55 protein-coding genes (2 of these 55 cut by a window edge) are annotated in these 57,671 nt (G+C 45.5%); 25 read left to right on the plus strand and 30 right to left on the minus strand.

Translation table 11 applies throughout. The features are described 5' to 3' along the window. From proB to pgpA, 10 genes are all read left to right on the plus strand, one after another. Positions 1-889, plus strand: the 3' portion of a protein-coding gene (gene proB, locus R7Z47_RS15635) for a glutamate 5-kinase (protein WP_005383771.1). The gene continues 251 nt to the left of window position 1, outside the view; 889 of the gene's 1,140 nt are visible here — the last part of the coding sequence; its start codon lies beyond the left edge, outside the window; the stop codon is at positions 887-889. 17 nt (positions 890-906) lie between these two features. Continuing rightward, a complete protein-coding gene (locus R7Z47_RS15640; protein WP_213962967.1) occupies positions 907-2,157 on the plus strand; it encodes a glutamate-5-semialdehyde dehydrogenase in 1,251 nt (416 codons plus the stop codon). Between the two features lie 206 nt (positions 2,158-2,363). Next, positions 2,364-2,813: a transcriptional regulator NrdR gene (gene nrdR, locus R7Z47_RS15645; RefSeq protein ID WP_005381578.1), complete on the plus strand. Its 450-nt coding sequence runs from the start codon at positions 2,364-2,366 to the stop codon at positions 2,811-2,813. A gap of 7 nt (positions 2,814-2,820) precedes the next feature. Further along, positions 2,821-3,948, plus strand: a complete 1,128-nt coding sequence (gene ribD / locus R7Z47_RS15650; protein WP_213962966.1) for a bifunctional diaminohydroxyphosphoribosylaminopyrimidine deaminase/5-amino-6-(5-phosphoribosylamino)uracil reductase RibD — start codon at positions 2,821-2,823, stop codon at positions 3,946-3,948. A gap of 8 nt (positions 3,949-3,956) precedes the next feature. After that, positions 3,957-4,610, plus strand: a complete 654-nt coding sequence (locus R7Z47_RS15655; RefSeq protein ID WP_262606889.1) for a riboflavin synthase — start codon at positions 3,957-3,959, stop codon at positions 4,608-4,610. A gap of 173 nt (positions 4,611-4,783) precedes the next feature. Beyond that, positions 4,784-5,893 (plus strand): bifunctional 3,4-dihydroxy-2-butanone-4-phosphate synthase/GTP cyclohydrolase II, encoded by a 1,110-nt coding sequence (ribBA, locus tag R7Z47_RS15660; RefSeq protein ID WP_005381573.1) that lies wholly within the window; start codon positions 4,784-4,786, stop codon positions 5,891-5,893. A gap of 169 nt (positions 5,894-6,062) precedes the next feature. Beyond that, complete coding sequence (gene ribE / locus R7Z47_RS15665; protein WP_005381572.1) at positions 6,063-6,533, plus strand: 6,7-dimethyl-8-ribityllumazine synthase; 471 nt, start codon at positions 6,063-6,065, stop codon at positions 6,531-6,533. Beyond that, on the plus strand, positions 6,533-7,000 hold the full coding sequence (gene nusB, locus R7Z47_RS15670) for a transcription antitermination factor NusB (RefSeq protein ID WP_005381571.1): 468 nt from the start codon (positions 6,533-6,535) through the stop codon (positions 6,998-7,000). Before ribE ends, nusB begins: the two co-directional genes overlap by 1 nt. A 78-nt stretch (positions 7,001-7,078) precedes the next feature. Next, complete coding sequence (gene thiL, locus R7Z47_RS15675) at positions 7,079-8,044, plus strand: thiamine-phosphate kinase (RefSeq protein WP_167415050.1); 966 nt, start codon at positions 7,079-7,081, stop codon at positions 8,042-8,044. A 91-nt stretch (positions 8,045-8,135) separates the two neighbouring features. Next, on the plus strand, positions 8,136-8,642 hold the full coding sequence (pgpA, locus tag R7Z47_RS15680; RefSeq protein ID WP_005381569.1) for a phosphatidylglycerophosphatase A: 507 nt from the start codon (positions 8,136-8,138) through the stop codon (positions 8,640-8,642). Positions 8,643-8,700: 58 nt separating this feature from the next. On the opposite strand, the gene dxs is transcribed toward pgpA, so the two are convergent. Genes dxs through xseB form a run of 3 tightly spaced genes read right to left on the minus strand, consistent with a single transcriptional unit; the run spans position 8,701 to position 11,735 of the window. Next, positions 8,701-10,566, minus strand: coding sequence for a 1-deoxy-D-xylulose-5-phosphate synthase (gene dxs, locus R7Z47_RS15685; RefSeq protein WP_167415051.1), 1,866 nt, complete (start codon positions 10,564-10,566; stop codon positions 8,701-8,703). A gap of 20 nt (positions 10,567-10,586) precedes the next feature. Continuing rightward, complete coding sequence (ispA, locus tag R7Z47_RS15690; protein ID WP_005383621.1) at positions 10,587-11,471, minus strand: (2E,6E)-farnesyl diphosphate synthase; 885 nt, start codon at positions 11,469-11,471, stop codon at positions 10,587-10,589. A 21-nt stretch (positions 11,472-11,492) separates the two neighbouring features. Beyond that, positions 11,493-11,735: an exodeoxyribonuclease VII small subunit gene (gene xseB / locus R7Z47_RS15695; RefSeq protein WP_005381566.1), complete on the minus strand. Its 243-nt coding sequence runs from the start codon at positions 11,733-11,735 to the stop codon at positions 11,493-11,495. A gap of 263 nt (positions 11,736-11,998) precedes the next feature. On the opposite strand from xseB, the gene pomA reads away from it, so the two are divergent. From pomA to rlmM, 7 genes are all read left to right on the plus strand, one after another. Then, a complete protein-coding gene (gene pomA, locus R7Z47_RS15700) occupies positions 11,999-12,760 on the plus strand; it encodes a flagellar motor protein PomA (protein ID WP_005381564.1) in 762 nt (253 codons plus the stop codon). Positions 12,761-12,774: 14 nt separating this feature from the next. Beyond that, positions 12,775-13,722 carry a flagellar motor protein MotB gene (locus R7Z47_RS15705; protein WP_042521210.1) on the plus strand — a complete coding sequence of 316 codons (948 nt, stop codon included), beginning with the start codon at positions 12,775-12,777 and terminating at the stop codon, positions 13,720-13,722. Positions 13,723-13,933: 211 nt separating this feature from the next. Further along, the gene (gene thiI / locus R7Z47_RS15710) at positions 13,934-15,382 is read left to right on the plus strand and encodes a tRNA uracil 4-sulfurtransferase ThiI (protein WP_005383617.1); all 1,449 of its coding nucleotides are present in this window, start codon (positions 13,934-13,936) and stop codon (positions 15,380-15,382) included. A 510-nt stretch (positions 15,383-15,892) separates the two neighbouring features. Then, the gene (locus tag R7Z47_RS15715) at positions 15,893-16,813 is read left to right on the plus strand and encodes a transcriptional regulator GcvA (protein WP_005383616.1); all 921 of its coding nucleotides are present in this window, start codon (positions 15,893-15,895) and stop codon (positions 16,811-16,813) included. Beyond that, complete coding sequence (locus tag R7Z47_RS15720; RefSeq protein ID WP_213866982.1) at positions 16,794-17,417, plus strand: alpha/beta fold hydrolase; 624 nt, start codon at positions 16,794-16,796, stop codon at positions 17,415-17,417. Before R7Z47_RS15715 ends, R7Z47_RS15720 begins: the two co-directional genes overlap by 20 nt. Further along, positions 17,407-17,805 carry a DUF423 domain-containing protein gene (locus R7Z47_RS15725; RefSeq protein ID WP_042521214.1) on the plus strand — a complete coding sequence of 133 codons (399 nt, stop codon included), beginning with the start codon at positions 17,407-17,409 and terminating at the stop codon, positions 17,803-17,805. Before R7Z47_RS15720 ends, R7Z47_RS15725 begins: the two co-directional genes overlap by 11 nt. After that, complete coding sequence (rlmM, locus tag R7Z47_RS15730; protein WP_213866981.1) at positions 17,802-18,893, plus strand: 23S rRNA (cytidine(2498)-2'-O)-methyltransferase RlmM; 1,092 nt, start codon at positions 17,802-17,804, stop codon at positions 18,891-18,893. Before R7Z47_RS15725 ends, rlmM begins: the two co-directional genes overlap by 4 nt. 108 nt (positions 18,894-19,001) lie before the next feature. On the opposite strand, the gene xni is transcribed toward rlmM, so the two are convergent. The 5 genes from xni to queF all read right to left on the minus strand — a co-directional run bounded on the left by xni (position 19,002) and on the right by queF (position 26,467). Continuing rightward, complete coding sequence (gene xni, locus R7Z47_RS15735; RefSeq protein WP_005381982.1) at positions 19,002-19,784, minus strand: flap endonuclease Xni; 783 nt, start codon at positions 19,782-19,784, stop codon at positions 19,002-19,004. Positions 19,785-19,842: 58 nt separating this feature from the next. After that, entirely contained in the window at positions 19,843-21,219 is a 1,377-nt protein-coding gene (gene ppnN, locus R7Z47_RS15740) for a nucleotide 5'-monophosphate nucleosidase PpnN (RefSeq protein ID WP_005383611.1), read from the minus strand. A gap of 291 nt (positions 21,220-21,510) precedes the next feature. Beyond that, a complete protein-coding gene (locus R7Z47_RS15745; RefSeq protein WP_213866979.1) occupies positions 21,511-23,076 on the minus strand; it encodes a sensor domain-containing diguanylate cyclase in 1,566 nt (521 codons plus the stop codon). 98 nt (positions 23,077-23,174) lie between these two features. Further along, a complete protein-coding gene (locus R7Z47_RS15750) occupies positions 23,175-25,457 on the minus strand; it encodes a tetratricopeptide repeat protein (protein ID WP_017635678.1) in 2,283 nt (760 codons plus the stop codon). A 164-nt stretch (positions 25,458-25,621) separates the two neighbouring features. Continuing rightward, positions 25,622-26,467: an NADPH-dependent 7-cyano-7-deazaguanine reductase QueF gene (queF, locus tag R7Z47_RS15755; protein ID WP_213866978.1), complete on the minus strand. Its 846-nt coding sequence runs from the start codon at positions 26,465-26,467 to the stop codon at positions 25,622-25,624. A 108-nt stretch (positions 26,468-26,575) separates the two neighbouring features. On the opposite strand from queF, the gene syd reads away from it, so the two are divergent. Both syd and R7Z47_RS15765 read left to right on the plus strand, forming a co-directional pair. After that, a complete protein-coding gene (gene syd, locus R7Z47_RS15760) occupies positions 26,576-27,121 on the plus strand; it encodes a SecY-interacting protein (RefSeq protein WP_025768899.1) in 546 nt (181 codons plus the stop codon). A 2-nt stretch (positions 27,122-27,123) separates the two neighbouring features. Beyond that, positions 27,124-27,900, plus strand: coding sequence for a Zn-ribbon-containing protein (locus tag R7Z47_RS15765; protein ID WP_005383605.1), 777 nt, complete (start codon positions 27,124-27,126; stop codon positions 27,898-27,900). A gap of 111 nt (positions 27,901-28,011) precedes the next feature. Here R7Z47_RS15765 and R7Z47_RS15770 read toward each other — a convergent pair whose 3' ends face one another. The 3 genes from R7Z47_RS15770 to metN are packed head-to-tail and all read right to left on the minus strand — an operon-like array spanning position 28,012 to position 30,555. Beyond that, on the minus strand, positions 28,012-28,821 hold the full coding sequence (locus tag R7Z47_RS15770) for a MetQ/NlpA family lipoprotein (protein WP_005381966.1): 810 nt from the start codon (positions 28,819-28,821) through the stop codon (positions 28,012-28,014). A gap of 32 nt (positions 28,822-28,853) precedes the next feature. Next, complete coding sequence (locus R7Z47_RS15775; protein ID WP_213866977.1) at positions 28,854-29,531, minus strand: methionine ABC transporter permease; 678 nt, start codon at positions 29,529-29,531, stop codon at positions 28,854-28,856. After that, positions 29,521-30,555 (minus strand): methionine ABC transporter ATP-binding protein MetN, encoded by a 1,035-nt coding sequence (gene metN / locus R7Z47_RS15780; RefSeq protein ID WP_005381962.1) that lies wholly within the window; start codon positions 30,553-30,555, stop codon positions 29,521-29,523. The genes R7Z47_RS15775 and metN overlap by 11 nt, the downstream gene beginning before the upstream one ends. 341 nt (positions 30,556-30,896) lie before the next feature. Here metN and gmhB point away from each other — a divergent pair, with 341 nt between their 5' ends. The 4 genes from gmhB (at position 30,897) to treC (ending at position 35,844) form a co-directional block, all read left to right on the plus strand. After that, positions 30,897-31,448, plus strand: coding sequence for a D-glycero-beta-D-manno-heptose 1,7-bisphosphate 7-phosphatase (gene gmhB, locus R7Z47_RS15785; protein WP_005383603.1), 552 nt, complete (start codon positions 30,897-30,899; stop codon positions 31,446-31,448). Positions 31,449-31,522: 74 nt separating this feature from the next. Then, on the plus strand, positions 31,523-32,470 hold the full coding sequence (treR, locus tag R7Z47_RS15790) for a trehalose operon repressor TreR (RefSeq protein WP_213866976.1): 948 nt from the start codon (positions 31,523-31,525) through the stop codon (positions 32,468-32,470). Between the two features lie 176 nt (positions 32,471-32,646). Continuing rightward, positions 32,647-34,071 carry a PTS trehalose transporter subunit IIBC gene (gene treB / locus R7Z47_RS15795; protein WP_005383602.1) on the plus strand — a complete coding sequence of 475 codons (1,425 nt, stop codon included), beginning with the start codon at positions 32,647-32,649 and terminating at the stop codon, positions 34,069-34,071. 87 nt (positions 34,072-34,158) lie between these two features. Then, positions 34,159-35,844: an alpha,alpha-phosphotrehalase gene (gene treC, locus R7Z47_RS15800; RefSeq protein WP_086046562.1), complete on the plus strand. Its 1,686-nt coding sequence runs from the start codon at positions 34,159-34,161 to the stop codon at positions 35,842-35,844. A 99-nt stretch (positions 35,845-35,943) separates the two neighbouring features. Here the strand turns inward: treC and R7Z47_RS15805 are convergent, their stop codons facing one another. The 3 genes from R7Z47_RS15805 to R7Z47_RS15815 all read right to left on the minus strand — a co-directional run bounded on the left by R7Z47_RS15805 (position 35,944) and on the right by R7Z47_RS15815 (position 39,188). After that, positions 35,944-36,843, minus strand: a complete 900-nt coding sequence (locus R7Z47_RS15805; RefSeq protein ID WP_017635673.1) for a hypothetical protein — start codon at positions 36,841-36,843, stop codon at positions 35,944-35,946. Positions 36,844-36,974: 131 nt separating this feature from the next. Further along, positions 36,975-38,495, minus strand: coding sequence for a transcriptional regulator (locus R7Z47_RS15810; protein ID WP_017635672.1), 1,521 nt, complete (start codon positions 38,493-38,495; stop codon positions 36,975-36,977). A gap of 90 nt (positions 38,496-38,585) precedes the next feature. Then, positions 38,586-39,188, minus strand: a complete 603-nt coding sequence (locus tag R7Z47_RS15815; RefSeq protein ID WP_017635671.1) for a YitT family protein — start codon at positions 39,186-39,188, stop codon at positions 38,586-38,588. A gap of 347 nt (positions 39,189-39,535) precedes the next feature. Here R7Z47_RS15815 and glyA point away from each other — a divergent pair, with 347 nt between their 5' ends. Beyond that, positions 39,536-40,786, plus strand: coding sequence for a serine hydroxymethyltransferase (glyA, locus tag R7Z47_RS15820; RefSeq protein ID WP_005381985.1), 1,251 nt, complete (start codon positions 39,536-39,538; stop codon positions 40,784-40,786). 446 nt (positions 40,787-41,232) lie between these two features. On the opposite strand, the gene lipA is transcribed toward glyA, so the two are convergent. From lipA to leuS, 12 genes are all read right to left on the minus strand, one after another. Beyond that, positions 41,233-42,198 carry a lipoyl synthase gene (gene lipA, locus R7Z47_RS15825; RefSeq protein ID WP_005391329.1) on the minus strand — a complete coding sequence of 322 codons (966 nt, stop codon included), beginning with the start codon at positions 42,196-42,198 and terminating at the stop codon, positions 41,233-41,235. Next, positions 42,195-42,857, minus strand: a complete 663-nt coding sequence (gene lipB / locus R7Z47_RS15830) for a lipoyl(octanoyl) transferase LipB (RefSeq protein WP_005384137.1) — start codon at positions 42,855-42,857, stop codon at positions 42,195-42,197. Before lipB ends, lipA begins: the two co-directional genes overlap by 4 nt. Positions 42,858-43,033: 176 nt before the next feature. Continuing rightward, positions 43,034-43,312, minus strand: coding sequence for a DUF493 family protein YbeD (gene ybeD, locus R7Z47_RS15835; RefSeq protein WP_005384135.1), 279 nt, complete (start codon positions 43,310-43,312; stop codon positions 43,034-43,036). A 139-nt stretch (positions 43,313-43,451) separates the two neighbouring features. Further along, positions 43,452-44,630: a serine hydrolase gene (locus R7Z47_RS15840; RefSeq protein ID WP_005384132.1), complete on the minus strand. Its 1,179-nt coding sequence runs from the start codon at positions 44,628-44,630 to the stop codon at positions 43,452-43,454. Positions 44,631-44,721: 91 nt separating this feature from the next. Continuing rightward, the gene (locus R7Z47_RS15845; RefSeq protein WP_017635670.1) at positions 44,722-45,525 is read right to left on the minus strand and encodes a septal ring lytic transglycosylase RlpA family protein; all 804 of its coding nucleotides are present in this window, start codon (positions 45,523-45,525) and stop codon (positions 44,722-44,724) included. Positions 45,526-45,527: 2 nt separating this feature from the next. Beyond that, a complete protein-coding gene (gene rodA / locus R7Z47_RS15850) occupies positions 45,528-46,649 on the minus strand; it encodes a rod shape-determining protein RodA (RefSeq protein ID WP_005373004.1) in 1,122 nt (373 codons plus the stop codon). Continuing rightward, entirely contained in the window at positions 46,649-48,565 is a 1,917-nt protein-coding gene (gene mrdA / locus R7Z47_RS15855) for a penicillin-binding protein 2 (protein WP_005384126.1), read from the minus strand. The genes rodA and mrdA overlap by 1 nt, the downstream gene beginning before the upstream one ends. 29 nt (positions 48,566-48,594) lie before the next feature. Next, a complete protein-coding gene (rlmH, locus tag R7Z47_RS15860; RefSeq protein WP_017821762.1) occupies positions 48,595-49,065 on the minus strand; it encodes a 23S rRNA (pseudouridine(1915)-N(3))-methyltransferase RlmH in 471 nt (156 codons plus the stop codon). A gap of 4 nt (positions 49,066-49,069) precedes the next feature. Continuing rightward, a complete protein-coding gene (gene rsfS, locus R7Z47_RS15865) occupies positions 49,070-49,387 on the minus strand; it encodes a ribosome silencing factor (RefSeq protein ID WP_005373015.1) in 318 nt (105 codons plus the stop codon). A gap of 88 nt (positions 49,388-49,475) precedes the next feature. Beyond that, entirely contained in the window at positions 49,476-50,495 is a 1,020-nt protein-coding gene (gene holA / locus R7Z47_RS15870; protein WP_206949551.1) for a DNA polymerase III subunit delta, read from the minus strand. Between the two features lie 5 nt (positions 50,496-50,500). After that, positions 50,501-51,040 carry an LPS assembly lipoprotein LptE gene (gene lptE, locus R7Z47_RS15875; RefSeq protein ID WP_005384122.1) on the minus strand — a complete coding sequence of 180 codons (540 nt, stop codon included), beginning with the start codon at positions 51,038-51,040 and terminating at the stop codon, positions 50,501-50,503. Between the two features lie 152 nt (positions 51,041-51,192). After that, positions 51,193-53,766: a leucine--tRNA ligase gene (gene leuS / locus R7Z47_RS15880; RefSeq protein ID WP_005384121.1), complete on the minus strand. Its 2,574-nt coding sequence runs from the start codon at positions 53,764-53,766 to the stop codon at positions 51,193-51,195. Between the two features lie 153 nt (positions 53,767-53,919). On the opposite strand from leuS, the gene R7Z47_RS15885 reads away from it, so the two are divergent. Then, positions 53,920-54,390, plus strand: a complete 471-nt coding sequence (locus R7Z47_RS15885) for a zinc ribbon-containing protein (RefSeq protein WP_005373024.1) — start codon at positions 53,920-53,922, stop codon at positions 54,388-54,390. A gap of 84 nt (positions 54,391-54,474) precedes the next feature. Here the strand turns inward: R7Z47_RS15885 and lnt are convergent, their stop codons facing one another. From lnt to R7Z47_RS15905, 4 genes are all read right to left on the minus strand, one after another. Beyond that, positions 54,475-55,992, minus strand: coding sequence for an apolipoprotein N-acyltransferase (lnt, locus tag R7Z47_RS15890; protein WP_213866974.1), 1,518 nt, complete (start codon positions 55,990-55,992; stop codon positions 54,475-54,477). A 32-nt stretch (positions 55,993-56,024) separates the two neighbouring features. Next, positions 56,025-56,924, minus strand: a complete 900-nt coding sequence (corC, locus tag R7Z47_RS15895) for a CNNM family magnesium/cobalt transport protein CorC (protein ID WP_005384118.1) — start codon at positions 56,922-56,924, stop codon at positions 56,025-56,027. A 105-nt stretch (positions 56,925-57,029) separates the two neighbouring features. Continuing rightward, positions 57,030-57,494: an rRNA maturation RNase YbeY gene (ybeY, locus tag R7Z47_RS15900; RefSeq protein WP_005373030.1), complete on the minus strand. Its 465-nt coding sequence runs from the start codon at positions 57,492-57,494 to the stop codon at positions 57,030-57,032. A 2-nt stretch (positions 57,495-57,496) separates the two neighbouring features. Continuing rightward, positions 57,497-57,671, minus strand: partial view of a PhoH family protein gene (locus R7Z47_RS15905; protein ID WP_005373033.1) — the final stretch only. Its footprint extends 923 nt past the window's final position; the window shows 175 of its 1,098 coding nt (coding positions 924-1,098); the start codon falls outside the window, past its right edge — the gene reads right to left on this strand; the stop codon is at positions 57,497-57,499.

Raw genomic sequence — 57,671 nt, forward strand, 5'->3', positions numbered from 1 at the left:
TGCCGCGGTGGGGCAGAGTCGCTTGATTCAAACATGGGAGTCTTTGTTTGGTATTTATGGTATCAAGATCGGCCAAATGCTACTAACCCGTGCCGATTTAGAAGATCGTGAGCGATTCCTTAACGCGCGTGACACTATTAATGCGCTCGTTGCGAACGATATTGTTCCTATCGTAAACGAAAATGATGCCGTTGCGACTAGCGAGATTAAAGTTGGCGATAACGACAACCTTTCCGCTTTGGTAGGCATTTTATGTGGTGCAGATAAGCTCTTGCTTTTAACGGACCAAAAAGGTCTGTTTACTGCTGACCCTCGTAAAGATCCGAACGCAGAGCTTATCAAGGAAGTAAAAACCATCGACGATACGCTGCGTAAAATCGCAGGTGGAAGCGGTACAACATTGGGTACTGGTGGTATGGCAACGAAGCTGCAAGCCGCAGACATCGCTCGCCGCGCAGGTATCGAGGTTATTATTGCTGCTGGTAGTGCGCCGAATGTTATCTTTGACTCTTTAAGTGCTGAACCTCAGGGCACGCGCTTCCTACCTTGCGCTGAAGCCTTAGAGAACCGTAAACGCTGGATTCTAGCGGGACCTGCGGCATCGGGCGACATCGTTATTGATGATGGTGCAGTCAATGCTGTGGTCGGCAAGGGCAGTAGCCTACTTGCTAAAGGGGTCATCAAAGTTAGTGGTGACTTCGCACGAGGCGAAGTGGCGCGTGTAACAAACGCTCACGGTAAGTTGGTGGCTCGTGGCATCAGCGCCTACTCAAGTGATGACCTAACTAAAATTACGGGCAAACACAGTAAAGATATCATCTCTATTTTGGGGCATGATTATGGCTCTGAGGTGATTCACCGCGATGATCTGGTCGTCATTCAGGAATAGAATTAGAGGGAAGCAAAGTGGATTTAACGAATATGGGTAAAGCTGCTAAAGATGCAGCTTTCGAATTAGCGACAGCGTCAACTACGCAAAAGAACCAAGCATTAGCCATCATCGCTGATGAGCTAGAAGCAAACTCTGCTGCTATTTTGGCGGCAAACGCTAAAGACATCGAACTTGGCCGTGAAGCGGGTTTAACCGATGCGCTGCTCGATCGCCTTTTGCTTAATGAAGAACGATTGACTGCAATTGCGAATGATGTTCGCAACGTCATTAGCTTGAACGATCCTGTAGGCAGCGAAATAGACAGTAAGGTACTGGAAAATGGGATGTCACTGTCTCGTCGTCGCGTGCCGCTTGGTGTCGTGGGCGTAATTTATGAAGCGCGCCCAAACGTCACCATTGATATCGCAGCGTTGTGCTTGAAAACCGGCAACGCAAGCATTTTACGTGGTGGCAAAGAGACCTTTTTCTCGAATATGGAATTAGTGAAGGTTATTCAGTCTGCGCTCGCAAAGGCGAACCTTCCAGCCGCTTCTGTGCAGTACATTGAAAAACCAGATCGTGAGCTTGTTTCTCAATTGCTTAAGTTGGACGATTACGTCGACATGATCATTCCACGCGGTGGTGCTGGCCTACACAAAATGTGTAAAGAAAACAGCACGATTCCGGTGATTATTGGTGGCTTTGGTATCAGCCATATCTTTGTCGACGAATCCGCTGATCTAGAGAAATCCCTGAATGTGGTTGAGAACTCTAAAGTTCAACGTCCATCTGCGTGTAACTCATTAGATACGCTGCTCGTGCATGAAAAAATTGCAGCGCAATTCCTACCAATGATCGTAGAGCGCATGAACGATAAAGTGACCTTCGTGACAGAGCCTAAGGCAAAAGCACTGATGGCTCAAGCAACACAAATTCGCGATGCTGTTGAAGGTGACTTTGATACGGAATGGTTGAGCTACACTCTTGGTGTAAAAGTTGTGTCTGATGTGAAAGATGCCATTGATCATATGCGTGTCCATAACGCGAGCCACTCAGATGCGATCATGACCAATAGTTTGGAAAACTCAGAACTGTTCATCAATTCTGTCGGTTCGGCGGCGGTTTATGTGAATGCTTCAACGCGCTTTACAGACGGTGCGCAATTTGGCCTTGGCGCAGAAGTCGCAGTATCTACGCAAAAGCTACATGCACGCGGTCCGATGGGCTTAGAAGAGCTAACTAGCTACAAGTGGGTTGGTAAAGCGAACTACTTAGCACGCAGTTAACACATTCGACGAGATCTTGAGTGAAAAAGGGGCCTTTGCGCCCCTTTTTGTTTTGTCTAACATACCAATTCCGCTACACTACATGAGCTTTTATTTCGGTTTGAAAGCGTTATACCCAAATAGCTTTAATAGAGTCCGTATAACCATGAACGCGTGGTTATCCGTGATTGCTCATGAGGTTATTTTGGTATAGATATGGAGGTGATATGCATTGTCCTTTTTGTTCCGAGAACGATACCAAAGTTATTGATTCCCGTTTAGTGGCTGATGGCCATCAAGTTCGACGTCGCCGTCAGTGCTTGGCGTGTAGCGAGCGTTTCACTACGTTTGAAAGCGCAGAGTTAGTGATGCCTAAAGTGATCAAATCGAATGGCAACCGTGAACCATTTGACGAAGATAAAATGGTTGGCGGTATTCAACGCGCTTTAGAGAAACGCCCAGTGAGTGCCGATTCTATAGAGTTAGCGATCAGTATGATCAAATCACAGCTGCGTGCGACGGGTGAGCGAGAGGTTCCGAGTGAAATGATTGGTAATTTAGTCATGGACCAGCTCAAAGAGCTCGATAAGGTGGCTTACATTCGTTTCGCTTCCGTTTACCGCAGCTTTGAAGATATTCGCGAGTTTGGCGAAGAGATTGCCCGCCTAGAAGACTGAGTAGCTCATGACTCAACACATTCCTGAAAGAGCGTTTTCTGATTTAGATTTCGCCATGATGTCACGAGCTATTAAGTTAGCGAAACGTGGCATTTTTACCACCGCCCCTAATCCAAATGTAGGGTGTGTCATCGTTCGTGATGAAGAAATTGTCGGTGAAGGCTATCACCATCGTGCTGGTGAGCCGCATGCCGAAGTGCACGCGATGCGCATGGCGGGTGAAAAAGCAGTTGGTGCAACCGCTTATGTGACGCTAGAACCTTGCTCTCATTACGGCCGTACACCGCCATGTGCCGAAGGGCTGATTAAAGCCAAAGTGGCACGTGTGGTTTGCGCCATGGTAGACCCAAACCCGAAAGTTGCAGGTCGCGGCATCCAGATGTTACGTGATGCCGGAATTGAAGTACAAATCGGCTTGTTAGAGCAAGATGCCCTTGCCCTTAACCCTGGTTTTATAAAGTACATGCGTACAGGCATGCCGTTTGTTCAATTAAAAATGGCAGCCAGTTTGGATGGGCAAAGCGCACTCAATAATGGTCAGAGCCAATGGATCACCTCCCCAGCGGCCCGCCAAGATGTGCAGCGTTATCGAGCAATGAGTGGTGGCATTCTTTCTACTAGCAAAACGGTGATTGATGATAATGCATCACTCAACGTGCGCTGGGATGACTTACCTGATAGTGTTCAAGCGCAGTATTTACAAGAAGAGCTTCGTCAACCAGTACGTGTAATCTTAGATCGTCAGAACCATTTAACTGATGCGCTCAAGCTGTTCCATACCGATGGAGAGCGAGTTATTGTTCGCTCTGATGGAGACTGTATCCCTCTATTGGACAGCGCTGACCAAATTGACTTATCAACGACATTAAAACGTATCTCGGATGAGCACCACATCAATCACTTATGGGTTGAAGCTGGAGCTACGCTAGCGAGTGCGATGATAAAGGCTAATCTTGTAGATGAGCTCATTGTTTACCTTGCGCCAAAACTCATGGGCAGCGATGGTCGGGGGCTTATCGGTGCTTTAGGGTTAAGCGCTATGGCTGACGTCATAGATTTAAACATTACAGACGTTCGTATGGTTGGGGTAGACATTCGCATCACCGCCACCATAAAACGTAATGAAATTAGATAAGAAATAGTATGTTTACAGGAATAGTAGAAGCAGTTGGCAAGTTAGCTGCGATTACGCCGAAGGGCGAAGACATCACCGTCACGGTTGAAACGGGTACGCTTGATATGTCAGACGTTAAGTTAGGCGATAGCATTGCGACCAATGGTGTTTGCTTAACGGTAGTTGACTTCGGAAGCCACTATTACAGTGCTGATCTGTCATTAGAAACCTTGAAGAAAACTGGGTTTGCTGAATACCAAGTAGGCGATAAGGTGAATCTAGAAAAAGCCATGTTGCCAACAACGCGATTGGGTGGACATATCGTTTCTGGCCATGTCGATGGGGTTGGTGAAATTGTCGAACGCAATTCAGTTGGCCGTGCGATAGAGTTTTGGGTTGCAATGCCTGCGGAAATTAGCAAGTACGTTGCAGAGAAAGGCTCGATTACTGTTGATGGTATTAGCCTAACCGTCAACGACTTACGTAAAAATGCTTTTAAGCTGATGATCGTTCCTCATACGAGTGAAGAAACTACGATTGACCAGTTTCAAGTGGGGCGCAAAGTCAACTTAGAAGTTGATGTACTTGCGCGTTATATGGAGCGTTTACTGCAAGGACAACAAGAAGATAAGGCCGAGTCTCGTATCACGATGGACTTTTTACAGCAAAACGGTTTTGCATAAGTCTTGGGAGTGGCTGCGTGAGGCATGCGATAAAGAGCAGACTCACAGAACACCGCGAGATTCATTGACTTGCTTAATGCAAAGCTCAAACTATTGACCTAACTAGCATTCACTGCAACGTAATTTTTCATTGCTGTCGCAATAACAAATTTAGAATAACGGGATAACAGACTATGCCAATCAGTACGCCACAAGAAATTATTGATGATATTCGCGCAGGCAAAATGGTCATCCTAATGGATGATGAAGACCGCGAGAATGAAGGTGACTTGATCATGGCTGCCGAGCATATTACGCCGGAAGCCATCAACTTTATGGCAACCTATGGCCGTGGCCTGATTTGTTTAACCATGACCAAAGATCGTTGCGAAAGTCTAGGTCTGCCACCAATGGTGCAAGACAATAATGCGCAATACACCACCAACTTTACTGTTTCGATTGAGGCAGCAGAAGGGGTAACGACTGGTATTTCAGCCGCAGATCGCGCACGTACCGTTCAAGCAGCAGTCGCGCCAAACGCTAAAGCTGCGGATTTGGTGCAGCCTGGTCACATCTTCCCTCTCGCAGCTCAAGACGGCGGTGTACTGACTCGCGCAGGTCACACTGAAGCTGGCTGTGATTTGGCTCGTCTTGCTGGTTTAGAGCCAGCATCGGTGATTGTTGAGATCTTAAATGACGACGGCACGATGGCTCGTCGCCCAGATCTAGAGATCTTTGCAGAGAAGCACGGTATTAAATTGGGCACTATTGCCGACCTAATTGAGTACCGCAATAACACTGAGACAACGATTGAACGTGTGGCAGAGTGCAAGTTACCGACAGAGTTTGGCGAGTTCACGTTAGTCACGTACAAAGACACCATTGATAACCAAGTGCACTACGCAATGTGCAAGGGCGATTTGAAAGAAAAAGCGCCACTGGTTCGCGTTCATCTTCAAGACGTTTTTACCGACTTACTACGTAGCGATCGTAATGCAGAGCGCAGCTGGACACTAGATAAGGCAATGAAACGCATTGGTGAAGAGGGCGGTGTACTGGTTGTTCTTGGCCATGAAGAATCGACCGATCTACTTATTCATCGCGTGAAGATGTTCGAAGCGCAAGACAAAGGTGAAGCACCAACGCTTGCTAAAAAACAAGGCACGTCTCGCCGTGTTGGCGTTGGTTCACAGATTCTTGCGGATCTCGGTGTACATGATATGCGTCTTCTGTCATCGACCAACAAAAAGTACCACGCGTTAGGTGGTTTTGGTCTGAACGTTGTTGAGTACGTCTGCGAGTAACAACCGAACAATAAGTTCCTAGTCTTTGACGTGCTTAACTCGTCAATGGCTAGGAACCAGTGATTTGCCTCCAATTTCCATTAGATATTGCTCACAAATTTGTGCTAGAATCCGGCGATTCTCACTTGATGAACATATTTCACTTATAAATAGAGTTAAAGGAAAGCTTATGAAAGTGATCGAGGGTGGCTTCCCAGCGCCAAATGCAAAAATTGCTATCGTTATTTCTCGTTTCAACAGTTTTATTAACGAAAGCCTACTTTCTGGTGCGATCGATACACTAAAGCGTCACGGACAAGTAAGCGAAGACAACATCACGGTTGTGCGTTGTCCAGGTGCCGTAGAACTACCTCTAGTAGCTCAGCGTGTTGCTAAAACTGGCAAATTCGACGCTATTGTTTCTCTAGGGTCTGTTATTCGCGGTGGAACGCCTCACTTTGACTATGTTTGTAGTGAAATGAACAAAGGTCTAGCACAAGTGTCTATGGAATTCAGCATTCCAGTAGCATTTGGTGTTTTGACTGTTGATACGATCGATCAAGCGATTGAACGCGCAGGAACCAAGGCTGGTAATAAAGGTGCAGAGGCTGCACTAAGCGCACTTGAAATGATTAATGTACTATCTGAAATTGATTCCTAATGGGGGCCAGTGTGAAACCAGCCGCACGTCGTAACGCACGTCAATTCGCTCTACAGGCGATCTACTCATGGCAAATTACTAAAGAGAATGTTGCCAAGATTGAAGAACAGTTTTTGTCTGGCGACAAATACGATGAAGAAGAACTTCATGCATCTGAGCCAGCGCTTGCTGCTCCAGAGACAGACGTAGCTTACTTCCGTGAACTATTAAGCGGTGTTGTACTTAGCCACGCTGAGCTAGATAGCAAAATTCGTCCATACATCTCTCGTCCTATGCAGGATTTAGATATGATGGAACTTGCTCTTCTTCGCCTTGCTATGTACGAGATGACTCGTCGCGAAGATGTTCCTTACAAAGTTGTTATCAATGAAGCGATTGAACTTGCAAAAGTTTTCGCAGCAGAAGATAGCCACAAGTTTGTGAATGGTGTACTTGATAAAGCAGCACCTCACATTCGTAAGAAATAACGATTTCTTCAATGAAAAGGTCAGCACATGCTGACCTTTTTTGTATCAAAAGCTTTTACATCAAAAAGTAAGTGAATTATGTCTGGTGAATTTAATCTGATAGACAAATACTTCGTCGGTCGTCAGAGCCAACGTAAAGATGTCCATCTAGCCGCTGGTGATGATTGCGCTTTGGTCAAAGCGCCAGCTAATGTTCAGATTGCGATTAGCACGGATACATTGGTAGCTGGAACGCATTTCTTAGCCGACGCGAACCCAGCATGGGTCGCACACAAAGCATTGGCTTCTAACATCAGTGATTTGGCGGCGATGGGCGCAACGCCTGCGTGGGTGAGCTTTGCATTAACGATGCCTGAGCCAGATGAAGAATGGCTTGCACCTTTCTGTGATGCATTTTTCGAACTGGCTGATTACTATGGTATTCAGTTAATAGGCGGTGATACCACCAAAGGGCCATTGTGTCTGACTCTAACGGTGCAAGGTTTTGTTCCTGAAGGTAAAGCTCTCACACGTTCCGGAGCCAAGCCTGGGGATTGGGTATATGTAACGGGAAACCTTGGCGATGCAAAAGCTGGCTTGGATGTGATTCTAGATGACTCTCTGCGCAGCAGAGCCGGCGCGGAAGCACTAGAGCGAGCTCATTATCTTAGTTCTCCGCGTGTGCTTGCTGGACAAGCTCTTGTTGGCTTAGCCTCGTCGGCGATAGATATTTCAGATGGTTTAATCTCTGATATTAAGCACATTTTACAGCGATCTCAGGTTGGGGTTAGTATTGATGTCTCTCAGCTACCGATCTCTTCAGAATTAGTCCAGTTTTTAGATGATAAGATCAGCGCGCAGCAGTATGCTTTAGCAAGTGGCGAAGAATACGAGTTGTGTTTTACCGTGCCGGAGCAAAATCGAGGCTCGTTACAAAGCGCTTTATCTCATACTGGCTGTAAGGTCACATGTATTGGTCAAATCCGACCAAATGGAACCTTCGAGCTGCATGATAACAATCAACCACTTGATTGGGACTTAAGTGGCTTCGACCACTTTAAATGATCTGAGCTAAGCTCTAGCCAAGAGCCTGTTACTATTGAGTAACTCGCAGGCATGACGATTGAAACCAAACTAGCAGTATAGGTTTAAGGATATGACCAACCCTCTTTCTCTGATTTCATTAAAGAATCCGTGGCATCTATTGGCGACGGGTTTTGGCAGTGGATTATCCCCGTTTATCCCTGGAACAATGGGCACACTGGCGGCCGTGCCTTTCTTTTTGCTGTTGGCACAATTACCATTTACGGCGTATGTCATTGTTGTTCTGATTTCGTGTGTGATCGGCATTCAAATATGCCAAGTGACGTCTGCAGACATGAAAGTACATGATCATGGTTCAATCGTATGGGATGAGTTTGCGGGCTTTTGGATTACGATGAGCATTGTACCTGCACTGAATATTCCACTCACTGAATGGAAGTGGTTGATCACTGGCTTCATCTTATTTCGTTTTTTCGATATGGTAAAACCTTGGCCAATTGGGTGGCTAGATAAGCGAGTTCACGGTGGGCTGGGTATTATGGTTGATGATATCGTGGCGGGAATTATGGCTGGTGTTGCCCTGTTTCTAGTCGCAAAATACGCTGGCTGGATGAATTAAACCATGAACTAAACACTGGACGTAAAAAAGGGATGCCATGAGCATCCCTTTTTACATGCTATTTTGCTAAATAATCCAAGATGGATTTTTCGATTCCTTTTGCATCGAGACCAAGCTCTTCATGCAGTTCATCTTGTGTTCCCTGATGAATAAACTCATCTGGTAAACCTAGGTTCAACACAGGTTTGATGATTTTATCTTTCATCATGAACTCAACGACACCAGCACCAGCACCACCAGCGATAACATTTTCTTCTAACGTCACGAGCACGTCATGATCTGCGGCTAGTTGACGAATTAATGCCTCATCGAGCGGTTTCACAAAGCGCATATCAGCAACAGTGGCGTTAAGGTATTCTGCCGCTTCTAGCGCGTTGCCCAAGAAAGTACCAAAGTTCAGAATAGCAACTTTTTCACCTTGGCGAACCATGCGTCCTTTACCGATTTCTAACGCCGTAAACTCAGTTTCGATTTCTACGCCCATGCCGCTACCACGAGGGTATCGAACCGCACTCGGGCCAGAATGCTTATGGCCAGTGTAAAGCATTTGTCGGCACTCGTTTTCGTCGCTTGGCGCCATGATCACCATGTTCGGAATACAGCGCATAAAGCTCAAATCGAACGCACCTTGGTGAGTTTGACCATCTGCGCCAACGAGACCTGCGCGGTCGATCGCAAACATCACTGGTAAGTCCATGATCGCGATATCGTGGATCAGCTGGTCATAACCACGTTGCAAGAAAGTCGAATAGATAGCAACGATTGGATGATCGCCCGCAATTGCCATGCCTGTTGCCAGTGTCACTGCGTGCTGCTCAGCAATCGCCACATCAAAGTATTGGTCTGGGTACTCTTTTGAGAAACGCACCATACCTGATCCTTCGCGCATTGCTGGCGTAATTGCCATTAGCTTAGGATCTTGGGCCGCCATGTCACATAAAAAGTCACCGAAGATCTTTGAGTAAGTTGGCTTACCGCCACTGCTCTTCGGTAAGCTATTGTTTGCCGGTGCGAACTTCGGCACTGCATGGTAGCCGATAGGATCTTTCTCGGCAGGCTCATAACCTTTGCCTTTCTTGGTCATGATGTGTAGGAATTGAGGACCTTTGAGCTCACGCATATTTTTCAGCGTTTTGACGAGTTCATTGACGTCGTGCCCATCAACCGGGCCAATGTAATTAAAGCCGAACTCTTCGAACAGAGTACCAGGCACCACCATGCCTTTTAGGTGCTCTTCCGTACGGCGAACCAACTCTTTAATAGGTGGAACACCAGACAGCACTTTCTTACCGCCTTCACGGATAGAAGTGTATAAGCTACCAGAAAGTACCTTTGCAAGGTGGTTATTCAGGGCGCCGACGTTTTCTGAAATCGACATTTCGTTGTCGTTCAAAATCACCAACATATCAGGATGAACGTCGCCAGCGTGGTTCATGGCTTCGAATGCCATGCCTGCTGTAATTGCGCCATCACCAATCACACTGACGATTTTGCGACCTTTACCTTCTTTTTGTGCGCTGATGGCCATGCCAAGACCTGCACTAATCGATGTCGAAGAGTGGCCGACAGATAAGGTGTCATATTCACTTTCTTCACGCCAAGGGAAAGGGTGTAGACCATCCTTTTGGCGAATTGTTGGCATTTTATCGCGACGTCCGGTGAGGATTTTGTGCGGGTAAGCCTGATGACCAACATCCCAGATCAATTTGTCGATAGGGGTGTTGTAAACATAATGCAGAGCGACAGTTAGCTCTACGGTGCCTAAGCCAGACGCTAAGTGTCCGCTAGATTGGCTCACTGAATTTAGCAGATACGTTCGCAGTTCATCACACAGATTTGGTAATGTTTCTTTCGGAAGAAGACGTAATTCTTCCGGTGTATTTGCTAACGCCAGTGTTGGGTACTTTGAAATATCAAGAGTCATATAAATGCGCGCTTATAGTGTTAATTTTTGCGCTCGATGACATATCGGGCGAACTCTTCGAGTAACTGAGTATTGTATGGGATAGCTTCCAATGCTTGAAGTGCTTCCTGTAACAGAGTGTGAGCTTTCTCTATGGCTCCCTCTAAACCCAGCAGGGAAGGATAAGTGCTCTTATTCAGACCTTGGTCGGAACCTTGAGGCTTACCCAGTGTTTCTGTGTCACTGATGATATCAAGAATATCGTCTTGAACCTGAAACGCCAAACCAATTGCTTTTGAGTAGCGCTCCAAGTGAGGTAGAACCTCGATACCTTTCTCACCAGCAGCTAATGCACCTAATTTTACCGCACAATCAATCAGAGCTCCGGTTTTTTTACGGTGTATCTCTTCCATTTCTTCAAGAGAAACTTGGCGATTTTCCGCGCCTAAATCTAAGGCTTGCCCTACACACATGCCGCTGGCACCAGAAGAATGCGCTAATGCTTTGATCATGTTGATGCGTTGAGCTTCTGCCGCCGGGCTTAATTGACCATCAGCAATAATAGTGAAGGCAAGGGTTTGTAGTGCATCACCTGTCAGTATTGCGGTTGCTTCATCAAACTTAATATGACAAGTTGGTTGACCTCGACGCAGTTCATCATCGTCCATGGCTGGCAGATCATCATGAATGAGTGAGTAGGCATGTATACATTCGATAGCAGCGGCGGGGGTGTCTAAGTCTTCAGGTTTACAGCCGAGCATTTGACCTGTGATGTAAACAAGAAAAGGGCGAACGCGTTTTCCACCTAGCAAAAGGCCGTATTTCATTGCTTGAATCAATGGCTGCTCTTGATATGGAAGCTGATCGAGCCACAAATTCAATTGCTGATTGTTTCTTTGTTGAAAAGACGTCAATGTCTGTTGCATCACATTGCTCACTACTGATTGTTATTCTGAATCTGGTTTGAAGTCACTCAGTGGTGCTTCATCATCTTCACTAAGAAGAATGCTCACGCGCTGTTCGGCGTCGCTTAATTTAGTTTGGCCTGCACGAGCTAAGGCAATGCCTCGTTCAAACTTACGCAGGGCATCATCTAGAGCAAGATCGCCATTTTCTAATTGATCAACCAAGCTATCAAGCTCTTCAATGGTTGCTTCAAAGGTCATGTTTTCTGGTTTCTTGACCGCCATCTTTTTTCTGCCTTAATCAAGCCTCGGGTAAGATGCACGAAAGTTACCTTAGCCTAGTAACTTGGTCAAATTTAACCTTATATAATTGTCACAAAATTAGCGTTCAACGAGTCTAAGCGATGAAACCCCATATTTTGGTTGAGGTTGTTAAGTGTAATTTGTGATCCATTAGCTAAGATTTTTCTAAAAATTCTGCGCGAGTTGTCGATACAGGTAATAATCCGCCCAATGGCAGTATTTGAGTATAGCGTGAGGAGTGCTTTGTGGATTTAGCAACCCTATTAGGTTTGATTGGTGGTTTTGCATTCGTCATTATGGCGATGGTGCTTGGTGGCAGCATCGGAATGTTTGTCGATGTCACGTCGATCCTTATTGTCGTTGGTGGCTCAATATTCGTCGTGTTGATGAAGTTCACAATGGGACAGTTTTTTGGTGCGACAAAGATTGCTGGCAAAGCCTTCATGTTTAAAGCGGATGAACCCGAAGACCTGATCGCAAAAATTGTGGAAATGGCCGACGCGGCACGTAAAGGTGGTTTTCTTGCTCTTGAAGAGATGGAAATAAACAACACATTCATGCAGAAAGGCATTGATCTACTGGTTGATGGCCATGATGCCGACGTTGTGAGAGCGGCACTCAAAAAAGACATCGCGCTTACGGATGAACGACATACGCAAGGTACTGGTGTATTTCGCGCCTTTGGCGACGTTGCTCCTGCGATGGGAATGATTGGCACCTTGGTTGGTCTTGTTGCGATGCTTTCAAACATGGATGACCCTAAAGCGATTGGACCAGCAATGGCCGTTGCACTCTTGACCACATTGTATGGCGCGATCCTGTCCAATATGGTGTTTTTCCCTATTGCGGATAAGCTTTCTCTTCGCCGTGACCAAGAAACGCTAAATCGCCGTTTGATCATGGATGGCGTATTAGCGATTCAAGATGGCCAAAACCCGCGAGTGATCGATAGTTACTTGAAGAACTACCTCAATGAAGGTAAACGTGCCCTTGAGATTGACGAGTAACTTGGAGAGTCGTGATGGATGATGAAGATAACAAATGCGATTGTCCGCCACCTGGCCTCCCGTTATGGATGGGGACATTCGCAGATTTGATGTCGCTGCTGATGTGTTTCTTTGTTCTTCTGCTCTCGTTTTCTGAGATGGATGTACTGAAGTTCAAACAAATTGCAGGATCAATGAAATTTGCCTTCGGTGTGCAAAATCAGCTTGAAGTGAAAGACATTCCCAAAGGCACTAGCATTATTGCCCAAGAGTTTCGACCGGGTAGGCCGGAACCTACTCCGATTGATGTTATCATGCAGCAAACCATGGACATCACTCAGCAGACGCTCGAATTCCATGAAGGAGAGTCTGATCGAGCTGGTGGCACAAAACGTGATGAAGGCAAGTTAACGGGTGGGCAATCGCCAGAAACGTCAACTCAAAACAATGAGTCTGCCGAAGCGGACATGCAACAACAGCAATCTAAAGAGATGTCGCAAGAGATGGAAACCTTGATGGAAAGCATCAAGAAAGCCTTAGAGCGAGAGATTGAACAAGGCGCCATTGAAGTTGAAAACCTCGGTCAGCAGATTGTTATACGTATGCGTGAAAAAGGTGCATTCCCAGAAGGTTCGGCCTTCTTGCAGCCTAAGTTTCGTCCTTTAGTTCGTCAGATTGCAGAGCTAGTAAAAGACGTGCCAGGCATTGTTCGAGTATCTGGCCATACAGACAATCGACCGCTAGACTCGGAACTTTATCGTTCTAACTGGGATCTCTCTTCTCAGCGTGCAGTATCAGTCGCGCAAGAGATGGAGAAAGTGAGAGGCTTCTCTCATCAACGTTTGAGAGTGCGGGGTATGGCGGATACGGAGCCCTTGTTACCGAATGATTCTGATGAAAATCGTGCGCTTAACCGACGGGTTGAAATCAGCATTATGCAAGGCGAGCCTCTCTACAGTGAAGAAGTGCCAGTAATTCAATAACTAGGCTTTAGTTTTAAGTCAGTAAAGAGATAAGAAAGCGAGCAGATTGCTCGCTTTTTTTGTTTTTCCAATCCGCTTGGGTGTATAATCTTGCGCCTTAAAAGTGAGCTCAGACTACTTTTTGTGACTGAAACGCGGTTTTACTGCGTATGAAGTATTGAAGTTGAGTGTCACTCTTTGTTGATTGCGAAACTAACCTGCGAATTAGACTATGAAATTTATTGTAAAGCCCCATCCAGAAATTTTTGTAAAAAGTGAATCTGTGCGTAAGCGCTTCACAAAGATTTTAGAGTGCAACATTCGTAACATCATTAAGAGCCGCACGGAGTCTGTCGCGGTATTTAACCGTCGTGATCACATTGAAGTGACCTCTGAGAGTAACGAATTCCACGCTGAAGTTCTTGAGGTTTTGACTCATACACCAGGCATTCACCACGTACTGGAAGTGAAGCAAACTGAATTTAAAGACTTGCACGATATCTTCGAGCAAGTACTAGAACTCAACCGTGCTGCACTCGAAAATAAAACCTTTGTTGTACGTGCGAAGCGTCGCGGCAAGCATGACTTTACCTCCATTGAACTAGAGCGTTATGTAGGCGGTGGTTTAAATCAAGCGATTGAAAGCGCTAGTGTTAAGCTACGAAACCCAGACGTGACGATCAAGGTAGAAGTCTCGAACGACAAGCTAAACCAAGTATTGTCTCGTCATAAAGGCCTAGGTGGTTTCCCTCTGGGTACGCAAGAAGACGTGTTAAGCCTGATCTCGGGTGGTTTCGATTCTGGTGTTTCAAGCTATCTTCATATCAAGCGTGGTTCAAAAGTACATTACTGCTTCTTTAACTTAGGTGGTCCAGCACACGAAATCGGCGTTAAGCAGGTTTCTCACTACCTATGGAACAAATACGGTTCTTCAGCAAAAGTACGTTTTATCTCAGTTGATTTCGAGCCTGTGGTTGCGGAAATCCTAGAGAAAGTCGATGACGGCCAAATGGGCGTGATCTTGAAGCGTATGTTTATGCGTGCAGCAGGCATGATCGCTCAGAAGATGAAGATCGAAGCATTGGTAACAGGTGAAGCACTAGGTCAAGTATCGAGCCAAACGCTAACCAATCTACGCCACATCGATAACGTAACTGACACGCTGATTCTGCGTCCACTTATCAACTGGGATAAAGAAGACATCATCAATCTAGCACGTGAAATCGGCACAGAAGATTTCGCAAAGACAATGCCAGAATACTGTGGTGTTATCTCTAAGAAGCCAACCGTGAAAGCGGTGAAAGGCAAGCTAGAAGCTGAAGAAGAGAAATTCGACTTCAGTATCCTTGAGCAAGTGGTTCAAGAAGCTCGCATGATGGACATTCGTGATATCGCGAAAGAGTCTGAGCAAGCCGCACCAGAAGTAGAGCAAGTTCAAGCGGTAGAAGAGCACGCGGTTGTGCTAGATATTCGTAGTCCTGAAGAGGAAGACGATAACCCACTTGAAATCGAAGGTGTGGATGTGAAACATATCCCTTTCTACAAGCTGGGTACACAGTTTGGTGACTTAGACCAGTCTAAGACATACCTACTTTACTGTGACCGCGGTGTGATGAGCCGTCTGCAAGCGCTTTACTTGCAAGAGCAAGGCTTCAGCAACGTAAAAGTTTACCGTCCATAGCTGACTGTTAAAATACGTTAAAAGGCGCAAATTGAGACATCAATTTGCGCCTTTTTTGTTTTTGATCGCGTTACAGACAACCATTACTTAGCATAATGTTGAGGCTCATCGCAAAGCCATACACTTTGTGTTGATATAACGATAATTAATCCGAAAGAAGAGTAATAAAGTGATATTGCTGCCAGATATGCGGATGAGATTTTTGATAGATAAAAAAACACCGCCTAATTTAGGCGGTGTAACAAATTTGACAGACAGGTCAAAAATAAATACAGGAAGTATATGTTTTGTCACAGGGAGTGTGGACAAAACATTATGGTAGAAATCTACCTAACTCGAAATACGAGTTTGCAAACACAACATCGCAACAACGAAGCCAATTGATTTCCAAAGAAATCAAGCCGTTCAGGCCCGTGTTGCGGGGTGAAATATAGAATTTATCTGGCTGTTCGACAACGGACATTTTATAATGTTTCAGATTAAAAAAACTAATCCTATTAGAGGTCCCATATGTCCCGCAGATTGCCTCCATTAAATTCGCTTCGAGTCTTCGAAGCGGCTGCTCGTCATCTCAGTTTTACACGAGCAGCAGAAGAGTTATTTGTTACTCAAGCCGCGGTCAGTCACCAGATTAAAGCGCTTGAAGAGTTCTTATCATTGAAGCTCTTCCGTCGACGTAATCGTTCTTTGTTGTTAACAGAAGAAGGCCAAAGTTACTTTCTCGATATCAAAGATATTTTCACCTCGATTGCGGAAGCGACAGATAAGGTGTTGGAACGTAGCGAAAAAGGGGCATTGACGATTAGCCTACCGCCGAGTTTTGCTATCCAATGGCTTGTACCTCGCTTGGCCGATTTTAATGCTCAAGAGCCCGATATCGATGTACGTATTAAAGCCGTAGATATGGATGAAGGCTCACTGACTGATGATGTTGATGTGGCGATCTACTATGGCCGTGGGAACTGGCCAGGTTTGCGAGCAGATAAATTGTACCAAGAGTTTTTGATCCCACTTTGTTCACCTTCATTACTTTTGGGTAACAAACCATTAGAATCTTTAAGTGACCTCAAATTACATACTTTGTTACACGATACTTCGCGTAAAGACTGGAAGCAGTTTGCTCGTCATTACAACATTGAAGGCATCAACGTAAACCACGGTCCTATTTTTAGTCACTCAACGATGGTGCTACAGGCTGCTGCGCACGGTCAGGGGGTCGCGCTCGGTAACAACGTACTCGCCAAACCTGAAATGGAAGCCGGACGACTCATTGCACCATTCGACGAGGTGTTGATATCTAAGAATGCATTCTATGTGGTGTGTCATGAACAGCAGGCAGATATGGGCCGAATCGCAACGTTTAGAGACTGGATGTTAGCAACCGCGAGAAAAGAACAAGAGGAAGTATTGGATGAATCACTGGATAGCTGAGGGACCTGAAAACGGACCGCTGTTTATTTTTGCTCACGGCGCAGGTGCGGGGATGGAGCATGACTTCATGACAGCTGTCGCCAAAGGATTAGTGGAGCAAGGTATTCGTGTAGTGCGTTTTAATTTCCCTTACATGGTGAAACGTTCGCAAGATGGCAAAAAGCGTCCGCCCGATCGCGCGCCAAAGTTGCTCGAAGCATACAGCGAAGTGATCGCTCACTTTACTTCTTCTCCCGTGGTTATTGGTGGTAAGTCAATGGGCGGTCGTATGTCGAGCTTGTTGGCTGAAAATGAGCTGGTGGCGGGCATTGCCTGTTTAGGGTTTCCATTTCACCCGCCGGGAAAGCCAGAGAAATACAAAGGCGAGCACTTAGCAACCATTGAGAAACCTACGCTGATTCTGCAAGGGGAACGAGACACCTTTGGTAAGCGTGAGGAATTCGATGATTTCGTCCTTTCGTCACAAGTAACGGTGAGCTTTTTACCTGATGGTGACCACAGCTTCAAACCGCGCAAGATCTCAGGTCATACTGAAGTGGGTAACATTGCACTCGCGATAGAGCAGTTAGCGGCGTTTATAAAAGAGGTGTACAGTGAAAAGTAAGTGGTTACTCTCATTCTCTGCTCTGTCTGGGCTGATTTCGGTCGCTCTTGGAGCATTTGCTGCTCATGGGCTAAAAGCGACACTGGCCCCTTATTTGCTCGGTGTATTTGAGACCGGAGTTCTGTATCAATTTATTCATACGTTGGCGATTGTGTTTTGTGCCATTCTGCTTCTGCTCAATTTGGGACAAAAAGCACAAAAGTATTTTTTCATTGCGGCGATTTGCTTTATTATCGGCATCTTTTGTTTTAGCGGCAGTCTTTACGCGCTGGCGCTGACGGGCATTAAGTGGTTTGGGCCAATTACTCCTGTGGGAGGATTACTGTTCATGATTGGTTGGTGTCTGTTCTTTTTTGCTGCGTTCAATATCAAAGAGGTCTCCAAGTGAAACAACTAATGCTCTATTGCCGTTCTGGCTTTGAGAAAGAGTGTGCTGGTGAAATTCAGGACAAAGCGACACAGTTGGAAGTGTATGGCTTCCCTCGTGTGAAGAGAAACTCAGGTTATGTTGTCTTCGAGAGTTACCAAGATGGAGATGCCGACAAACTTGCGAGAGGTTTAGACTTTAAGTCTTTAATTTTTGCTCGACAAATGTTTGCGGTAGCAGCTGAGTTTCAATCGTTGCCAAGTGATGACCGAATTAGTCCAATTTTGAATGAACTAGCAGACATCGAAGCATTCCCTCGTTGTGGTGATTTGAGAATTGAAACGCCAGATACAAATGAAGCGAAAGAGCTACTGAAATTCTGCCGTAAGTTTACCGTCCCAATGCGTCAAGCGTTGCGCGGCAAAGGCTTAATGCTGAACAAAGATAACGCGAAAAAACCAGTACTGCACATTTGCTTTGTTGAGCCTGGCCACTGTTACGTTGGTTACTCTTACACTGACAACAACTCACAGTTCTTCATGGGTATCCCTCGCCTTAAATTCCCAGCAGACGCTCCAAGTCGTTCAACACTTAAACTGGAAGAAGCATTTCATGTCTTTATTCCACGTGAAGAGTGGGATGAGCGTTTAGCACCAGGTATGTGGGGTGTGGATTTAGGTGCATGTCCAGGCGGTTGGACGTACCAATTAGTGAAGCGCTCAATGTTCGTTCACTGCGTTGATAACGGCATGATGGCAGACAGTTTGATGGAAACTGGCCAGATCAAACACCATATGGTGGATGGCTTTAAGTTCGAACCAGACCGCAAGAACGTAACATGGATTGTTTGTGACATGGTGGAAAAGCCAGCTCGTGTTGCTCACCTGATGGGACAGTGGCTGTTAAAAGGTTGGGCAAAAGAGGCTATCTTTAACCTTAAGCTGCCAATGAAAGGGCGTTATGACGAAGTGCTGCAAGACCTTGAAAATCTGAAGCAGTTCCTCATTGATAATAAGGTAAAGTTCAAGCTACAAGCTAAACATTTGTATCATGATCGTGAAGAAATCACGATTCATATCCAATGTCTGTCGAATATTTCACCTTACTAACTTTATTCCCTGAGTCTTTTGGGGATAGTGATTAGAATAGAAAAAGCGCCTTCAAATGGCGCTTTTTTAATATCTGAGGGTTTCATGGTGTGAAACTACCATCGGGCACTACTCCGCTTTGTTTGGCCCTAAAAAGCGAATATCTTGCAAGTTAAAGCCTAGTTCTATATCGCACTTTAAAGCGGCGACGCGTTTACATAAACGAGCAGACTCAATGTGCTCATCCAATTTTTTACGGTATTTCGGTACGAGATCTTCACTAGCGTAGGCAGCTTCAATACTCTCAAACTGAGTGAGAATCTCTTTCGCTGCTTTCGGGCCAATTCCAGGTACGCCCGGAACCTGGCTAGAGCTTATCCCTGTCAATCCCCAGTAATCCGCTAGTTGACTTGGTTTTACGCCGAACTCTTTTTCGATAAATGGTTCATCTAACCAACGATGTTGGAAATAATCACGGATTTGTAGGGTAGGGGAAAGTAGCTGGCAGTAACCTTTGTCAGTCGAAACGATGGTGACTTTTTCACCATGGCTGGCCACTTTCGTTGCGAGTGTAGCAACCAAATCATCTGCTTCATCGCCTTCAGACAGCAAGGAATCAATACCTTGCTCCCACCACGCTTGTTGAATCGCATCTAACCCTTGCAGTAGTGGCAGAGGCATTGGTTTTCGGTTTTGCTTATAGTCAGGGAGAATTTCAGCACGCCAACCTCTGTCTTGTTCGTGGTGATCAAAAACCGCGATGATGTGTGTCGGGTTGGCCTCTGACAGAATGCGAGTGAGGGTTCTTTGCGTTGTGGTTATGGTTCTTGCTATGTCGGTTGGATCTGGTTGTGCTGAGTGCACTCGGCGGATCAGGTTTAGGGCATCAATGATAACAAGATGAATAGACATAATGACTTAGCAATAAAAAAGGGGCGTAATGCCCCTAGTGTAACGAATGCTAGCCTGACTATCGACCACCAATTTCCGGGTGAGCGATTCGATAACACGGTTCGTAGTCTGAACCGCCAGGTAATTTCATTCGGTGCTGTTCGACAAAGTCTTTTAGCAACTTATCGAGTTTTTTCATGAGGACTGCGTCGCCATGAATGGTGAAAGGCCCTCTACGTTCTATTTCTCGAATGCCTTCAGCCTTTACGTTACCTGCCACTATGCCAGAGAAGGCTTGACGCAAGTTGGCCGCTAAAACTTGCGGTTCTTGATCTAGGCTTAAATCCAATTGTTCCATCGACTCATGAGTAGGCTCGAATGGCAGTTGGAAGTTTGGCTCAATTTTCAATGACCAGTTAAAGCTGTACGCATCGCCTTTCTCTTTTCGGTGAAGGCGTACCGAGTCCATGGAGCGTTTCATAATACGAGCGACTTCTGCCGGGTCATCAATGATGATCTCGTAGTGCTTTTGCCCTTCCTCACCAAGTGTGTCGCGAATGAACTCATCAATAGAGCGGAAGTACTCTTCACTTTCTTTTGGTCCTGTTAATACGATAGGCATTGGCTGATCGGCGTTATCCGGGTGCATCATGATGCCAAGAATGTACAGTAGCTCTTCCGCTGTGCCTGGGCCTCCTGGGAAAATAACGATACCATGAGCCATACGGACGAAAGCTTCCAAGCGCTTTTCGATGTCGGGCATGATGACCAGTTCATTTACTATTGGGTTTGGTGGCTCGGCCGCAATAATCGAGGGTTCGGTTAAACCAAGATAACGTTGCTGAGTATAACGTTGCTTTGCGTGCCCAATCGCTGCACCTTTCATCGGCCCTTCCATTGCGCCAGGGCCGCAACCTGTACAGATGTTAAGTTCACGCAGGCCCAGTTCGTTACCCACTTCACGTGTGTACTGATACTCCACTCCATTGATAGAGTGACCACCCCAACATACGACAAGATTCGGTGCGATACCTGGAGTTAATGCTCTTGCATTACGAAGAATGCCGAATACGAGGTTCGTAATGTGAATTGGGTTAGTAAGGTTGAGCCGTTGGGCGTCTGCCAAATGCATGTTTACGTAAACGATATCACGCAATACGGAGAACAGATGCTCTTGGATACCTTTAATTATTTCGCCGTCAACAAAAGCGTGCTCTGGCGGATTAGTCAGCTCAAGCTTAATACCACGCTCACGACGCACGACGTTGACATCAAACGATTGGTATTTATCGAGCAGTTCTTTCGAGTTATCGGTATGGCTACCGGAGTTCAACACCGCTAATGTGCAATTACGGTACAGCTGATAAAGTTCACTCGAGGCTGTGTTCTTTAAGCGCTCTACTTCTAGTTGAGATAGCAAGTCCATGCTACCAGCGGGGCTTATATGGGTAATCATAACGCCTCCTTGTGTTGCATTAATTTGAGGGAAAGTACCAACTTACCTTTTTGGTGTTATACGTATGGTTTGATGAAAGGTAGTTGGCCGATTTGGTTTTATGGTTATCAACTCCCAAGCAACCTCAAGATGATACATTTGCCTTTTATAAATACATCATCTTGAAGTGACTTGGGTTTTTACAGCTTAGCAGACTAAAAGGGAAGAAATGTGATAACTCGTTGAAAATGGGTGGTTATAAAGCGAAGATTGCACCAAATTTGGTTTGTTTGCTCGCTTTTTGTACGAATCTTAGCTCCAGTTAAGCTGGTTTGTTCCACGTTTTTTAGCGTCCGCAAGCATCTTGCCAAGACGATCGAGCACATACTCTGGCGTATCGGACTCTTTGAAAGACGTCGATACAGCAGCTAAGGTAATCATGATATTTTGCTCACGGAACTTAAAGGGTAATTGGCTAATATCACGCTGGATATGCTTAATAAGATCCAGTGTGTATTCTTCAGATTGTTCCGGGACGAGTAGAATGAACTCCTCGCCACCAAAGCGAGCTACTGTTTCCGTTTCTGATACGCGCTTATTAATAGTACGAGCGATGATCTTCAGCGCTTTATCGCCAGCCGTATAACCATAGCTATCATTCACCGCTTTGAAGTTGTCTACATCAAACAGCACAACACGAAGGTTTTGTTGAGAGCGAATCCAACGGCGATACTCTAGCTCTAGTCGATCGTTAAATGCAGTGCGGTTATAAACTTTAGTCAGCGGGTCGAGCAACATGCGCTGAGCTTGGTCATCTAAGCGTCGACGATAATCTTGCGTAGTTTCAAATACCGCTTCGAGTTGGTTCTTACTGTAACTTAACCGTTCTTGCAGCGCTTGCTCTCGCTCTTCCGTCATTTTCAGTCGCTCTGTCAGCGACGCCATTTTTTCGAGAAGAGGCGTGATTTCTTTTTTCACAACCGCGATATCTTGAGCTTGATTAAGTGACTTTTGGCTTAATTCAACCAAGCTGTTCATTTCTGTGTTGAGCTCTTGGCGGTGTTCAAAGTAGGTATGATGCTGGTCGACGTTCTGATGAACGGTTTTTAGGTTACTTGCGAGAGAAGTGTTCAGATGCTCAAGGAATTGGCTAGACGCCTCGCGCTCGAACTTTGTTGCTTCGACAACCAATTTCAGCGTTGAGAGAGTAAGCTCAATGAGAGACTCGGCACTCACGCCAAGGAGCAACTTAGCACGAATATCCAGCAATCTATCGCCTGATTCTCCCTCGAAATCCAGCTCTGTAATAGTATGTTGGAGGTCGCTGGCTAAGCACTCAAGCTGAGATCTGTCGGGATTGTTTTCAAATTCACTAAGATGTAGACGTGAATTAGACGTGATGATTTTCAGAGCGCGTTCGTAAATACTCAGTAGCTTAGTGGCTTGATCAGCTTTATTGCTGGCGTGAACTTCAGAGAAACTCATCAGGTTCCGTAGTTCACGTTTTAACTGCGCAGGTAAGCCCGTGACACGTTGCAGTGTTTCACCACTGTGCTTGATTTGTTCGTCAAGGTAACCGTTCTGTTTATCCATCGTCTTCGACTGCTGTTTGAGCATCCTCTCTAATACCGCTAAACGCGGGATAAGAGTGCTGATATCTTTTTGATGTTGCAGCTCTTGTTGGATTTCAAATAGGTAGTTGGATACCTGAGTATTCGAACCCTGGCAAGCTGAAGACAATGATGCCACAACGCGTTTAAGAACTTGTTGTTCACGTTTGAATTTGAGTGAAGTATCACGATGAGTCAGTCTGAGTTGGTCAAGTTGACAACTCAGCTGATGCAGCTGCGACTGAATATCGGATTCCAAGATTCCCATGAAGTGACTACGGTTAAGTCCATGTACTACTGACAATTATCTGATAATAACAAAAAACTTTATAGCGTCATTAGTTATTACGTTCAACAGGCGTTTAATTATCCATTTTTTAATATTTTCTTGATGTCGTCCTCATTCTTGTAGGACGAATGGATCTTGATCAGGCCTTGGCTAATGGCATGTTGACAGGCAGTTCTTATGTTACCTGTTGCAAAGCTAGCAGCAGGCGCATTATCGATGGCTTTTAAGAACACCCAGTGGCTTTGCTTATCCTTCAAGCTGACTTCTCGTGCGATGTGAGTCGCAAGCAACAACAGATCGAGTAATTCCTCATCGTTAATTGCAGTGTAGGCTCGGGGTAAGAACGGATAATCACTGATGCCCATACGAATAATACGATTGACGTTGTGCTGCTGTGCGAACTCATCCACCCAAGTCTGGAATTTTTCGAACATGACTTCGGCAGAAGCATCACGGTCAGCGTTCGGTTCTATGTAGAGTAAGTTCGCATCTGAGAAATGGTAAAGACGCGACGGTTTTTCTATTTTTTCCGCAAGGAAGTCGCCAAATGCCCGTTCTAGTTCTAGACCTGCCTTATAGCCGTTATGGACGTACATGCTTCGTAAGAATGGCAAATCGATCATAACAAAGCGTAGGCGATCATTAAGTGGTTCGTGGATCAATTCACCCATTTGCCATTGCTCGAAAGTTTCGCTCGACTTTTTCAATGAGCGAGAAAGCTTAACATTCAGCATACGCAAGTTACGTAAACGAGAGCGAGAGTGGGTGAAGAGGTCGTTACGCAGTTTTTCGATTTCACTTGCTTGGCGCTGCATAATGACACCACGGCGCATAATGAACAAAAACATGACCAAGACAGTAATAAACAATGCAAATGAGATTTTCTGGAATTTACGATGCTCTCTTTCCACTTGCTCTAAGCGTTCTGATTGACCGATGTAATGGATGGTTTGTTCGGCAAATTCTTTTTGCTGACGGAACGCATCCTCACTGATTTGGTTAAGCTGCTTTTGTTCTAGACGAACGAGGTTGGTGTATTTTTTATAAGCTTGCAGAGAAAGTTTGTATTCGCCTGCCTGCTCGTAACCCAACCCAAGTAAACGGTATGACTGCTGCTTAATGAAGTTGTTATTTTCAGGTGACTTTTCAGCAAGCGCTAACGCCAGCTTTGCATTAGTAATGACGTCTTTACTGTCATTTTGATGATAAGCCAGACCTGACTGAAGCAGGGCAGCCTTTGCTTCAAGCTTAGGAATATTGGTGTATTCTAAAAGCTCTTTAGAGCGGTCTAAGTACTGCTCTGCTAGCGCGTAGTTATAGAGTTGTAGGTAGGTAGCCGCCAAGCTTAAGCGAATTTTAATGATTCTATTGATGTTCTTACTGGTACTTTCATGGTCAAGAACGTTGAAGTAATGCACTAACGCAAGGTTAAACTTACCCTGATAAAAGTAGATGTCGCCCATTTGCTCTAGGACGTCCGCTAGGATCGGAGAGCTAGGGTAGGAGTCATAAAAATCTGCGGCTTGGGATAAGTATTCGATCGCTTTGTCGTACACTCGTCGCTCCTGGAAGAGCCTAGCCAAAAGGCGATTCACTTTTGCTAATCTTGCACCACTGTTACTTTCAATAGATTGCCAATAACCGTATAGCAGTTCTGACAAAGCCAAATTGTACTTCTTGCTATTGAGGTAAAACTCGCCGACGGCAGTGTAGTAGTCGATCAAGGCTAACTCAGAGCGGCTATCGTCAAGCATGGTCTTTGCTTCAGAGTACAAGTTTTCCGCTTTAATGATATCGCCACTATGTGAAGCGAGGAGTGCTCTTTGCATCACTAGTCGGTAGCGAACGCTGTCGGTGCGTTGTAATACGGCATCGGCTTCATCGAGCTGTTGTTCAATTTGGTTAAGCGTGTCTTCCGCTTTTGAGTAGTTTTCGTCGTACATCCAAATCATTTGGTTGCGCATCAGCTGGAGATCTAAGTCCATGTACGGCAATTGATATTCTTGCGCTAAGCGTTCCGCTTTATTTAGGTGCTCGATAGCCGAACGAACATTACCCATGGCGTAATCTGCCTGAGCGATAATCTTGTGCGCTTCGATGGTGCTGCTTGGTGTGCGAACGCTACGATCTGTTTCGTCGCGAGACATGGCTGAAGGGCTGTCACTTTCTTTGCGTTCTGTTAGCTCACGCTGTGACAAATAGTTGGTTGCCGCTTGTTTTGCTTGTGATGGCTCTATTTCCGCCAATTGTTGTGCTTCGTTGAGTAACGCGGACGATAAAATGGTTGCATGAAGTGGCTGTACAAACAGCAAGCAAAGAAAGCCAATCAATTTGAATAGACGCGAACTGTCCCAAAACATCCTTTCGTTCCCTCGAACTGTTTTTAGATATGGCGATAACGGCGAAAAGCCTCAATTAGCCGTTTAAATGCGGGTTGAAGCCATTTGATATAGTAACATGCTTGGACAATAAAAACGTCCGGCAACCCTTTAGATTGCCGAACTTATTTCTGTTGCCTATGCGCTTACTGACGAGCCATACGGTGATTGTGAGCTGGCTTATCTTGTTCCGTTGAGCGGTAAGGGTTGATATCCAAGCCACCACGACGCGTATAGCGGGCAAATACGGTCAGTTTGCTTGGTTGGCAGTATTTCATTAGATCCGTAAAAATACGCTCTACACACTGTTCGTGGAACTCATTGTGCTCGCGGAAAGACACTAAGTAACGTAACAGCTTCTCACGATCTATTTTTGCGCCTTGGTAGCGAATTTCTACACTGCCCCAGTCGGGTTGGTTAGTGATCAAACAGTTTGATTTCAATAGGTGGCTATGTAGCACCTCTTCAACTTGTACTTCACCTGCTGCACCTTCAAGCAAATCGGCATCGAAATCGTAACTGGTGATGTTAATGTCTTGGTCATCAATACATTCACCGTCCATTGTTACGATAGGTTGATTGGTATAGTGGGTCACTGGATTCACCTCAACCAGCACCTTTTCACCTGCGCATTCAGAAAGGTCTTGTGTTAAACGCTCAGTCACTTCTTCCCAGCTTGCAAAGCGGGTTTGGTTATAGCTGTTTAAGTACAGTTTGAAAGACTTCGATTCAATCAAGTTTGCGCTGGTGGCTGGAATGTATACTTCGCCAACGGCCACTTGTGGTAAACCTTTACTATTTAACCAAGACAGTTCGTACAGCGTCCAAATGTCGTGCCCCATGAAAGGCAGAGTATCGCCTAACTGGAGGTCATCTCGGTTCAGGCTGCGGGGGACTGGTTGCAGCAAGATTGGGTCATACTGGTTCGCATACTCGGTCGTTTTACCTAGTGTTAGGCCAGCAAGCTCTTTAGCGTCAGAATATTTGCTCATACTTTGTGGTCGTTTTCGATTAGAATGGCGAGAATTTTACTGAATCCGCTGGTCAATTGCCATCCGGCAAGTACGGCTATCTGATAAATAAGGAATGAGGAGACCTTCATGACCCCAAACGTTACTCAGGCGCTACAAGAGTTCAGCCTGCGCTACCAACAAGCTTGGCAAGCTAAGCACAATGAGTTGCCAAGCAGTGAAGAGCTTGCAGAGCTTGTTTCTCCTTGTGTCGAAGAGAAGCGTGATGGAAAGGTGCTTTGGAAAGCGGTCGCACGTGATGAAATGGCCGATTTCACCAATGTGGAAAATGCGATTGAGTTGTCACTGCAAGATGATGTTAAAGCCTTTTATGGTTCTCAATACTGCGCTGATATGGAGGCAACTTGGCAAGGTAATTCGTTGACGCTGCTGCAAGTCTGGAGCGATGACGATTTCGTGCGTCTACAAGAAAATATTCTTGGTCATTTGGTGACGCAGCGCCGCTTGAAACTTAAACCAACAGTATTTATCGCAGCGACAGATGAGGAAATGGATGTGATTTCTATTTGTAACCTCACTGGCAATGTGATTCTAGAGCGTTTGGGCACCTCTAAACGTGATGTATTGGCAGATTCATTGGTTGAGTTCTTGAATAAGTTAGAGGCTGCCGTCTAAGTATGTATGTTGTTGAGTTGCAGTTTGAGTGTTTTGATAACACCACCGTCAGCGCGGTAGACAAAGCCATTAATGGCTTGATGGATGCTCTGCGTTACAACGGCCAAGTATTAGGTCGTGAATTTCCGATAGTGATGGGAGAAGGTGAATTTTTCGTTCGTGTTGTTTGCCCAGAACAAGACAGCTTGCATCCACGTTATCACTCAGATTTCGTCAAAGTGTGCATGAACCGTTTGTCGGATGCGTCTTTGCTTGCTCCGAAAATGCGTATGCTGGGGCGTGATTTGAATTCAGAACAAGCAGCCGAAGAAGAGACACCTAGCTGGCAAGTGTTGTACACGACTTATGTTCATACGTGTTCGCCTTTGCGAAGTGGTGAAACCCTGTTGCCAATTCCTTTGTATCGTAATGAGCCAACACTTAATGGAGACCATAAAGCCGTCATTAAGTGGCAGACTGAGTGGCAAGCGTGTGATGAAATCCAAATGGCAGGGGGTTGCCGAGCGGAACATGCGGCGCTGCACGAAATTTGCGATGTGGATAGTGTGCTGTTTCGCCGAGGTTGGGACTTACGTGGCCGTATCGAATACATCACGAAGATCCCTACGTACTATTACCAGTATCGTGTCGGTGGTCAGTCGCTGGAGAGCGAGAAAGCGCGCAAGTGTCCAAAATGCGATGGCGAGTGGCTACTTGATGAGCCACTACATGACATATTTCATTTTAAGTGTGATGACTGCCGAATCGTGTCGAATATCTCTTGGGACCATCTTAAGTAGCGAATTGAAGCTACTTAAATGGGTAGATAGACAAATAGAAAGGGCTGATGTTTTCACATCAGCCCTTTTGTGTTTAGAGCGTTGTTTTCAGTCATGTTTTGAAAAGTGGGATTACCAACCTTTCACAACACCGCCTTTGAACAGTTCTTTTGCCGCTTCGTAAACTTCTTCCGTTTGGTAAGCTTTTACGAAGTTTTGTACGTTTTGAGCATTAACATTTTCTTCGCGAGCGACAATTAGGTTTACGTATGGTGAGTCTTTATCTTCAACGAACACGCCGTCACGCTCTGGCGATAGGTCGATAGAGCTTGCGTAAGTGGTGTTGATGATAGATAGCGTTACGTCATCCAGTGAACGTGGAAGCTGTGGGGCTTCTAGTTCAATGATTTCGATATTTTTAGGGTTGCCTACGATGTCACGTACTGTAGCGAGTAGACCAACGCCATCACGTAGCGTAATCAAACCTTGTTGCTCAAGAAGCAGTAGTGAGCGACCTAGGTTAGTTGGGTCGTTTGGTACTGCGATGCGTGCGCCATCTTGAATTTCATCAATTGATTTTACTTGCTTTGAGTAACCAGCAATAGGGTAAACGAATGAGTTACCCGCGATAGCCAGTTTGTAGCCGCGGTCTTTCACTTGTTGATCTAGGTATGGTTTGTGTTGGAACGCATTCGCGTCTACTGAACCATCATCCAGAGCGGCGTTTGGTGTTACGTAATCGGTAAATGTTACTAGCTCAACGTCTAGGTTGTATTTCTCTTTTGCTACTTTAGCGGCAACTTCGGCTACTTGTGCTTCTGCACCAGCAATAACGCCAACTTTTACTTTGTTTACGTCTACTTCTTTGTCGCCGCAACCCGCTAGAGCAAGAGCAGAGGCGGCCGTTGCTACAGTCAAAAGACCTTTAAGGCTAAATTTCATCTTTATCTCCTTATAATTTGTATTTTTGATGCTTATCTGTGGTCTACACGGCGCACCACTGCGTCACCGATAGACTGAATAATCTGTACTAGAACAATCAACATCACGACAGTCACGGCCATGATAGTTACATCGTAGCGGTGGAAACCGTAACGGATGGCTACGTCGCCTAGGCCGCCGCCGCCTACCGTACCCGCCATAGCTGAGTAGCTAACGAGAGTGACCAAGGTAATCGTTACTGAGTTAACAATAGTCGGCATTGCTTCAGGCAGTAGAACTTTTGTGATGATCTGTGTTGGTGTCGCCCCCATTGACTGCGCAGCTTCCACCAAGCCTGTCGGTACTTCTAATAAAGCACCTTCAATAAGACGAGCGACAAAAGGAATGGCGCCAATAGTCAGTGGGACGATTGCTGCGGTTGTGCCGATAAAGGTTCCAACTAGTATTTTTGTCACTGGAATAATCGCAACCATCAGTACGAGGAATGGCACTGAGCGACCAATGTTAACGATAGCGCCTAAGCCGCTATTTAGTTTGGTGTTTTCAAGTAGGCCGCCTTTTTTAGTAATATGGAGGATTACGCCTAATGGAATACCCACAGCAAAGCCGACTAATCCGGCAACCGCAACCATGTAAAGCGTTTCCCACGTTGCACCTAAAAGTAGTTTGCTGTTTAAACTCAGCCATTCAGAAATCGTATTAAAGGACATAACCAAGTACCTCTACTTTTACGTTGTGCTTACGCAGGTATTCAAGAGCTGCGTTGTCATCTTCTTCGTTACCAAATAGCTCTGCGACCATCATGCCGAATTTCACGCCACCAGCGTAATCAAGGTCGGAACTCAAAATACTCACATCAATATTGTATTTACGAGAAATTTGCGACATTAACGGTGCATCGACGGTTGCGCCAGTAAACTCTAAGCGAACCAGCGGGTAGCTGCCATCAACACGCTCTGCTTGCAGACGAGCTTGGTAATCTTCAGGAATGGAAAGATCCAGCGTTGAGCGAATGAATTGGTGCGCTAGCTCTGTCTTAGGGTGCGCAAAAATATCGCCAACGGTGCCTTTTTCCACCAGCTCACCACCACCGATGATTGCTACTTCGTGACAGATACTTTTTACGACTTCCATTTCGTGAGTGATAAGTAAAATCGTGATGTTGAGTTTGCGGTTGATCTCTTTCAATAACTCAAGGATAGATTGAGTTGTTGCCGGGTCTAGCGCACTAGTGGCCTCATCACAAAGCAGCACGCTAGGATCGGATGCTAATGCACGAGCAATTGCCACACGCTGTTTTTGTCCGCCACTTAAGTTAGATGGGTAGCTCTCGTGTTTGTCGGCTAAGCCTACAAGCTTTAGCAACTCAGTTACTTTTGTTGTGATTTGCGATTTGTCTTTACCTGCCAGTTCTAGGGGTAATGCCACATTATCAAACACAGTACGAGACGAAAGCAGGTTAAAGTGCTGGAAGATCATGCCAATGTTACGGCGTGTTTCGACTAGTTGTTTTTTACTGAGTTTGGTTAGATCTACACCATCAACGATGATGGAACCAGAAGTCGGTGCTTCTAGCATGTTGACACAGCGGATCAGCGTACTTTTACCAGCACCTGATGAACCGATAACACCAAAGATGGTGCCTTTGTCGATGTGTAGGTTAATGTCTTTCAGGGCAAGGATTTCCTTACTGCCTTGGTAGAACACTTTATTGACGTTTTTTATTTCTATCATGTTTCAACCTGCCCAAAGATACGGGGAACTTCGCTGTCAAAAACGGCCTTTGACAGAACTTAATGTTGAGCTTTATCTCAATTTTCAGTTGATGCTATGGGTTAAGCAGAATGAAGTCAATAGATATTTTTACGTCTAGACGTCTAAATGTATGGATGTTCTGTTTTGAAACGAAGATGTATAGATAACAAGCAGGAGGTAGACGGCGGGGCACCCTCAGATTTACCGATTCTTGCCCAACAAATCAACCGTTTTGTCGAGGCCTAGAATGAATTAGATAGTGTTGAAGTTTATAAGGTATGTAATAATCTGATTAAACCGAGTTAATAGAGAAATACGTTTTGGCAAAACCTGCTGTTTTTATCGATCGTGATGGCGTGATAAACGTTGACCACGGCTACGTTCATGACGAACATGATTTTGAGTACATTGATGGTGTATTTGAAGCGACGAAAGCGCTAAAAGATAAAGGCTACCTTCTAGTGTTAGTGACGAATCAATCGGGCATCGCACGCGGTAAATTCAGTGAAGACCGTTTCTTGTCTCTGACTCAATGGATGGATTGGAACTTTGCTGATAATGGTGTTGAGTTCGATGGTATCTATTACTGTCCACATCATCCAGAACATGGCATTGGCGAGTACAAGCAAGATTGTGCGTGCCGTAAGCCAAAACCAGGCATGTTCATTTCTGCGCGTGACTTCTTGAAGATCGACATGGAGAAATCTGTGATGATCGGCGATAAAGCTGAAGACATGATGGCAGCAGAAGCGGCAGGCGTTGGCACTAAGATTTTGGTTCGCACTGGTAAGCCAGTAACGGAACAGGGCGAAGCCATTGCAACGGTAGTATTAGATAGCATTGCAGATGTGCCTGCGTACTTAAACAAGTAATCTTCATTACTGACTGAGATAAGGGAAGCCACTGCTTCCCTTTTGTTTGATTCCTTCTTTTAGTCTGAACACTTATGAGCAAAAAACTCACCATTCTTGATATCGCAAAATTGGCAGGCGTGGGCAAATCGACAGTAAGCCGTGTGCTTACTAACGATCCAAAAGTGAAACCCCAAACGCGAGAGAAGGTTGAGCAAATTATTCGTGAATCTGGTTATGTGCCGTCCAAATCTGCGCAATCAATGCGTGGCGGCAGCCAAAAAGTTATTGGGGTTATCATCTCCCGTTTAGATTCACCATCAGAAAATCGCGCCGTTGGTACCATGCTCAATGCTTTGTATTCCGCTGGTTATGATGCGGTGATCATGGAAAGCCAATTCGATCGCGATAAAACCAATGAGCATTTGGATGTGCTTAAACGTCGCAACGTCGATGGGGTGATCGTGTTTGGTTTTACTGGATGTGATGAGCGAGCATTGGCGGAGTGGGGTAATCGTATCGTCGTGATCGCGATGGACACGCAAATGGTTTCTTCGATCAACTACGATAACCAAGGTGTGATAGACATGGCTTTGTCTCACCTTGAGCAGCAATCTTTATCTCGCATTGCTTATATTGGTGTTGATCCTGAAGACAAAACCACTGGCTTAGCTCGTCTAAATGCTTATAAAGCTTGGTGTCAACGCAAGCAAATTGCACCTTGTTTCCAAACGGGTAAGTTGAGCCATGAAAGTGCTTATCAGTTGGTAGACAAAGTCCTTCAATCTGATACTCAGGCCATCGTGTGCGCCAGTGACACCATCGCGTTGGGCGTGATTAAGCGTCTTCAAGAGTTAGCACGTGAAGACGTGGTTGTGACAGGTGTTGGTGGTAATGAATTGCTCTCTTTCCTTTTCCCTAAAGTATTTAGTGTCGACCCAGGTTATACCCTTGCAGGTGAGAAGTCCGCTAACATGCTGATCAATCAATTAAATGGCGATGAGGAAGTGGTTCACTTTACTCAACAGCCTATCGTTTGTTAATCCACACTAAAACGATCTGCTCTAAAATTATACTGTGATCATTCTCAATTAATGGGACTGTTCCCATTTTGTTTTTTGTCTTCGAATGGCAATATTAAAATTAAGAAATGGGAATGTTCCCATTTATAAAAACAAAATGATGAATCGAATGTATCCAATACAGGGTGGACAAAGTTATGAGTAAGATTGCGCGTAAAGACGTGGAGCGTCTTATTGAGCTGGTCGGGGGGCCGGACAATATTGCCAGTGTAAGTCACTGTTTAACTCGCTTGCGTTTTGTTCTAAATGATACGGACAAAGCAGATACGAAACAGTTAGAAACATTACCGATGGTGAAGGGCTGTTTTACCAACGCAGGCCAGTTCCAAGTGGTTATCGGTACTGAAGTGGATGAAGTTTACAAGGTGCTGATCGGACTGACGGGTAAAAGTGAAGCCAGCAAAGACGAAGCGAAGAACGCTGCTCGTCAAAACATGAATATCGTTGAGCGTGGTATTTCCCACCTTGCAGAAATCTTTGTACCACTGCTACCAGCGATCATCACCGGTGGTCTGATCCTTGGTTTCCGTAACGTGATTGGCGACATCAAGATGTTTGATGGTCAAACGCTAACGGAAATCAGCCAGTTTTGGGCAACGGTACACTCTTTCTTATGGCTGATTGGTGAGGCGATCTTCTTCTTCCTACCGGTTGGCGTGTGTTGGTCGACAGTGAAAAAGCTCGGCGGTACTCCGATTCTGGGTATCACGCTTGGTGTGACATTGGTTTCGCCGCAGTTGATGAACGCCTACCTGATTGGTAAGCAAGTACCTGAAGTGTGGGACTTTGGCTTATTCGCCATCGAGAAAGTGGGCTATCAGGCGCAAGTGATTCCAGCAATGCTTGCTGGTATGGCTCTGGCGTTTATTGAAACCAACTTAAAACGCATCATTCCGTCTTACCTTTACCTAGTGGTCGTGCCGTTTGTCTCAATCATTGTGTCTGTGATTCTTGCGCACTCTATCATTGGTCCATTCGGTCGTATGTTGGGTGACGGCGTTGCTTTCGCAGCAAAAGCAGCCATGACGGGTGACTTCGCTATGATTGGCTCAACCATCTTCGGCTTCCTATACGCGCCATTGGTCATTACTGGTATTCACCACACTACCAACGCGGTAGACCTTCAACTGATGCAAGAGCTAGGCGGCACGCCAATTTGGCCTCTGATTGCGCTTTCAAATATTGCTCAAGCGTCTGCGGTCGTCGGCATCATTATCATCAGTAAAAAACATGGCGAGCGTGATATCTCAGTACCTGCGGCTATCTCTGCTTACCTTGGTGTGACCGAGCCGGCGATGTACGGCATCAACTTGAAATACAAGTTCCCAATGCTGAGCGCGATGATCGGTAGTGCGTGTGCTGCTGCTATTTGTGGTAGTGCGGGCGTAATGGCGAACGGTATCGGTGTGGGCGGTTTGCCGGGCATCTTGTCTATCCAACCGCAGTTCTGGGGCATTTTTGCTTTGGCTATGTTAGTCGCAATGCTAGTACCTGCTGCATTAACGTTAATTCTTTATAAGCGTGCACAAGCCAAAGGTGAGCTTGAGCCTGCAAACGCGTAATTCTATTTGAGGCAGTGACTTGGCTGCCTCCTCCTATTTTTCTTTTCAAATTTTAAGTTTCCGATTACTGGTAAGTGAGTGTTAGAAATGGCTATGACCAAGCATGATGAGAGCTGGTGGAAAACCGCAACCATCTATCAAATTTACCCAAAAAGCTTTTGTGACAGTGGCAGTAAAGGCACGGGCGACATCAAAGGGATCATTTCTAAGCTGGATTATCTTAAGCATCTTGGTGTGGATGCGATTTGGCTGACGCCGGTTTACCAATCGCCAATGATCGACAACGGTTATGACATCTCCGATTACTACTCGATCAATCCACAGTTCGGCACTATGGAAGATTTCGATACTTTGCTAGCAGAAGCGCATCAGTTGGGCATTCGTATCATCATGGACATTGTAGTGAACCACACGTCGACAGAACACAAGTGGTTCCAATCCGCACTGGGTGATAAAAACAGCCCATACCGTGATTACTACATCTGGAAAGATCCGGTAGATGGTGCTGAACCAAACAACTGGCAATCAAAGTTTGGTGGCAACGCTTGGGCGCTGGATGAAAAAACAGGCCAGTACTATTTGCACCTTTTTGCTAAAGAGCAAGCGGACTTAAACTGGGAAAACCCAGTAGTGCGTGAAGAAGTGAAAGAAGTCATCAGCTTCTGGGCAGAAAAAGGAGTGGATGGTTTCCGTCTCGACGTTATCAACCTGATTTCCAAGCAGCAAGATTTTCCAAGTGACGATATTGGTGATGGTCGTCGTTTCTACACGGATGGTCCACGTGTGCACGAATACCTTCAAGAGATTAGCGAATCTGTGTTTCAAAAATACGGCAGCGTGACGGTGGGTGAAATGTCTTCCACCACGCTAGAGCACTGCCAGCAATATTCTTCGCTAGACGGCAAAGAGCTATCCATGGTGTTCAACTTCCATCATCTGAAAGTCGATTATCCAAATGGTGAAAAATGGACCAAAGCGCCGTTTGATTTCATTCAGTTAAAACAGATCTTCAATCATTGGCAAACCGGCTTAAATGGCAAAGGGTGGGGGGCGTTGTTCTGGTGTAACCACGACCAGCCACGCGTTGTCAGCCGATTAGGTAACGAAGAGCAATACCGTGTTGAATCTGCCAAGATGCTTGCGGCATCAGTGCACATGATGCAAGGCACACCTTATGTTTACCAGGGGGAAGAGATCGGCATGACCAACCCGGGTTATACCGAAATCAGCCAATATCGTGATGTTGAAAGTACTAACATGTACGACATCATGGTCAACCGTGATGGTGTATCTCATGACGATATGATGGCGATCTTGGCACAGAAGTCGCGTGATAACTCACGTACACCAATGCAATGGAACAGTGCAAAACACGCGGGCTTTACTGAGGGCACGCCTTGGCTTGAAGTGGCGAAGAATTACACTGAAATCAATGCTGAAGCTGCGGTTGCCGATTTAAACTCGGTGTTCTACTTTTACAAGCGTCTGATTGAACTGCGTAAACAGGTTCCAGTGATCACCGATGGTCGTTACGAGGACCTGCTGCCAGAGCACAAACGTATTTTCGCTTACGCTCGTCAGAACGATAAGCAAACGCTGCTGTGTATCAATAACTACTATGCTGAAGAGGTGGAATGCGTTCTGCCAGAACGTTTTGATATGAGTAAAGCGAAAAACTTGCTATCTAACTATCAAAACTCAGCGAGCGCAGTCGCGTCAAACCATCAAGTGTTACGACCTTACGAAACTCGTATTTTATTGATAGAAGAATAAACTCGGGTGTCATCACCCCTAAGATTGATGTTCGAGATGAAGGCTTTGGTGTGCTCCCCAAAGCCTTCTTTTATTGAGATATCTCTAAAAAATGCGAGCTTATTTTGTTTCAATCGCTGTTAGCTGCACTTTCTCTTCGTTGATTTGTACTTGTTGTACTTTCAGCAGTTCAATTTGTTCAATCAGACCTAAGCTCGGATTAAACCAACGTTCTGCCGAAGTGGCGAACTCCATTGAGTCCATATCATCACAGTTTAGGTTGTAGATGTTCTCTTCCATCAGGTATGCCGCTTCAATTTTCTTGCCTGAGATCGAGAACGCTTTACGCACACCAGTCTCTCGGATTTGCTGTTGCCAAACCACTTGGCAAGATGCTGTCATAGGAAGGTTTTGTACCCACTCATGATCTTCAAAACGGTCTAGAAGGTTGTGAACTGCGTAGCCTGTAAGAGTGGTTTGCAGAGACATAGTTTCTTCACCGATGTCAATATTCGGGCTTTTCTCTTTTACGTCGTCACCGTTTAGGCGGAAAATCGGACTGCTGTGCATAAGCATGGCAATAAACTGATGACCAATGAAATAAGCGTCAGTGATTTCATGGAGTGCACCATCTGATCCTACAAAGTAAAGCGTATTGCTCTCTTCGTCGTCGTTGTACTGCTCGTCTGAATAGTAGAACTGTTCGGCGCCGTAGTTCACCAAGTCATTAACCAACTGGACCATTGCCTCGCTGTTTGGGATTTGTGCCAATGCTGCCAATATTTGCTCGCGATCCATCGCTTGGAAGCTCAGTTTCATGTCGCCTTCTGGTTGGCCATCCAAGCTAAATGCGTAGTTTAGCTGTGTGCTTGGCGTGGGAGCGAAGATTGAGTTGTGAATCGAGACGTCGAAACTTTCTTGAGGCACTTTGTTTGGATTCGCACTGCCAGAAGACGAACCTCCGCCACAGCCGTAAAGAGCCAGAGTTGCTGCTGCGATAAGCGTCATTTTGTTTAGCATGGTTTACATTCCTGATTGATAAGGCCGCTTCATGTTGGGCCGTTGCTTGAATGCGAGCATGCTAAGTTCAGCGAGAGAAAAAGGGCAAAAAACAAAAGCTAACAGGGGTTAACGAAAGCTTAATTTTATATTTAGGTCTTTGTTTTATTGGTGGTTATTTCGTTGGCCACATTAGTGCAATACTCGTTAATGAGCGCTTTCCATCGGCTTATGATTTCTTGATCGGTCACACTAACATGCAACGTTTTCCACGGTTGGAGGCAAGTCTCTTTTGATTCAGATTGAGAAAGACGCTCAAACAAGGTTTCGGAAGGTAAAACGCGCAGCAGCGCCACCAGTGATTCCATGTAGTTGAGACGGAACTGTTCAAGTTTGTTCTGCTTGTAAGCAATGTGAGACACAAAGGTATAAATCAGTGCGTTTTGGATACGTGAGTCGCCATCTGGTGTCGTTAACAGGGCTTTTGCCCTGTCTAAGTTACCTAATTTGAAATGCAATAGACCTAACCAGAGGCTCAGCTCATCTGGCAAAACATCAAACGACGATTGTACTTGAGTTAAATACGCTTCCAGCTTTTGATGTTCGTGCTCGTATAAGGCGAGATGTCTTGCCGTTGTTATAGCCGCAAACTCATCAGATTGTCGGAGAGGTTGGCTAGAAAAGGCATTCTCGAATAACATTTTTTTGTGAAGATCCGAAAGCTGCCACGTACTTGCCGAAGGTGCAGGCAGATTGAAGTATTGCGCGACATCCGAGTGCATTTGGAAAATATCCGATTGTAGGTCAGATAAACGCAGTGTGTACTCATTGCGAAACGCCAGCTTGCCCGTCGCAGGATAAATAAGGTTCATCTGCGCTTTCAAGATGCCTTGCTCTGCGCCGTCTTTTAACTCGATATTGAGCTCGTAGTCGCTGGTCTGCATGTTTCGTGCGCCAGGGAAATATGGCGTATGACCGATAGGATCAAGAAAGTAACTGGGAGCATCTTGGTTGGCGATGTCGGTGTATGGATATTCGACCTGTTGTTGCAGCAAGATGGCTTTGACCAGTATGCGGTATTTTCGCGCCTGAGAGCCGATTGAATCGACACGGTTGAGTAGTAGCTCGACTTTGGGAATCAGTAGTTGATGACGTGTTTGTTGTGTTGAGATTTCTTGGCGTTGCCATAACAAGCTTGCGAGCGTCACGCTACAAACTGCAAGTATGGCACACAAGCTATAAGCAAAAATCAGCTTGAAGTTCTTATTCCTCGCAACCTGAGTTGGGATAACGCGTCGATGGCTTTTCGCTGGTGGCACCAAACGAATATTGGCAGGGTTAAGAAAGTAGCCTTTGCGGGGGTAAGTGACTAAAAGCTTAGCGGCATCGTATTCGGGTAAGTACTGCTGTAGCAGGGCACGTAAGGTGCTAATGCGGTTCGTGAGCACATTCTTAGAGATGAACTTGCTCTGCCAAATGGTTTCAATAATGGTGTCAGCAGAGAGTGGGTGGCCAACGCTTGTTAACAGCAGTTCTAATAATTCAATGGTGCGAGGTTCAAGATCAATCGCGATAACATCTTGATGAAGGGTCTGTGTCTTCGGGTTATAGATCAGCTCTCCAATCGCAATACAACTGTGAGTCTGTTTAGCTTGTTGCAGAAAGTCGCGCATACCGTACCGATCTATTTGGAAATCGCGAAGTATTATATAGCGATTGGAGCGCGAAATCTTATAAATCGCGCTTCAATCATTATCAAAAATTTATGAACCGTAGGTCACGGAATAGCGGTGCGGTTTGTGGTTCATCGCTAACACGAGATTGAGTGCAAACGCCCCCAAAATTGAAAGGCCAATCACTTCTGGTGTGACAAAGAAGAATGAAGCAAACAGGATACATGCATCGATTGCCATTTGGCTTTTGCCAACTGAAATGCCAAATTTGTCTTGGATAAACAAACACAGCACGTTAAAGCCACCCAAGCTGGAGCGATGTCGGAATAGGATCAGCATACCGAGCCCCATTAAAAGTCCGCCTGCGACGGCGCAATAAACTTCATTTACCGATTCGAGCGAGATTAGCAAATAAAGATGATCGGCAAAGATAGAAACCAACGCGCCAGAAATGGCACTATTAATGGCGAAATGACGGCCGAAGCGTTTCCATGCTAGTAAGTAAAAAGGACTGTTTGCTAAAAAGTACAGCACACCAAAGGTAAAAGGTGTAAATTGGCTAATAAGCAGAGCCAATCCAGTCGTGCCTCCCGTTAGAAGGTTCGCGGATTGGAGAAAGAAAACGCCTTGAGCTACTAAAAAGGTACCCGTGAGAATCGCTATCCAGTCTTCTTTTAATGAGTGTTTTTCCATCAATGTTGCAGTCATTAGTGATAAATAAGGCGTGCATAGTAGTAAAAAGATGATCTTTTCGGTAGCTAGAGGGTAAAATTTACGGTAAACCTATGTAATTGCTGTTTTACAGGGTGTAAAGCACAAATTTGACAGGCAATAGATTGTCGTTATGCGATTGCAATGCTGGCATGGTAAACATTGCTTGTCATCATGAAAAAACTGCATGAGAAAAATTGTAAATTTCTCTTTATGACCTAAATCAAATTATGTAGAATGCGCGCCATTAGGGTGACGAAAACGTTTGCGTTGGGTCATTCAACAGTTTTTTTGCAACTTTCAGTACTAATCTGAGTCAGGAGATACAGATGCTTAAGCGTGATATGAACATCGCAGATTACGATGCGGAACTGTTCGCAGCTATCCAGGAAGAAACCCTTCGCCAGGAAGAACACATTGAACTTATCGCTTCTGAAAACTACACAAGCCCACGTGTAATGGAAGCGCAAGGTTCTCAGCTAACGAACAAATACGCTGAAGGCTACCCAGGTAAGCGTTACTACGGCGGTTGTGAGTACGTAGATAAAGCTGAAGCACTAGCAATTGAGCGTGCATGCCAACTATTTGGTTGTGAGTACGCTAACGTACAGCCTCACTCAGGTTCTCAAGCAAACAGCGCAGTTTACATGGCGCTTCTTAACCCAGGCGATACAGTTTTAGGCATGAGCCTAGCGCACGGTGGTCACCTAACTCACGGTTCACCAGTAAACTTCTCTGGTAAGCACTACAACGTTATCCCTTACGGTATCGATGAAGCTGGTCAAATCAACTACGACGAGATGGAACAGCTAGCACTTGAACACAAACCTAAGATGATCATCGGTGGTTTCTCTGCTTACTCGCAAATCGTTGATTGGAAACGCATGCGTGAAATCGCTGACAAAGCAGGTGCTTACTTATTTGTTGATATGGCGCACGTAGCTGGTCTTATCGCTGCCGGTGAATACCCAACACCAGTACCGCATGCTCACGTGGTAACAACAACGACGCACAAAACACTAGCAGGTCCTCGCGGTGGTCTTATCTTGTCAAATGCTGGCGAAGATATGTACAAGAAACTGAACTCAGCAGTGTTCCCTGGTGGTCAAGGTGGTCCTCTAATGCACGTTATCGCTGGTAAAGCAGTAGCGTTTAAAGAAGCGATGGAGCCAGAGTTCAAAGCTTATCAAGCTCGCGTAGTGAAAAACGCAAAAGCAATGGTTGGTCAGTTCCAAGAGCGTGGCTACAAAATCGTATCTAACGGTACAGAAAACCACTTGTTCCTTGTTGACCTAATCGACAAAGATATCACTGGTAAAGACGCAGACGCGGCACTAGGTGCAGCAAACATCACTGTAAACAAGAACTCAGTACCAAATGACCCACGCAGCCCATTCGTAACGTCTGGTATTCGTGTAGGTACGCCAGCGATCACTCGCCGTGGCTTCACTGAAGAAGATGCAAAAGAGCTAGCAAACTGGATGTGTGACGTTCTAGATAACATCGGCAACGAAGAAGTTATCGAAGCGACTAAACAGAAAGTGCTAGAAATTTGTAAGCGTCTACCAGTTTACGCATAACTGCTTTTCATCGAGTGAGTCGATTTCGGTGTCGAACATACTCATTTGCTCGCGCAAACTCCGTGTGTTCTCCTAGAACTCGACTCATCTATTTTGAACATTGATATACTAAAGGTCCTCAATTGAGGGCCTTTTTGTTTGTCTGGCGTTTGGAATGAGATATAGCGAAGAGTGTGTGATAAGGAGATGGCTACCAACACTGTCCCTTTCAATATATCCAAACCGCGTCATTCCGACGAGCCTAGGCGAGAGCAGGAATCTTGTTGAGGCACACTCTTTTACTCAGCGTTTCCCTAAAAATCATCAGTATTCTGAAAACAGATTCTGAATCACGCTCGTTCCTCGCTGTTCAGAATGACGGAGGTAGAATGGCTTTTTATCATCATTTGACAGATACAAAAAAGGTTGGCACTGAGCCAACCTTTCTTTTGAAAACAAACGAGAGCTTACTTAATCTCGATACCTTGAGCCTGCATATCGGCATGGTAAGAAGAGCGAACAAATGGACCACACGCTGCATGCGTGAAGCCAAGTTCTAGTGCAACTTCTTTTAGCTCGTCAAACTCTGATGGTGGAACGTAACGTTCTACTGGCAAGTGGTGACGGCTTGGCGCTAAATACTGGCCTAGAGTCAGCATCGTTACGCCGTGTGCGCGTAGATCTTTCAGTACTTCGATGATTTCTTCTTTGGTTTCACCAAGACCCATCATCAAACCAGACTTGGTCGGTACATCTGGATGCTGCTCTTTGAACTTCTTAAGGAGCTCAAGTGACCATTTGTAGTTCGCACCTGGGCGAGCTTTACGGTAAAGACGTGGCGCGGTTTCTAAGTTGTGGTTGAAGACATCTGGCGGATTGTCTTTCATTAGATCAAGCGCTACATCCATGCGACCACGGAAGTCAGGAACCAGTGTTTCAATCTTAATATGCGGGTTTAACGCACGGATCTCGCGGTTACAATCGGCAAAGTGTTGTGCACCGCCGTCACGCAGATCGTCACGGTCAACAGAAGTGATTACTACGTATTTCAGCTTCATATCGGCAATGGTTTTCGCCAGTTTTTGAGGCTCTTCTGCTTCCGGTGGTAATGGGCGGCCATGAGCAACGTCACAGAAAGGACAACGACGAGTACAAATAGCACCTAAGATCATGAAGGTTGCTGTACCGTGGTTAAAACATTCCGCTAGGTTCGGGCAAGATGCTTCTTCACATACGGAGTGAAGTTTATTCTTACGCATCGCCGCTTTGATGTCTTGAATTCGTTGGCTGTCGGCTGGTAGCTTGATCTTCATCCAATCAGGCTTACGTAGCACTTCTTTCTGCTCTGTAGGCATGTTCTTTACGGGAATCAATGCCATTTTATCGGCGTCACGATATTTAACGCCTTTTTCCATCTGGATTGGTTTGCTCATGCTTTATTACCTTGAGAAGGTGCTTCTGTGCTGAATTCTACTTGCTCATAATCGAGCAAAGTAACGAGTTCTTCTATTAATTGTTTTTCTACGGCTTCTACATTGTCTGGGCCGCCAAATTGGCTGACCTGAACCATTTCCATACCTTCATAACCACAAGGGTTAATACGCAGAAACGGTGTTAAATCCATATTTACGTTCAAGGCTAAACCATGAAACGAGCATCCTTTACGAATGCGTAAACCGAGAGAGCATATTTTCTTACCGGCAACGTAGACACCTGGTGCGTCAGGTCGTGCGGCTGAGTCAATATTGTATGCTTTTAGCGTGTTGATCACGAGGTTCTCGATTGTGGTAACGAGATCTCGTACACCTAATTTTTTACGGCGTAGGTTGATCAAGAAGTAGGCGACCAACTGACCAGGGCCATGATACGTAACCTGGCCTCCGCGATCACTTTGTACAACAGGAATATCGCCAGTGTTAATCAAGTGCTCAGCTTTACCTGCCTGTCCTTGCGTAAATACTGGGTTATGTTCTACCAACCAGACTTCATCACGGGTTTCTTCTGTGCGTTGGTCGGTGAACTCATGCATCGCCTTCCATACAGGCTCATAGTCTTGGCGGCCAAGTCGTTTTACAACAAGTTGGTGTTGCATGGGAATTCCTGTTGCTAATATATAAAGTTTTTGGATTATAAACCGGATAACCCTGATGCTCTACCGCTGCGTAACAGATTTTTAACTGAAAGCGATGTAAAGCTTCGTTATCTCTTTGATAAATAAAAAGAAAGCAGCCAAGGCTGCTTTCAAAAAAAATTTAATATATCAAAAAATTATAGAACCATGCGTACGATGTCAATTTCACCTAACTCTTTGTACAGTGTCTCAACCTGCTCGATAGAGGTTGCAGTAATGTTGATTGACACCGAGTGGTAGTTGCCCTTAGCACTTGGTTTAACGGTCGGGCTGTAGTCACCTGGAGCATGGCGCTGAATAACTTCAAGAACAAGCTCTGGAAGTTCAGGCTTTGCATGACCCATTACCTTGTAAGTAAATGAACAAGGGAACTCAAGCAGGTCTTTTAATTTTGCATCAGAGTTGATGGTTAGCATATCGATAACTCCAGTAGATATTCGTTGCGGTGCGAAATAGTACAGTCAAATTAGGGGGAACTCAAGACGAGGATCTCAAACTTAAAAAGCCGCCCTTTCAGGCGGCTTTGCGAATAAGTTTGCTACTCTAACGTCCTTCTTAGAAGAAGCTCTTGAATAACAATACGATGTAATCCCACATGCGGCTAAATAGACTACCTTGCTCTACGGTTTCTAGTGCCATTAGTGGGTACTCGGCAATATCTTCACCATCGATCTGATAGTATAGCTTACCAACTACATCACCTTTATTAATTGGGGCTTCTAGCTCTTTTTCAAGGACGAAGCTTGCTTTTAGGTTTTTCGCTTCACCACGCGGTAGTGTTACGTAAGTATCTTGGTCAAGACCCAGTGCTACGGTGTCTTTGTTACCCATCCACACTTTTTCTTCTACGAACGTTTCACCTGCTTTGTGCGGTGCCACTGTTTCGAAGAAACGGAAGCCGTAGCTTAGCAGCTTTTTGCTTTCTGACTTACGAGCATTGGCATCTTTAGTACCCATAACGACCGCAACCAAGCGCATTTGACCTTCAGTTGCTGAACTTACTAGGCTGTAACCCGCATTACTTGTGTGACCCGTTTTGATGCCGTCAACGTTCATGCTCTTATCCCAAAGTAGACCGTTACGGTTGTATTGGGTGATGCCGTTGTAAGTAAATTTCTTCTCTGAGTACACTCGGTACTCATTTGGTACGTCACGGATAAGTGCTTTACCTAGCAGTGCCATGTCGTATGGTGTTGAGTACAACTCTGCGTTATCTAAGCCATGAACGTTGGCAAAGTGCGAGTTAGTCATACCCAATGTGTTGGCCCAAGCGTTCATTAGGTCAACAAACGCATCTTCTGAACCTGCAATATGTTCTGCCATCGCAACACAGGCATCGTTACCTGACTGGACGATGATGCCTCGGTTCAGGTCACGTACTTTAACTGTTGTGCCTACTTCAATGAACATCTTTGATGAATCAGGGAAGTTTTTCGCCCACGCATTTTTACTGATGGTGACATCATCATCTTCTGAGATATTACCACGCGCTAGCTCTTGGCCGATTACATAGCTGGTCATCATCTTAGTCAGACTAGCTGGAGACAATTTTGTGTTCATCTCTTTCTCTGCCAGTACTTTACCTGAATGATAATCCATCAGCACGTAGCCCTTCGCCGCGATTTGAGGGGCATCTGGAACAACGATAGGTGATGCAAGAGCAGATTGAGCGAAAGTTGCAGAAAGGGCAACCGAAGAAACGAGAATAGATTTCACAAACTTATTTTTATTCATGGTAATTCAAATTTTTGGGTTAACTGCAGACATCTTATCAGAATCCCTAGTTATGTAAGAGGGGGATCAAAGAGAAATTCATGACACGAGGTCATTTGGCAGTGTTGTGTTTTTTAATAAATGCAGACGAATAGCCGAGCAACTTTACTTTATCTAGTGTGGCTTGCGTCAGGGAATAGTCAGTAAATGGCCCTAACAACAAGCGATAAGACTCTTTCGCACTCTCTAGGAAAGTTTCTGTATCCAATTTTTGACCAAGCTCGGTACCTAAAGTTCGCGCGCGCTCTTCATTTTTTGATGATGCTACTTGAATAACGTACCTAGGGTGCGCTTCTAATGACTTTTTGTCCGTAGGCTGATTGATACTGATCACTTCAATTTCCACGTTCGCGGTGCCTGTTTTTATGACATCTAACTTGTGCGCGGCGGCATAGCTTAAATCAATGATACGGCCATCGTGAAAAGGACCTCGGTCATTAACTCGTACTATGGTGGTTTTGCCGTTGTCAGTATTGGTAACTTTTACGTAACTTGGTAACGGTAGCGTTTTATGCGCTGCCGTCATTGAGTACATGTCATAGATTTCGCCATTAGAAGTCAAATGACCTTGGAATTTTTTCCCATACCAAGATGCTCGGCCTTTTTCTTTAAAGCCTTTCGCATTGCGAACTATTTTGTAGTCTTTGCCACGCAAGTGGTAATCTTTGTTCCCACCTAGGCTGTACGGTTCATATTTAGGATGCGCATCCTCGATGTGTTCGACTGAAAGCGGTGTATCCGGTGCAACATCGGATTCGAGTTCGTAACGGCCTTCTTGTTCTTTTTGGCTAGTTGATGAACAGCCTGCCAAAATAAGAGCAGAGAAAACCAAGGAATATAAAGCGCGTTTTTGCATGTCTAGGTCGCCTTAGAGAATGCTTTTCGGTGCGTATGAATCGACATCAGAATACCAAAACCAGCCATCAAGGTTACCATTGATGTGCCGCCATAACTGATGAGTGGCAACGGTACACCTACTACAGGTAGGATGCCACTTACCATGCCAATATTTACAAAAATATACACGAAGAAGCTGAGTACAATACTGCCTGCCATCATTCGTCCAAATGCGGTTTGCGCTTGGCTGGCGAGATATAAACCTCGTCCAATAATAAATAGATAGATGGCTAAAAGGCAAAGGAAGCCAATCATACCCCATTCTTCAGCAATTACTGCAAAGATAAAGTCAGTGTGTCGTTCAGGAAGAAATTCTAGTTGTGACTGCGTACCTTGCAACCAACCTTTGCCGGAAATACCACCGGAGCCAATCGCAATTTTACTCTGAATAATGTGGTAGCCCGCTCCTAGCGGATCAGATTCCGGGTTAAATAGAGTACGAACTCGCACTTTTTGATACTCTCGCATCAAGAAAAACCACAGAATTGGAATGAAACCACCTAATGCAATCGCAGCACCAGCGATGATTTTCCAGCTAATGCCGGCGAGGAAGATAACAAAAATACCGGAAGCGGCGATCAGGATCGAGGTACCTAAGTCAGGCTGCTTTGCAATGAGAATGGTTGGTAAGCAGACCATAATCAGTGCAACAATGAGTGTTTTTAGCGTTGGTGGAAGGGGCTGTCTACCGACATAGCGAGCCACCATTAATGGCACCGCGAGCTTCAATAGCTCTGACGGTTGAAAGCGCACAAAACCGAGGTTAAGCCAACGCTGCGCGCCTTTCGATGCTTCACCGAAAAACAGCACGCCGAAAAGCAGTATAACGCCACCAACGAACATCAAAGGTGCCAAGCTTTCGTAAGTTCGTGGAGAAAGCTGCGCAAGGACGAGCATCACAACGAGTGAAAGCACCATTCGCATGGCTTGGCGATCCATCATCAGTAAACTTTGGCCACTGGCGCTGTACATGATCACCAGGCCAAACCCCATCAGGGCCAATATGCCAAGTAGGAGTGGTAAGTCGATATGGAAGCGTTCAAACAGGGCGCGATTTTTACCTGTAGAGGGATCCATCTTCATTACTGTTTTACCTCTTTCTTCGCATTGTTTTCAGGCTCAATTTCTTCTGGACCAAGAACGACTCGGTCAAAAATTTTCCTTACTACTGGGGCACCGTTACTAGAACCACCACCGGCATTTTCTAGTACTACAGTGACGACCACTTTAGGATCATCAAATGGTGCAAAGCCAGTAAATAACGCATGGTCACGTAAGTGCTCGGCGATCTCATCGGCGTTGTACTCTTCGTTTTCACCCAGACCGAAGACCTGTGCAGTACCTGATTTACCCGCTGTTTCATAATTCATTTTGTAGAATGAGCGACGAGCTGTTCCGCGCGTGCCATGGTTTACCCGACGCATGCCTTCTTTCGCCATATCCCAGTACTTTTTAGGCACATTCTTGATTGGTGGGTAAGTCACGTATTCTGTCGTTTGCTGCTCTTCGAAGTCGTTACCATTTTCTATCGTCGCTTTGAGCAAGTGAGGTGCGATCACTTCTCCCTCGTTTACTAATACGGAGGTTGCTTTGGCGATTTGCATTGGTGTTGCTGTCCAATATCCTTGGCCGATACCCACAGGGATCGTATCACCTTTATACCATGGGGTTTTATGGCGAGACATTTTCCAGTCACGAGTCGGCATATTCGCCTTACTTTCTTCGTAGATATCAATGCCAGTGTAATCACCAAAACCGAACATCATCATCCAATTCGAAATACGGTCAATACCCATGTCATAAGCGATTTGATAGTAGAAGGTATCAACAGACTCTTCGATCGACTTAATGATATCGACGCGTCCGTGTCCCCAACGCAACCAGTCCCGGAACGGACGTGTGTTAGAGTTTGGTATGCGCCAATAACCAGGATCATTTCGTGTGGTGTTAGGTGTTACGACACCTTCTTGCAGCGCGGCTACCGCCATAAATGGTTTGATGGTAGACGCAGGGGGGTAAATGCCAAGTGTAGTGCGGTTGACCAAAGGACGGTTTTTATCGTTCAAAAGGGCGCGATAGTCTTTACCTGAGATTCCGTGCACGAACGAGTTAGGATCGTAGCTAGGGCTCGAAACCATAGCCAGTACGCCGTTGTCTCTAGGATCGATTACTACAGCACTGCCTCGGCGGCCGTCCAATAATTGGTGTACGTACAACTGCAAGTTGATATCAAGGTTTAAAACGATGTCTTTTCCGGGTACAGGTGGAACGTACTTTAAGGTACGGATTACTCGGCCGCGGCTGTTTACCTCGACTTCTTGATATCCGGCTGTACCGTGTAAGAGGTCTTCGTAGTATTTTTCAATACCCAGCTTACCAATGTCGCGAGTGGCTTGATAGTTTGCGTCTTTTTCTTCTCGGATCAGGCGCTGCATGTCGCGATCATTGATTCGAGAAACGTAACCAATCACGTGGGTTAAGACTTCGCTGAAAGGGTAGTAGCGCTTTAAGGTCGCACTTATTTCCACACCCGGAAAGCGGTACTGATTGACGGAGAATACCGCTACTTGTTTTTCGTTCAGTTGGGTAAGCAGTGGGACCGATTTAAATCGACGAGTCCGTTTACGCTCGTGGTGGAAACGTTCAATCTGGTCTGGTGTAATTTCCAGAATAGTTTGTAATTCTTGGATGGTTGCATCAATGTCTTTAATTTTTTCTGGGGTCAGTTCTAAGTTAAAGACGGGACGGTTCTCTGCCAGTAAAACGCCATTTCGGTCATAAATTAGACCTCGGTTAGGCGCGATAGGCACCACTTTGATGCGGTTATCGTTCGAGCGGGTTTGATAGTCTTGAAACTGGTTCACCTGAATGTTGTACATGTTGGCAACCAGAGCTCCCATCAAGACAACAATGCCGATAAAAGCAACAATAGCGCGGCTGGCAAACAGACGCGCTTCGGCTTGATAATCTCGGATTTGACTGCGGCGTTTACGAATCATTAACGCTTGGCTCTAAAGTTAAACAACGATTATTCGCGATGATAAGGGTGGTTAGCGGTGATGCTCCACGCTCGGTACAAGCTTTCTGCCATTACGATACGCACTAGAGGGTGGGGTAGCGTTAAGGCAGACAATGACCAGCTTTGGTCTGCTGCAGCTTTGCATGCAGGAGCGAGTCCTTCAGGACCGCCGATTAATATTGATACATCACGGCCATCTAATTTCCAAGCTTCTAACTGCTCAGCGAGTTGAGGAGTGTCCCATTTTTTACCTGGGATATCTAACGTGACGATACGGTTGCCTTTTGGTACCGCAGCGAGCATCGCTTCCCCTTCTTTTTGCAGGATGCGAGCGATATCGGCATTTTTTCCGCGTTTGCCAGCAGAGATTTCAATCAACTCCAACGGCATATCATGCGGGAAACGGCGACGATATTCTTGAAAGCCTTCCTCAACCCATTTTGGCATTTTTGTGCCAACAGCAATTAGTTGAATTTTCAAAAGATTAACCCCAGAGTTTTTCTAGCTGGTAGAGTTCGCGGTGCTCTTCTTGCATCACGTGAAGCATGGCGTCGCCCATATCTAGGACTACCCATTCACCTTCGTTTTCACCTTCCATTCCTAGTGGCTCAAGACCGGCTTTTTTCACTTCTGTTGCAACATGGTCAGCGATGGATGAAACGTGGCGTTTGGATGTACCAGTACAGATGATCATGTAATCTGTCACGCTTGATTTATCTTCCACATTTAGGACGATAATGTCTTCCGCTTTCATGTCGTCGGCTTTATCAGCTAAAAAGTCTTTCAGTTCTTCGCGAAGCACTCGGTTTTCCTCGGTTTGTCTCTTATCTCTATAGTGTTTTACATTCTTGCTTGCAAAACAGGTCGCGCACTATATCACGCTTTGATTTTTAAATTGCCAGCTTAATATCAGGAGAGCAGGTTTCTAAGCTCAACTGATGAATAGTTGGCCATACAGACTCGTCATACTGAGTTTTGGCTTTTATCTCGGCTTGAGCCAATAAGGAGAGCAATGCACAAATACGACTCGCTGATAAGCGGGCCAGTGCTGCGTTATAGAGTGGACGCTTGTTTTGCCAAACTCGATATTTCTCAAATACCTGGTTCATTCCCATTTGAGTTAAGTCTTGATGCATATTTAAAAGTTGGCTCAACTCTTTTTGTACACTTCGAATCAAGATCACGGTCTCAACCCCTTCCGCCTCAAGTTGGCGAAGAATACGTTGTGCACGGTTTGCTTTACCTGCCAGTAAGGCGTCGATCCAGTTAAAGGTAGTGAAGTGATTATGGCGACTTAGGGCTTCCTCTAAACGTATGACGGTCAGCTCACCATCCGGGTAGAGTAGGGCCAATTTCTCTAAGCTTTGTGACAATGCAAATAGGTTACCTTCATGCCATTGAGCCAACATTTGCAGTGATTGTTGATTGGGTTTTAGTCCCAACGTGCGGCAACGTGTCTGAATGAACATAGGTAAGCGTTGTAGATCTGGCGACAAGCAGCTTACCCAATCGCCTTTTGAGCTTAATGCTTTGAACCATTTCGCATTTTCTTGGGCTTTGGTCAGTTTGCTACCAACAATGACGAGCATGATGTCATCATGAAGCATATCACACAGTGTTTGCAGCTCTTTGCTGACGGCGGTTGTCACGCCACTTTCAGGAATTTCAAGCTCAATCAGTTGACGGTTTGAAAACAGGCTCATCGCTTGGAAACAGTCGTAAACTTGATTCCAGTCGATGCTAGCATCCACCGCAAAGCGGTGTTTTTCCTCAAAACCTTGCTGAAACGCTGCCTTTTGGATTGCTTGGCGGCTTTCTTGAATCAGTAACGGCTCATTACCAAAGATTAAGTAAACCTGTTTAACTTGTTTAGTTAAATGATCCGTTAGCTTATCGGCATAAATTCGCATAGTGACTAAGAGTTTTTGTTCGCTGGCTCAGAGATTTGTCCTGCTTCATATTCGGCACGAATACGGCCCAACTGGCGCATCATCTGTTTTGCAGCTTGCAAGCGCATCTCGTCTTCAATTACGTCACGCTCAACAGATTTTGCAAGTGCGGTCAACGGGTTGTCTAGGTAGTTGCGGTTTACTGTTGTCGTAAAGTTTTTAGAACCATAGCCAGGAATTGTCACACGGTATTTTACTACGTATGTCAGCTCTTTTTCTGCTGCACGGCTATTTTGATAAAGCGATAGTGTACGCTCATCGATTGTCGCTTCCGTCAAATGAAGGTTGGGTACCGTCGATGATGGTTGAACAAGTTCAACTTTGTTCAGTTCGAGTTGAGAGCGAACATAGCGAGTTAATTCACTGTATTCATCGTAGCTGGAGAAAGACATAGTGTGCAGCTCTTCCGGTACGGAATACTCGCCGCGAAGGTGAAAACCACAGGCAGAAAGAAGCCCCGCTAATACCAATACCACTGGTAGTTTAATCAAAGAGAAAAAGCGCATTGATTGTATTCATCCTAAATTGAAGGGGTTATTTACCTTAAACCACTCATGTGAATGGTTTGAGGTAAATAAACAGGGTAGCGAACTACCCTGTTTAATGACTCTTGGTTAACAAATAAGTTCGCTAAACAGAGACAAATTGCATGCTGTGATTAGTTTGCAACGATGTTCAGCAGTTTACCTGGAACGTAAATAACTTTACGAATAGTCAGGCCATCAGTGAACTTAACCACGTTTTCGTCGTTTAGACCAAGCTGTTCGATATCGTCTTTAGAGATATCCGCTGGGACTGTTAGCTTCGCACGTAGCTTACCGTTAACTTGAACAACGATAGTTTTTTCGTCTTCAACTAGCGCTTTTTCGTCAAACGTCGGCCATGCCGCGTTATCAATGTCTGTTTCACCTAGTGCTGCCCATAGCTCGTATGAGATATGCGGAGTGATAGGGTAAAGCATGACAACAATAGCTTTCAGTGCTTCGTCAAGGATTGCACGATCTTGCGCAGATTCTTGAGGCGCTTTCGCTAGTTTGTTCATCAGCTCCATGATCGCTGCGATCGCGGTGTTGAATGTTTGACGACGAGCGATATCGTCCGTCACTTTCGCGATAGTTTTGTGAACGTCGCGGCGAAGTGCTTTTTGATCACCAGAAAGCGCTGAGGTATCTACTGCTTCTGCTGCGCCTTTCGCTGTGTGCTCTTTCACTAGTTTCCAAACACGTTTTAGGAAGCGGTTCGCACCTTCTACGCCAGACTCTTGCCATTCAAGTGTCATGTCCGCTGGAGACGCGAACATCATGAATAGACGTACTGTGTCAGCGCCGTACTTATCTACCATTTCTTGAGGGTCGATACCGTTGTTCTTAGACTTAGACATCTTGATCATGCCTGAGTGCGTTACATCGCGACCTTCAGTGTCTTTAGCAGAAGTAATGCGGCCTTTACCATCACGTTCAACGGCTACGTCTGTTGGAGCTACCCACTCTTTGCCGCCTTTCTCGTTCTCGAAGTAGAACGCATCAGCCAGTACCATGCCTTGACACAGTAGTTGCTTGAACGGTTCGTCAGAAGTTACGTAACCCGCATCGCGCAGTAGTTTGTGGAAGAAGCGTGAGTACAGTAGGTGCATACAAGCATGCTCGATACCACCGATGTACTGGTCTACTGGTAGCCAATAGTTTGCTTTTTCTGGGTCTAGGATGTCGTCCGCTTGTGGTGAACAGTAACGCGCGTAGTACCAAGAAGATTCCATGAACGTATCGAACGTATCTGTCTCACGTAGAGCAGGTTCGCCGTTAAAGGTTGTCTTCGCCCACTCTTTGTCTGCTTTGATTGGGCTCGTTACGCCGTCCATTACTACGTCTTCTGGAAGAATCACTGGTAGTTGGTCAGCAGGTACTGGGTGAACTTCACCGTCTTCAGTGGTTACCATTGGGATTGGCGCACCCCAATAACGTTGACGAGATACACCCCAGTCGCGTAGACGGAAGTTTACAGTCTTAGTGCCTTTGCCCTCTGCTTCTAGCTTCGCTGCGATTGCGTCGAATGCCGCTTGGAATTCTAGGCCATCGAATTCACCTGAATCGAACAGTACACCTTTCTCAGTGTATGCTGCTTCAGAGATGTCTAGCTCGCTGCCATCAGCAGGCTTGATAACTGGCACGATGTCTAGACCGTACTTCGTTGCGAACTCGTAGTCACGTTGGTCGTGCGCAGGTACAGCCATTACCGCGCCTGTACCGTAGTCCATCAGAACGAAGTTTGCTACGTATACTGGTACTTCGCGGCCGTTCAATGGATGAATAGCAGTAAGGCCAGTTGCCATACCTTTCTTCTCCATTGTCGCTAGCTCAGCTTCTGCAACCTTGTTGTTCTTACATTCGTCGATAAACGCTGCAAGCTCTGGATTGTTCTCTGCTGCAAGAGCTGCAAGAGGGTGGCCGGCTGCGATACCCACGTAAGTCACACCCATTAGCGTATCTGGACGTGTTGTGTAAACTTCTAGGTCTTGTTGACCCTTAACTTCAAACTTCAGTTCAACACCTTCAGAACGACCAATCCAGTTGCGCTGCATGGTTTTCACCATTTCAGGCCAACCTTCAAGCTTGTCTAAGTCGTCTAGTAGCTCTTGAGCGTACTCAGTGATTTTGATGAACCATTGAGGGATTTCTTTTTGCTCTACAGGCGTATCACAACGCCAGCAACAACCGTCTTCAACCTGCTCGTTTGCAAGAACAGTTTGGTCGTTAGGACACCAGTTAACAGAAGAAGTCTTTTTGTAAACTAAACCTTTCTCGTAAAGTTTAGTGAAGAACTCTTGTTCCCAGCGGTAGTACTCCGGTGTACATGTTGCGAATTCACGGTTCCAATCGTAACCAAAGCCTAGAAGCTTAAGTTGGTTCTTCATGTATTCGATGTTTTCGTAAGTCCAAGGTGCTGGCGCAGTTTTGTTTTTTACTGCTGCGTTTTCTGCAGGTAGACCGAATGCGTCCCAACCGATTGGTTGCATCACGTTTTTGCCTTGTAGGCGTTGGAAACGAGATACTACATCACCGATAGTGTAGTTGCGCACGTGACCCATGTGCAGTCGACCACTTGGGTATGGGAACATGGACAGACAGTAGAATTTTTCTTTATTTGGGTCTTCACTTACAACAAAGGTTTTGTTGTCATCCCAGTGCTTTTGAACTTTTTGTTCAATATCTTGTGGGTTGTATTGTTCTTGCATCGATGGTATCCGTTATCTTGGAATTTGTGAGTTCGGTTAGAACAGACTTAAATAGATCGTCATAGAATACCTAAAGCTAGGGATCACAACAATAGCCAATCTGTACCCATGCGCCCTTAAGTGACGCAGGTAGGAGAAAGATGGAGGTCAGTTATGCCTAAACGTAAAACAGGTTATGAGGAAATGCTCGAGGATGTGATTGAAACCTTGAAGCACAGTCCGGAAGAAGTTAACAAAGCGATTGAGACGTCGGGCAAAGTGGTGGATGCTGCTAATGACTTGACCAAAGATGAATTGGCTTTAATCAAAGCGTACCTTAAAGCAGACTTAAAAGAGTTTTCAGAGAGTTACGAGGATAGCAAAAGCGGTCCGTTTTACTTAACGATTGCGGATTCGATATGGCAAGGGCTGTTAGAGATTACAGACCGAACTAAAGTTGAGTGGGTTGAGTTGTTCGATGACTTAGAGCATCAAGGGCTATATGAAGCAGGAGAGGTGATAGGCTTAGGCACTTTAGTTTGTGATGAGTGTGGTCACAAGACAACGTATAACCACCCAACAGTAATCATTCCGTGTATTAAGTGTGGTCACAAAGGCTTTACTCGTCAGTCATTAAAGCCATAAATGGCGAGTAACGACTGTATAATGCAATGAATAAAAAAGAGGCTTAGTCGCCTCTTTTTTGTCTTTTCTACTTTCAAGCTGTTATCAGCTCTGTTTTCTTCTTAAACCGAAAGCCAGCGCTAAACTTAACCCTACCCAAATATACAATGGCCAAGTACCAACGATTCGATATGGCGTTTTCCCATCGGTTGGGGTGAGCTCTGCGCGCAGTACTGCAGTTTCAAACTGCGGAACTTGCTCAACGATTTTACCCTTGTGATCGGTTACCGCTGTTAATCCATTGTTAGTCGAGCGGATGAGCGGTTTGCCCAACTCTAAGGCACGCATACGGGCGATCTCCATATGCTGAAGAGGGCCGATAGAGTGACCAAACCATGCATCGTTTGAAAGCGTTAGAATGAAGTCTGTTTCGTCAGTCACATTTTGACGCACTTGCTCATTAAAGATGATCTCATAGCAAAGCGCTGGTGCCATGTGCATGCCATTCGCAACGATGTTTGGCTGCACAAAAGCCCCACGGCTAAACGATGACATCGGTAGGTTAAAGAATGGCGCTAATGGGCGCAAAATATCTTCAAATGGTACAAACTCACCAAACGGTAGTAGGTGATGCTTATGGTAACGTTCGCTTAAATCGAAGCTGTAGTCACCGTATGGTGTGATGCCGAGGGACAGAATACTGTTGTAGAACTGTCGATCTTCAGCTTGATTGACGACACCGGTGATGATTGCGCTGTTATTCATTTTTGCAGCGCTGTCGATATTGCTCAAAAATGAAGGCACTTCAATTTCAAAAGCGGGAATTGCTGCTTCTGGCCAAACGATAATGTCAGCGTCCCAGTTTTCACGAGTTAAGTCAGCGTATTTCATGATGGTTGGCCAGCGTTGACTTGGTAGCCACTTTAGGTTCTGGTCTACGTTACCTTGAATCAGCGCGAGCTTAGTCGTGTCTTCTGGTCGGGGTGTTACCCAATCGTAGTTGCGAATCCCAAAGCCAGTACTGAGTAGTACCGCAGGGATAATCACCATCAGCCACTGCTTATGAATCCATGCATAGGCTAACGCCCCTGCGCTGATAAGGATAAATAGAGTAAGCAGTTCTACGCCGCCAATTGGTGCAAAGCTTGCGAGTGGAGCATCTATCTGGCTATAGCCTAGCCATAACCAAGGGAAGCCGGTCATCACCCAACCACGCAACCAATCACTGAACAGCCATAAAGCAGGTGCAGCGAGAAGTGCTTTTGTGAGCGTAAATTGAGGAAACAGTTTGTTGTTGAGCCAAGCAAATAAGCCTGAATAAACAGCCAAGTAGGCAACAAGTAAGCCCATTAAAAATAAATTGGCAATGAGCGGCATACCGCCAAAACCGGAGATACTGACGTAAACCCAGCTAACGCCAGTTGCAAATTGACCTAACCCCCAAGCATAACCAATCCATAGTGCGCGTTTCGGAGTTTGGTTAGCAAGAAGAATCAGTAGAATTGCAGGGCTAAGAATGGCAATAGGCCACAGCTGGTAAGGAGCGAAAGCGAGTGTAGTAGAGGCGCCAACAAAAGCGGCCACTAAGGGCCGCTTAAGGCGATGAAAGAGTTCATTCATCATTGTAATTTCTGAGATTCCCAATGGGTATCGCGTTACTCTTGAGTGGCTTCAACCAGGGTTTCTTCGTCTGGGATCGTCACTTGGAGTTGAATGACACGACGGTTATCGGCAGCGGTGACTTTGAAGTTGTAGCCTTCAATTTCAACCAGTTCACCACGAGAAGGTAAGTGACCAAAGGCAGTCATGACCATACCACCAACGGTATCAACTTCCTCATCGCTGAAGTTGGTTCCGAATGTCTCATTAAACTCTTCGATGGTTGTCAGCGCTCTGACAGCAAACGTATGCTTGCTCAGCTTACGAATGTCCGTCTCTTCACTTTCATCGAATTCATCTTCAATATCCCCGACGATTTCCTCAAGGATATCTTCAATGGTCACAAGACCAGAAACACCACCGAATTCATCGACAACAATGGCCATATGATAACGTTCTTCACGGAATTCTTTCAGCAGTCGATCAACGCGTTTACTTTCCGGTACTACAACCGCTGGTCGAATGACTTCTTCGATATCAAATGGATTGCTGCCTGAGCCTAAGTATTTAAGTAAGTCCTTCGCTAGAAGTATGCCTTCCACATGGTCTTTATCTTCGCTGATCACAGGGTAGCGAGAGTGTTGAGCATCGGTAATCAAAGCAACCAAGGTATCAAGGTCGTGAGTACGCTCAACTGTAACCATTTGCGAACGCGGGATCATAATGTCACGCACACGCATTTCGGAGATTTCCATAACACCTTCAAGCATATCGCGAGTGTCATGGTCAATCAGGTCGTTAACTTCAGAGTCGCGGATAACATCCACAAGCTCTTGGCGATCTTTTGGTTCGCCCTGAAATAGTTGACCTAGACGTTCAAAGAAGGACTTTCTACTCGGACCTTCTGCCTTTTCTTTCTTATCTTCGTTAGAAGAGGGAGAATTATCTTCGTTCATTGTTTCTCAATTAAGTAACGCTATCAGAAGTGTGATAGCACACATAGAGAGGCGAACACGAGAGTCATTTAGGTGGTTCGCCTTTCCCTGTCGAGTGGCCAATAGCTACTCTTTTTCAGCAATGTAAGGATCTTCATAACCCATACCTTGCATGATTTCGGTTTCGAGGGACTCCATCTCTTCGGCTTCGTCATCCTCTATATGATCATAACCTAGCAGATGCAAGCTGCCATGTACAACCATATGCGCCCAATGTGCTAGCAGAGGCTTGCTCTGTTCAACCGCCTCTTTTTCAACAACTTGGCGGCAAATAATCAAATCACCAAGTAAATCTATTTCCATACCAGGAGGTGCTTCAAATGGAAACGACAACACATTAGTTGGTTTATCTTTGCCGCGATACTCATGGTTGAGCGTATGACTTTCTTGTTCATCAACAATACGAATGGTGACTTCGGCTTGTGGCTGGAAGAGAGGAATGGTCTTATCTAGCCACAATTGGAAATCTTGCTGCGAAGGCAGACCTTCTTCATTTTCGACTGCCAGTTGCAGATCAAGTTCAATCGCCATGATTATTCCTTAGTTGAAGCAACTTGTGCATTCAATTCGGCTTTTGCTGCTTCTAGTAACTTCGCATCGCGTTCTTCACGACGGCGTTTCTCGAACTCTTTACGCTCTTTCTGGTCTTGTGCTTCCCACTTCTCGTACGCGTTAACGATACGAGCAACCACAGGGTGACGTACAACG

Source organism: Vibrio sp. 1641, from assembly GCF_033339995.1.
Classification (GTDB): Bacteria; Pseudomonadota; Gammaproteobacteria; order Enterobacterales; family Vibrionaceae; genus Vibrio; species Vibrio alginolyticus.

Bases quoted from the DNA above. Each gene is read 5' to 3' on its own strand.
- treB (WP_005383602.1), top strand. From the start codon at position 32,647: ATGAGTAAGATTGCGCGTAAAGACGTGGAGCGTCTTATTGAGCTGGTC.
- lptE (WP_005384122.1), bottom strand. From the start codon at position 51,040: ATGCGCTTTTTCTCTTTGATTAAACTACCAGTGGTATTGGTATTAGCG.
- R7Z47_RS15840 (WP_005384132.1), bottom strand. From the start codon at position 44,630: ATGAATAAAAATAAGTTTGTGAAATCTATTCTCGTTTCTTCGGTTGCC.
- mrdA (WP_005384126.1), bottom strand. From the start codon at position 48,565: ATGATTCGTAAACGCCGCAGTCAAATCCGAGATTATCAAGCCGAAGCG.
- R7Z47_RS15745 (WP_213866979.1), bottom strand. From the start codon at position 23,076: ATGGGAATCTTGGAATCCGATATTCAGTCGCAGCTGCATCAGCTGAGT.
- ribD (WP_213962966.1), top strand. From the start codon at position 2,821: ATGACTCAACACATTCCTGAAAGAGCGTTTTCTGATTTAGATTTCGCC.
- R7Z47_RS15810 (WP_017635672.1), bottom strand. From the start codon at position 38,495: ATGCGCGACTTTCTGCAACAAGCTAAACAGACTCACAGTTGTATTGCG.
- R7Z47_RS15655 (WP_262606889.1), top strand. From the start codon at position 3,957: ATGTTTACAGGAATAGTAGAAGCAGTTGGCAAGTTAGCTGCGATTACG.
- ribE (WP_005381572.1), top strand. From the start codon at position 6,063: ATGAAAGTGATCGAGGGTGGCTTCCCAGCGCCAAATGCAAAAATTGCT.
- leuS (WP_005384121.1), bottom strand. From the start codon at position 53,766: ATGCAAGAACAATACAACCCACAAGATATTGAACAAAAAGTTCAAAAG.
- syd (WP_025768899.1), top strand. From the start codon at position 26,576: ATGACCCCAAACGTTACTCAGGCGCTACAAGAGTTCAGCCTGCGCTAC.
- lipA (WP_005391329.1), bottom strand. From the start codon at position 42,198: ATGAGCAAACCAATCCAGATGGAAAAAGGCGTTAAATATCGTGACGCC.
- rodA (WP_005373004.1), bottom strand. From the start codon at position 46,649: ATGAAGATGGATCCCTCTACAGGTAAAAATCGCGCCCTGTTTGAACGC.
- nusB (WP_005381571.1), top strand. From the start codon at position 6,533: ATGGGGGCCAGTGTGAAACCAGCCGCACGTCGTAACGCACGTCAATTC.
- R7Z47_RS15815 (WP_017635671.1), bottom strand. From the start codon at position 39,188: ATGGAAAAACACTCATTAAAAGAAGACTGGATAGCGATTCTCACGGGT.
- R7Z47_RS15845 (WP_017635670.1), bottom strand. From the start codon at position 45,525: ATGCAAAAACGCGCTTTATATTCCTTGGTTTTCTCTGCTCTTATTTTG.
- thiL (WP_167415050.1), top strand. From the start codon at position 7,079: ATGTCTGGTGAATTTAATCTGATAGACAAATACTTCGTCGGTCGTCAG.
- glyA (WP_005381985.1), top strand. From the start codon at position 39,536: ATGCTTAAGCGTGATATGAACATCGCAGATTACGATGCGGAACTGTTC.
- ppnN (WP_005383611.1), bottom strand. From the start codon at position 21,219: ATGATTACCCATATAAGCCCCGCTGGTAGCATGGACTTGCTATCTCAA.
- R7Z47_RS15770 (WP_005381966.1), bottom strand. From the start codon at position 28,821: ATGAAATTTAGCCTTAAAGGTCTTTTGACTGTAGCAACGGCCGCCTCT.
- ybeY (WP_005373030.1), bottom strand. From the start codon at position 57,494: ATGGCGATTGAACTTGATCTGCAACTGGCAGTCGAAAATGAAGAAGGT.
- ribBA (WP_005381573.1), top strand. From the start codon at position 4,784: ATGCCAATCAGTACGCCACAAGAAATTATTGATGATATTCGCGCAGGC.
- metN (WP_005381962.1), bottom strand. From the start codon at position 30,555: ATGATAGAAATAAAAAACGTCAATAAAGTGTTCTACCAAGGCAGTAAG.
- R7Z47_RS15750 (WP_017635678.1), bottom strand. From the start codon at position 25,457: ATGTTTTGGGACAGTTCGCGTCTATTCAAATTGATTGGCTTTCTTTGC.
- thiI (WP_005383617.1), top strand. From the start codon at position 13,934: ATGAAATTTATTGTAAAGCCCCATCCAGAAATTTTTGTAAAAAGTGAA.
- corC (WP_005384118.1), bottom strand. From the start codon at position 56,924: ATGAACGAAGATAATTCTCCCTCTTCTAACGAAGATAAGAAAGAAAAG.
- lipB (WP_005384137.1), bottom strand. From the start codon at position 42,857: ATGCAACACCAACTTGTTGTAAAACGACTTGGCCGCCAAGACTATGAG.
- R7Z47_RS15775 (WP_213866977.1), bottom strand. From the start codon at position 29,531: ATGTCCTTTAATACGATTTCTGAATGGCTGAGTTTAAACAGCAAACTA.
- R7Z47_RS15805 (WP_017635673.1), bottom strand. From the start codon at position 36,843: ATGCTAAACAAAATGACGCTTATCGCAGCAGCAACTCTGGCTCTTTAC.
- ispA (WP_005383621.1), bottom strand. From the start codon at position 11,471: ATGCAACAGACATTGACGTCTTTTCAACAAAGAAACAATCAGCAATTG.
- xseB (WP_005381566.1), bottom strand. From the start codon at position 11,735: ATGGCGGTCAAGAAACCAGAAAACATGACCTTTGAAGCAACCATTGAA.
- ybeD (WP_005384135.1), bottom strand. From the start codon at position 43,312: ATGCTAACCATCAACTCTGATGCAAAATTAAAAGACCTGCTTGAGTTC.
- dxs (WP_167415051.1), bottom strand. From the start codon at position 10,566: ATGACTCTTGATATTTCAAAGTACCCAACACTGGCGTTAGCAAATACA.
- queF (WP_213866978.1), bottom strand. From the start codon at position 26,467: ATGAGCAAATATTCTGACGCTAAAGAGCTTGCTGGCCTAACACTAGGT.
- lnt (WP_213866974.1), bottom strand. From the start codon at position 55,992: ATGATGAATGAACTCTTTCATCGCCTTAAGCGGCCCTTAGTGGCCGCT.
- treC (WP_086046562.1), top strand. From the start codon at position 34,159: ATGGCTATGACCAAGCATGATGAGAGCTGGTGGAAAACCGCAACCATC.
- holA (WP_206949551.1), bottom strand. From the start codon at position 50,495: ATGCGAATTTATGCCGATAAGCTAACGGATCATTTAACTAAACAAGTT.
- xni (WP_005381982.1), bottom strand. From the start codon at position 19,784: ATGTCTATTCATCTTGTTATCATTGATGCCCTAAACCTGATCCGCCGA.
- R7Z47_RS15720 (WP_213866982.1), top strand. From the start codon at position 16,794: ATGAATCACTGGATAGCTGAGGGACCTGAAAACGGACCGCTGTTTATT.
- nrdR (WP_005381578.1), top strand. From the start codon at position 2,364: ATGCATTGTCCTTTTTGTTCCGAGAACGATACCAAAGTTATTGATTCC.
- R7Z47_RS15715 (WP_005383616.1), top strand. From the start codon at position 15,893: ATGTCCCGCAGATTGCCTCCATTAAATTCGCTTCGAGTCTTCGAAGCG.
- R7Z47_RS15705 (WP_042521210.1), top strand. From the start codon at position 12,775: ATGGATGATGAAGATAACAAATGCGATTGTCCGCCACCTGGCCTCCCG.
- pgpA (WP_005381569.1), top strand. From the start codon at position 8,136: ATGACCAACCCTCTTTCTCTGATTTCATTAAAGAATCCGTGGCATCTA.
- treR (WP_213866976.1), top strand. From the start codon at position 31,523: ATGAGCAAAAAACTCACCATTCTTGATATCGCAAAATTGGCAGGCGTG.
- R7Z47_RS15885 (WP_005373024.1), top strand. From the start codon at position 53,920: ATGCCTAAACGTAAAACAGGTTATGAGGAAATGCTCGAGGATGTGATT.
- R7Z47_RS15765 (WP_005383605.1), top strand. From the start codon at position 27,124: ATGTATGTTGTTGAGTTGCAGTTTGAGTGTTTTGATAACACCACCGTC.